The sequence below is a fragment of the Pseudonocardia hydrocarbonoxydans genome, assembly GCF_006539565.1.
In the GTDB taxonomy this organism is placed as follows: Bacteria; Actinomycetota; Actinomycetes; order Mycobacteriales; family Pseudonocardiaceae; genus Pseudonocardia; species Pseudonocardia hydrocarbonoxydans.
This window is the reverse complement of record NZ_BJNG01000014.1, coordinates 1-57,671: the sequence shown is the minus strand read 5'-3', so window position 1 is coordinate 57,671 and position 57,671 is coordinate 1. Positions and strand designations below refer to the sequence as shown.

At 73.5% G+C, this 57,671-nt stretch carries 47 protein-coding genes (1 of these 47 running past the window's edge); 17 read left to right on the top strand and 30 right to left on the bottom strand.

The genetic code is table 11. From position 1 onward, the window contains the following. The 7 genes from PHY01_RS07130 to PHY01_RS07100 form a co-directional block, all read right to left on the bottom strand. Positions 1 to 684, bottom strand: partial view of a right-handed parallel beta-helix repeat-containing protein gene (locus tag PHY01_RS07130; protein WP_141277736.1) — the 5' portion only. It extends 1,851 nt beyond the left edge of the window; only the first 684 of its 2,535 coding nucleotides appear in the window; the start codon lies at positions 682 to 684; its stop codon lies beyond the left edge, outside the window. Positions 685 to 923: 239 nt separating this feature from the next. Beyond that, positions 924 to 2,105: a hypothetical protein gene (locus PHY01_RS26275; protein WP_170183683.1), complete on the bottom strand. Its 1,182-nt coding sequence runs from the start codon at positions 2,103 to 2,105 to the stop codon at positions 924 to 926. A 189-nt stretch (positions 2,106 to 2,294) separates the two neighbouring features. Continuing rightward, entirely contained in the window at positions 2,295 to 3,335 is a 1,041-nt protein-coding gene (locus tag PHY01_RS07120; RefSeq protein ID WP_141277735.1) for a hypothetical protein, read from the bottom strand. Positions 3,336 to 3,428: 93 nt separating this feature from the next. Continuing rightward, positions 3,429 to 5,555, bottom strand: coding sequence for an O-antigen ligase family protein (locus PHY01_RS07115; RefSeq protein WP_141277734.1), 2,127 nt, complete (start codon positions 5,553 to 5,555; stop codon positions 3,429 to 3,431). Continuing rightward, on the bottom strand, positions 5,552 to 6,256 hold the full coding sequence (locus PHY01_RS07110; protein ID WP_141277733.1) for a YveK family protein: 705 nt from the start codon (positions 6,254 to 6,256) through the stop codon (positions 5,552 to 5,554). Before PHY01_RS07110 ends, PHY01_RS07115 begins: the two co-directional genes overlap by 4 nt. After that, entirely contained in the window at positions 6,253 to 7,419 is a 1,167-nt protein-coding gene (locus PHY01_RS07105; RefSeq protein ID WP_141277732.1) for a glycosyltransferase, read from the bottom strand. Before PHY01_RS07105 ends, PHY01_RS07110 begins: the two co-directional genes overlap by 4 nt. 25 nt (positions 7,420 to 7,444) lie before the next feature. Continuing rightward, on the bottom strand, positions 7,445 to 8,905 hold the full coding sequence (locus tag PHY01_RS07100; RefSeq protein WP_176600838.1) for a sugar transferase: 1,461 nt from the start codon (positions 8,903 to 8,905) through the stop codon (positions 7,445 to 7,447). A gap of 458 nt (positions 8,906 to 9,363) precedes the next feature. Between PHY01_RS07100 and PHY01_RS07095 the strand changes: the two genes are divergently transcribed. The 6 genes from PHY01_RS07095 (at position 9,364) to PHY01_RS07070 (ending at position 16,587) form a co-directional block, all read left to right on the top strand. Continuing rightward, positions 9,364 to 10,404, top strand: coding sequence for a glycosyltransferase (locus PHY01_RS07095; RefSeq protein ID WP_170183682.1), 1,041 nt, complete (start codon positions 9,364 to 9,366; stop codon positions 10,402 to 10,404). Next, positions 10,401 to 11,522: a glycosyltransferase family 4 protein gene (locus PHY01_RS07090; RefSeq protein ID WP_141277729.1), complete on the top strand. Its 1,122-nt coding sequence runs from the start codon at positions 10,401 to 10,403 to the stop codon at positions 11,520 to 11,522. The genes PHY01_RS07095 and PHY01_RS07090 overlap by 4 nt, the downstream gene beginning before the upstream one ends. Positions 11,523 to 11,695: 173 nt before the next feature. Further along, the gene (locus PHY01_RS07085; RefSeq protein WP_170183681.1) at positions 11,696 to 14,074 is read left to right on the top strand and encodes a lipopolysaccharide biosynthesis protein; all 2,379 of its coding nucleotides are present in this window, start codon (positions 11,696 to 11,698) and stop codon (positions 14,072 to 14,074) included. 135 nt (positions 14,075 to 14,209) lie between these two features. Then, complete coding sequence (aat, locus tag PHY01_RS07080; RefSeq protein WP_170183680.1) at positions 14,210 to 14,914, top strand: leucyl/phenylalanyl-tRNA--protein transferase; 705 nt, start codon at positions 14,210 to 14,212, stop codon at positions 14,912 to 14,914. 105 nt (positions 14,915 to 15,019) lie between these two features. Further along, positions 15,020 to 15,820 (top strand): leucyl/phenylalanyl-tRNA--protein transferase, encoded by an 801-nt coding sequence (gene aat, locus PHY01_RS07075; protein WP_141277726.1) that lies wholly within the window; start codon positions 15,020 to 15,022, stop codon positions 15,818 to 15,820. A 47-nt stretch (positions 15,821 to 15,867) separates the two neighbouring features. Next, positions 15,868 to 16,587: a GNAT family N-acetyltransferase gene (locus PHY01_RS07070; RefSeq protein ID WP_141277725.1), complete on the top strand. Its 720-nt coding sequence runs from the start codon at positions 15,868 to 15,870 to the stop codon at positions 16,585 to 16,587. Positions 16,588 to 16,612: 25 nt separating this feature from the next. Here PHY01_RS07070 and PHY01_RS07065 read toward each other — a convergent pair whose 3' ends face one another. The 11 genes from PHY01_RS07065 to PHY01_RS07010 form a co-directional block, all read right to left on the bottom strand. After that, positions 16,613 to 17,689 (bottom strand): glycosyltransferase family 2 protein, encoded by a 1,077-nt coding sequence (locus tag PHY01_RS07065; RefSeq protein WP_246085750.1) that lies wholly within the window; start codon positions 17,687 to 17,689, stop codon positions 16,613 to 16,615. Continuing rightward, positions 17,682 to 18,830 carry a DegT/DnrJ/EryC1/StrS family aminotransferase gene (locus PHY01_RS07060; protein WP_141277724.1) on the bottom strand — a complete coding sequence of 383 codons (1,149 nt, stop codon included), beginning with the start codon at positions 18,828 to 18,830 and terminating at the stop codon, positions 17,682 to 17,684. The genes PHY01_RS07065 and PHY01_RS07060 overlap by 8 nt, the downstream gene beginning before the upstream one ends. 60 nt (positions 18,831 to 18,890) lie before the next feature. Then, positions 18,891 to 19,466 carry an acyltransferase gene (locus PHY01_RS07055; protein ID WP_141277723.1) on the bottom strand — a complete coding sequence of 192 codons (576 nt, stop codon included), beginning with the start codon at positions 19,464 to 19,466 and terminating at the stop codon, positions 18,891 to 18,893. Then, positions 19,463 to 20,578, bottom strand: coding sequence for a DegT/DnrJ/EryC1/StrS family aminotransferase (locus tag PHY01_RS07050; RefSeq protein ID WP_141277722.1), 1,116 nt, complete (start codon positions 20,576 to 20,578; stop codon positions 19,463 to 19,465). Before PHY01_RS07050 ends, PHY01_RS07055 begins: the two co-directional genes overlap by 4 nt. Further along, positions 20,575 to 21,717 (bottom strand): DegT/DnrJ/EryC1/StrS family aminotransferase, encoded by a 1,143-nt coding sequence (locus PHY01_RS07045; RefSeq protein ID WP_246085749.1) that lies wholly within the window; start codon positions 21,715 to 21,717, stop codon positions 20,575 to 20,577. The genes PHY01_RS07050 and PHY01_RS07045 overlap by 4 nt, the downstream gene beginning before the upstream one ends. Beyond that, positions 21,714 to 22,721, bottom strand: coding sequence for an SDR family NAD(P)-dependent oxidoreductase (locus tag PHY01_RS07040; protein ID WP_141277721.1), 1,008 nt, complete (start codon positions 22,719 to 22,721; stop codon positions 21,714 to 21,716). The genes PHY01_RS07045 and PHY01_RS07040 overlap by 4 nt, the downstream gene beginning before the upstream one ends. Continuing rightward, positions 22,718 to 23,788 (bottom strand): Gfo/Idh/MocA family protein, encoded by a 1,071-nt coding sequence (locus PHY01_RS07035; protein ID WP_141277720.1) that lies wholly within the window; start codon positions 23,786 to 23,788, stop codon positions 22,718 to 22,720. Before PHY01_RS07035 ends, PHY01_RS07040 begins: the two co-directional genes overlap by 4 nt. A 148-nt stretch (positions 23,789 to 23,936) precedes the next feature. After that, positions 23,937 to 26,252, bottom strand: a complete 2,316-nt coding sequence (locus tag PHY01_RS27045) for a glycosyltransferase (protein ID WP_281283600.1) — start codon at positions 26,250 to 26,252, stop codon at positions 23,937 to 23,939. Continuing rightward, positions 26,239 to 27,504, bottom strand: coding sequence for a glycosyltransferase (locus tag PHY01_RS07020; protein ID WP_170183679.1), 1,266 nt, complete (start codon positions 27,502 to 27,504; stop codon positions 26,239 to 26,241). The genes PHY01_RS27045 and PHY01_RS07020 overlap by 14 nt, the downstream gene beginning before the upstream one ends. 53 nt (positions 27,505 to 27,557) lie before the next feature. Then, positions 27,558 to 28,925, bottom strand: a complete 1,368-nt coding sequence (locus tag PHY01_RS07015) for a lipopolysaccharide biosynthesis protein (RefSeq protein ID WP_141277718.1) — start codon at positions 28,923 to 28,925, stop codon at positions 27,558 to 27,560. After that, the gene (locus PHY01_RS07010; RefSeq protein WP_141277717.1) at positions 28,922 to 29,803 is read right to left on the bottom strand and encodes a glycosyltransferase family 2 protein; all 882 of its coding nucleotides are present in this window, start codon (positions 29,801 to 29,803) and stop codon (positions 28,922 to 28,924) included. The genes PHY01_RS07015 and PHY01_RS07010 overlap by 4 nt, the downstream gene beginning before the upstream one ends. A gap of 536 nt (positions 29,804 to 30,339) precedes the next feature. Here PHY01_RS07010 and PHY01_RS07005 point away from each other — a divergent pair. After that, a complete protein-coding gene (locus PHY01_RS07005; protein ID WP_170183678.1) occupies positions 30,340 to 31,395 on the top strand; it encodes a class I SAM-dependent methyltransferase in 1,056 nt (351 codons plus the stop codon). A gap of 5 nt (positions 31,396 to 31,400) precedes the next feature. Then, positions 31,401 to 32,234: a polysaccharide deacetylase family protein gene (locus PHY01_RS07000; RefSeq protein ID WP_170183677.1), complete on the top strand. Its 834-nt coding sequence runs from the start codon at positions 31,401 to 31,403 to the stop codon at positions 32,232 to 32,234. Here the strand turns inward: PHY01_RS07000 and PHY01_RS06995 are convergent. From PHY01_RS06995 to PHY01_RS06985, 3 genes are all read right to left on the bottom strand, one after another. Then, on the bottom strand, positions 32,222 to 33,145 hold the full coding sequence (locus tag PHY01_RS06995) for a glycoside hydrolase family 16 protein (protein ID WP_170183676.1): 924 nt from the start codon (positions 33,143 to 33,145) through the stop codon (positions 32,222 to 32,224). The genes PHY01_RS07000 and PHY01_RS06995 overlap by 13 nt on opposite strands. A gap of 89 nt (positions 33,146 to 33,234) precedes the next feature. Next, a complete protein-coding gene (locus PHY01_RS06990) occupies positions 33,235 to 35,136 on the bottom strand; it encodes a hypothetical protein (RefSeq protein ID WP_141277713.1) in 1,902 nt (633 codons plus the stop codon). Then, the gene (locus PHY01_RS06985; protein WP_141277712.1) at positions 35,129 to 35,602 is read right to left on the bottom strand and encodes a hypothetical protein; all 474 of its coding nucleotides are present in this window, start codon (positions 35,600 to 35,602) and stop codon (positions 35,129 to 35,131) included. The genes PHY01_RS06990 and PHY01_RS06985 overlap by 8 nt, the downstream gene beginning before the upstream one ends. A gap of 135 nt (positions 35,603 to 35,737) precedes the next feature. Here PHY01_RS06985 and PHY01_RS06980 point away from each other — a divergent pair, with 135 nt between their 5' ends. Beyond that, positions 35,738 to 37,153, top strand: a complete 1,416-nt coding sequence (locus PHY01_RS06980; protein ID WP_141277711.1) for an amidase — start codon at positions 35,738 to 35,740, stop codon at positions 37,151 to 37,153. A 3-nt stretch (positions 37,154 to 37,156) separates the two neighbouring features. Here the strand turns inward: PHY01_RS06980 and PHY01_RS06975 are convergent, their stop codons facing one another. Continuing rightward, positions 37,157 to 38,107 carry an NAD-dependent epimerase/dehydratase family protein gene (locus PHY01_RS06975; protein ID WP_141277710.1) on the bottom strand — a complete coding sequence of 317 codons (951 nt, stop codon included), beginning with the start codon at positions 38,105 to 38,107 and terminating at the stop codon, positions 37,157 to 37,159. 47 nt (positions 38,108 to 38,154) lie between these two features. Here PHY01_RS06975 and ctaJ point away from each other — a divergent pair, with 47 nt between their 5' ends. From ctaJ to PHY01_RS28075, 4 genes are read left to right on the top strand one after another with little or no spacing between them, the layout of a single operon-like run. Further along, entirely contained in the window at positions 38,155 to 38,391 is a 237-nt protein-coding gene (gene ctaJ, locus PHY01_RS06970) for an aa3-type cytochrome oxidase subunit CtaJ (RefSeq protein WP_141277709.1), read from the top strand. Further along, complete coding sequence (locus PHY01_RS06965) at positions 38,378 to 38,872, top strand: DUF5130 family protein (RefSeq protein ID WP_141277708.1); 495 nt, start codon at positions 38,378 to 38,380, stop codon at positions 38,870 to 38,872. The genes ctaJ and PHY01_RS06965 overlap by 14 nt, the downstream gene beginning before the upstream one ends. A 2-nt stretch (positions 38,873 to 38,874) precedes the next feature. Then, entirely contained in the window at positions 38,875 to 39,468 is a 594-nt protein-coding gene (locus PHY01_RS28080) for a RibD family protein (RefSeq protein WP_307723948.1), read from the top strand. After that, positions 39,461 to 39,904, top strand: a complete 444-nt coding sequence (locus PHY01_RS28075; RefSeq protein ID WP_141277706.1) for a deaminase — start codon at positions 39,461 to 39,463, stop codon at positions 39,902 to 39,904. The genes PHY01_RS28080 and PHY01_RS28075 overlap by 8 nt, the downstream gene beginning before the upstream one ends. A gap of 4 nt (positions 39,905 to 39,908) precedes the next feature. Here the strand turns inward: PHY01_RS28075 and pepN are convergent, their stop codons facing one another. After that, on the bottom strand, positions 39,909 to 42,449 hold the full coding sequence (pepN, locus tag PHY01_RS06950) for an aminopeptidase N (RefSeq protein WP_141277705.1): 2,541 nt from the start codon (positions 42,447 to 42,449) through the stop codon (positions 39,909 to 39,911). Between the two features lie 107 nt (positions 42,450 to 42,556). Here pepN and PHY01_RS06945 point away from each other — a divergent pair, with 107 nt between their 5' ends. After that, on the top strand, positions 42,557 to 43,165 hold the full coding sequence (locus PHY01_RS06945) for a mycothiol-dependent nitroreductase Rv2466c family protein (protein ID WP_141277704.1): 609 nt from the start codon (positions 42,557 to 42,559) through the stop codon (positions 43,163 to 43,165). 64 nt (positions 43,166 to 43,229) lie between these two features. On the opposite strand, the gene PHY01_RS06940 is transcribed toward PHY01_RS06945, so the two are convergent. After that, positions 43,230 to 43,664 (bottom strand): CBS domain-containing protein, encoded by a 435-nt coding sequence (locus PHY01_RS06940; RefSeq protein ID WP_141277703.1) that lies wholly within the window; start codon positions 43,662 to 43,664, stop codon positions 43,230 to 43,232. A 156-nt stretch (positions 43,665 to 43,820) separates the two neighbouring features. Here PHY01_RS06940 and PHY01_RS06935 point away from each other — a divergent pair, with 156 nt between their 5' ends. The 3 genes from PHY01_RS06935 to PHY01_RS06925 all read left to right on the top strand — a co-directional run bounded on the left by PHY01_RS06935 (position 43,821) and on the right by PHY01_RS06925 (position 49,377). Next, positions 43,821 to 45,236, top strand: coding sequence for an aldehyde dehydrogenase family protein (locus tag PHY01_RS06935; RefSeq protein WP_141277702.1), 1,416 nt, complete (start codon positions 43,821 to 43,823; stop codon positions 45,234 to 45,236). Between the two features lie 105 nt (positions 45,237 to 45,341). Beyond that, positions 45,342 to 47,690, top strand: coding sequence for an apiosidase-like domain-containing protein (locus PHY01_RS28180; protein WP_141277701.1), 2,349 nt, complete (start codon positions 45,342 to 45,344; stop codon positions 47,688 to 47,690). A 184-nt stretch (positions 47,691 to 47,874) separates the two neighbouring features. Beyond that, positions 47,875 to 49,377, top strand: coding sequence for a serine/threonine-protein kinase (locus PHY01_RS06925; protein ID WP_141277700.1), 1,503 nt, complete (start codon positions 47,875 to 47,877; stop codon positions 49,375 to 49,377). A gap of 4 nt (positions 49,378 to 49,381) precedes the next feature. On the opposite strand, the gene PHY01_RS06920 is transcribed toward PHY01_RS06925, so the two are convergent. The 6 genes from PHY01_RS06920 to PHY01_RS06895 all read right to left on the bottom strand — a co-directional run. Beyond that, on the bottom strand, positions 49,382 to 51,196 hold the full coding sequence (locus tag PHY01_RS06920; RefSeq protein ID WP_170183675.1) for a S9 family peptidase: 1,815 nt from the start codon (positions 51,194 to 51,196) through the stop codon (positions 49,382 to 49,384). Further along, positions 51,172 to 52,950, bottom strand: a complete 1,779-nt coding sequence (locus PHY01_RS06915) for an N-acetylglutaminylglutamine amidotransferase (RefSeq protein WP_141277698.1) — start codon at positions 52,948 to 52,950, stop codon at positions 51,172 to 51,174. Before PHY01_RS06915 ends, PHY01_RS06920 begins: the two co-directional genes overlap by 25 nt. 51 nt (positions 52,951 to 53,001) lie before the next feature. Then, complete coding sequence (locus tag PHY01_RS06910; protein ID WP_246085748.1) at positions 53,002 to 53,391, bottom strand: type II toxin-antitoxin system VapC family toxin; 390 nt, start codon at positions 53,389 to 53,391, stop codon at positions 53,002 to 53,004. After that, positions 53,388 to 53,612 (bottom strand): type II toxin-antitoxin system Phd/YefM family antitoxin, encoded by a 225-nt coding sequence (locus PHY01_RS06905; protein ID WP_141277696.1) that lies wholly within the window; start codon positions 53,610 to 53,612, stop codon positions 53,388 to 53,390. The genes PHY01_RS06910 and PHY01_RS06905 overlap by 4 nt, the downstream gene beginning before the upstream one ends. 40 nt (positions 53,613 to 53,652) lie before the next feature. Continuing rightward, positions 53,653 to 56,205, bottom strand: a complete 2,553-nt coding sequence (locus PHY01_RS06900; RefSeq protein ID WP_141277695.1) for a carboxylate--amine ligase/circularly permuted type 2 ATP-grasp protein — start codon at positions 56,203 to 56,205, stop codon at positions 53,653 to 53,655. 112 nt (positions 56,206 to 56,317) lie between these two features. Next, a partial coding sequence (locus PHY01_RS06895; protein WP_218030051.1) for a helix-turn-helix domain-containing protein occupies positions 56,318 to 57,671 on the bottom strand: 1,354 nt, incomplete at its 5' end.

Here is a 57,671-nt window from a genome sequence, read left to right as displayed (position 1 = left end):
GCTGCCGTTCTCCTCCCGGCCGTCGCCGTCGAGCGGGGTCATGGCGCCCCAGCCGGCGTTCCAGGTGTTGCCGCCGTCCTCCGCCATCCACAGGTTGTAGACCATGTTGGAGATCGGGTCGGCGACGGCGAGGTGGCCGTCGGAGCCCGGGGCGATCGGGGTGTTCTCGGGGATCGGGACCGTCTCGCCTGCGAACGGGTCGGGGCCCCAGCTGCCCTCCTGGGCGAACGACACCGGGAAGCGGGGGGTGTCCTCGGTGATGCCGTCGACCCCGCGCAGGGTGACCGCGAAGTCGCCGGTGTTGGCGATGTGGTCGCCCCGGGCGAGCTGCTCGACCATGGCGGCGGACTGCGGGTCGAGCTCGGGGTCCTGCGGTACCGGGTTCCAGAGCCAGTCGGCCGCGTCGAAGTAGGGGCGGGCGGGCGCCGTGGGGCCGTCGTCGGCCGGGACGCAGTCGAGCCCGGCGGGGGCGGCGGACGGCACGGTGCCCGACCGGGCCCGGACGGCCGAGCCCACGAGGGGTTCGGCCGCGGTGTCGAACGGTTCGCACGGCGCCGCCGCGGTGTCGAGCAGCCGCGGTACGTCCGCCCCCGCGGTCCCGTGGACGGCCATCACGGCGACGGCGACACTGGCGGCGGTGGCCACGGCGACCGCGAGCCGGCTGCTGGTTCGCGTGCGGGTCATCGAGCTGCCCTCCCCATTCGGTGCTGAGGTGGTACAGCTGATGCTTTTGGGCACAGGGAGTCCAGTGTTACGCACGGGGTGTACCCGGACCGGTGGCACACAGCCCCGATGGGGGACACGCTTTTCACGCAGCGTCGAGCCGTGACTACGTGACGTGACAGGCACTCGGACGTCGATGCGCACGGGCCGGGACTATCCCCGGTGCGCCCCGCCACCGTGGGCGAACGGGGAAACTCGCCTCAGAATCCGTTGCAGCGGTTACCGACGAGCTCCGCGTCGGCGTCGCTCTGGGCCGGCAGGTCGAGCACCTGGAGGTACTGGGTGGGGATGGCGCTCATGTCCAGCGACGTCTGCAGGGGCAACAGCCCGGAGAACGCTCCCTCGGCGAGGCTCTGAGGGTGCTGGGCGTAGATGGTGAACGCCCCGCTCGTGTCGCCGAGGATCATCCCGTAACGCTGCATGGCCCGGGCGATCGTCAGCTCCGCGCCGCTCAGGCCGAACGAGGTCAGGTCGATGGACGGGTCCAGGCGCACGCGGGCGCCCTGCGGGAGCGCCGAGGAACTGTCGGTCCGGCCGTCGCTCTTCGTGGCCGGTGCCACCGGGCCGCCGGAGCGCGTGTCGGGGTAGGCGAAGACGAGCGCGTGCTCGATCGCCCCGTTGCGCAGCTCCTCCGCGGTGACCAGCCCCGCGGCCGCGGAGAATCCGGAAGCCCGCGAGGCCATCCCGCCGTCGTAGACCCCGTCGCCGTCGGACGGGATCGCGTTGCCCCAGCGCGCCGTCATGCCGCCGCCGGAGCCGGTGGCGCCCCAGAAGTCGTAGACGCAGCCCGAGGAGCGGTCGACGATCGTGAGGTGGGCGTCGTCCATGGGGTCGGGGCGGGCGCCCTCGGGGATCGGGACGTCCCGCAGTGTCCCGACCGGCGCCCAGTCCACGGTGAGCGGCACGTCGTAGCGGGGCGTCGAGGAGTCGGCGTAGTAGACGGGGATCGACCACTCCTCCATCGCCATCTTGAACGTCTCGGCGTTGAGCCCGCGGACGTACTCGGCGGAGTTCGGGTCGATCGCGGCGTCGCTCGCGAGGCGCTGGACCCAGGGGCTGTCCGCGCCCCCGAACACCTCGGCGGAGCCCACCCCGCCGCCCTGGCCGCGCGGCGCGGCCTGCGCGGGGGCGGTGCGCGCCGCGTCCGGTTCCGGTGCCGCGGGCGCGACCACCGGCTGCGGCGGCGGTTCGGGCAGCTCCAACGGGATCTCGGGGACGACGACCGAGAGCTCCAGCGCCCGGATGTCGGGGTCCTCCGGGGCGTCCGGGCCCTGCAGGACGGGCACGGTGACCAGCAGCGCGGCGAGCGCGCCGACGCATCCGACGGTGAGCAGCACGCTCGCCAGGTCCTTGCGCCGCCCGGTGGCCGGCGTGGGGTCCACCGGCGCGGCGTGTCTCCGTCGGGTCGGCGTCGCCGCATGTCGAGTCACGCCGGGTAGTCTCCCTGTCCGAATCGTTCCCTCGATCGGATGACGCCGAGGTGTCGACGACCTGTGTCCGGTCGTCGGTGACCGGCCGGCCGTGGCGCACGGGCGGCGGGGTGGCCCGTTCGCCGACCGCTCGCCGGACCGTTACTCGCCGTCGTCCTGCCCGCCCGCAGCCGCCCCGCCGAACGCGCCGTCGCTGCACCGGTTGGTGACCGGCGGCCCCGAGTAGCGCTCGACCTGCGGCTCGACCTCGAGCACCTGCATGCTCTCGAACGGGATCGCGCTGAGGTCCTTCCAGATGTCCCCCGACCAGCTCGTGGGGTACGGGAAGTTCTCGAAGCTCTGCGGTGACGCCGCGTACAGGCTCATGCCGCCGCTGGTGTCCGCGAGGATCATGCCGTAGGTCTGCAGGGCCTCGGCGATGACGTTCTGGGTCGGTGACAGGCCCAGCGAGTCGACGTCGATCGACGGGTCCAGGCGCAGCCGCGCGCCCTCGGGGAGCGCCGTGTCGTCGTCGGTGGTGCCGTCGCTGGCCGTGGCGGGCGGGACGGGACCGCCGCTGCGGGTGTTCGGGTAGGCGAACACCAGCGCGTGGTCGATCCGGCCCTCCGCGAGCTCCTGCGGCCAGATGAGGCCCGCGATCGCGGACAGCCCGCTCGCGCGGGAGCTGAGCCCGTCGGGGTAGACGCCGTCGCCGTCGGTGGGGGTGGCGTTGGCCCACGAGGCCGTCCAGCCCGTGCCCTCCCGGCGCGCCTGCCAGAACTCGTAGACGCACCCCTCGTCGCGGTCGACGACCACCATGTGGCCGTCCTCCTGCGGGTCGGGTGCGGCAGCGTCGGGGATCGGCACGTCGCGCAGTGTCCAGCCGCCCGCGACGTAGTCCTCGGTGGGCTGGATCGTGTAGCGCGGGGTCGCGGCGTCGGCCTCGTAGACCGGCATCGTCCAGCCGTTCACCGAGACGACCGGGTTCTCGCCCTCCTCGACCAGCGCCGCGACGTACTCGTCGGACCGCGGGTCGATCGCCGCGTCGTCGTCGATCCGGTCGTACCACAGGCTGTCGGCGTCGAAGACCGTGGAGAAATCGGGGCCGACGACCGACTGCGGCATCTCGTCGGACTCCTCGCCGGGCCCCGGCTGGTCGGTGGTTCCTCCCGAGCAGGCGGACAGGACCAGTGACAGCGTCACCGTTCCGAGCAGCCACGATCGGGTACGGGGAGCACGCATATGGCGAACCTACCGGTGGGCGCGCGCCCGTCCGCGGGCGCATCCGTGAACGAACTACGCGAAACGGTCGCCGGGGCGGCGGCCGCGGGCCCGCCACCGCGAGCACCCCACGGCGAACAGGACGACCTGCAGGAGGGTGGCCAGCGCGATCACCCGCAGCGTCCCGCTGGTGAGCGGGCGCTCCTCGTCGACGGGCTCGGCGGCGACCGGGATGACGTCGTAGGCCGCCCCCATGCCCGCCCGCTCGATGATCCCGTCGGCGGCGGCCACCGCGGCGTCGCGCTCGGCGAGCGCGGCCACCGGGTCGGCCGCCACCGACCGGACGGTCATCGTGCCGCGGTTCGGGTCGCCGGTGACGGTCGTGCCCGGCTGGTCGAGCCCGCCCTCGATCACCGCGGAGAATGTGGGGAGCATGATCACGCGCCGGCGGACGTCGAGGGCGTAGCCCTGGTAGGTCGCCGGGGTGGCGGCGAGCGTCATCTCGGCCGTGGCGACGTAGGTCGGCCGCTCCATCACCGAGTACAGCGCGAACGCGACGACGGAGGCTGACACCGCAGTGAGCGCGGTGGCGACCATCCCGAACCGGAGGCCGACCGCGGCGTACGCGGTGGCGTCGGACGCCGCGGGTCGGCGCAGCGACGCCTCGCTGCGCGAGGTGCTGTAGATCCAGCCGACGAACGCGCAGACGACGAGCAGGGTCCGGGAGTAGGACTGGTGCAGGAAGATGCTCGAGGTGCCCCAGCCGACCAGCGCCGCGATCCCGGCCGCGGCGAGCGCACGGGAGGGGACGCCGTGGCGGCCGTCTTGCCGGCCACCGGCGAGCCGCAGCACCGCGGAGACGCCGAGTACGAGGGTTCCGCCCCAGAACACGGCCCAGCCCGCCAGCCCCACGACACCGGAACCGGCGGCGATCTCCAGGTACAGGTTGTGGGTGGCGGTGATACTGCCGGTGGGTCCGGTGCCGGCCCGGGCCGAGTACTCGGTGATGACCGAGGCGAAGGTGTCGGGCCCGGTGCCCGTCAGCGGGTTGCCCCGGAAGACGGCGATGGCGGCGTCGAGGACGTTGCCCCGTTCGACGATCGAGGCGTCGGCGGCGTAGTCGGGGACCGACACCGTCTCGGTGATGGTGAGCAGGCGGTCGCCGATGCCGGGCACGAGCAGCCCGAACGCCGCCACGGGCGTGAGGTACAGCGCGAACCGGCGCACCGAGGGACCGCTGGCGATGGTCCAGACCAGCACCGCGGCCCCGGCGGCGAGGAACGTGCCGCGGGACTGGGTGAGGTACACCCCGGCCCCGACCAGGGCCGCGGCCACGATCCACAGGCTCTGCGCCAGCCGGTGGCCGGCCTGGCCGGCCCGGTGCACCAGCGCGAGGGCGAATGGCAGGCCCAGTACCAGGAACCGGCCCCAGAAGTTGGAGTCGGGCAGCGGCCCGGCGTGCCGGGCGGCGGCGATCGAGCTGCCGGCCGACGACGCGATGTTCGAGAAGCCGCCGAAGGTGCTGCTGTTGTCGAGGACGTACTGGTTGATCGCGGTGAGACCGGCGATCGGGGCCATGGCGAGCACGATCGCGGCCCCGACCATCCACGGCCGGTTCGCGAGCTGCATCAGCAGCAGCAGTACGGCGAGGAACAGGCCGTCCTTGAGCGAGTTGTCCAGCGAGTTGGCGCTCGCCTCGGGGGCCACGCTGAGGACGGTGGCCGGCACCTGGGAGACCAAATAGACGACGTACAGCGCGACCGGCAGCCACCAGCGCGTCCGGATCCTGGCTCGGTACTGCGGCCGGGCCAGCGCGATGCCCGCGGACAGGATGCCCAGGGCCAGCGTGGCGGTGTAGATGCTGACCGGGGAGCGCTGCTCGAACACGCCGCTGACGTTGGCGAACTCGAGCATCACCATCAGCCCGAGCGCCACCCACGGCACGACGAGCGCGACGACGGCGACCGCGGAGCCGACCAGCGCGGCGAGGAACAGCAGGGCCACCGACGGGCCGAGCACGATCCCGACGAACAGCGTGAAGACGCCGATACCGGCGGCGAGTGCGCCCGCCTGGGTCGGGGTGAGCCGCAGCGGGCGGGCCGGCTTGAGGAGCCGCTCGACGAAGGTCGGCGGCGCGGCGTCCTCGGTGGGGTGCGGACCGGCGGGGCTCCCGACCGAGGGCCGGGCGGCGGTCGAGGTCACCGTGCGGACGGGTACCGGCTCGTGACCGGGTCGTCCACCGGGCCACGCACCGAGCCGTAGTCGACCCGCTCCGGGATGGCGGACCAGTCGTCGTCGGCCAGCGCGGGCGCGGAGTCCTCGGGACGGCGGCGGGCGCGGGTGACCAGCAGCGCGATGCCGGAGCCGATGAGCAGCCCGCCCGCGAACACGACGATCAGCAGCTGGGTGGCCGACACGCCGGCCGGCTGGGCGGAGCCGACGGCCGACTGCACGAAGTCCAGCGCGTAGGGGCCGGACACCCGCTGCACCGTGGGTGTGGCCGCGGTGATCAGCGCGTCGAGGGCCGACTCGGCGGCCTCGGGGCTGGTGGTCTCGGCGGTGACGTCGATGAGACTCGTGGCGTCGACGACGCCCGCGGTGACCGTGAGGTCGGCCGGCGCGACACCCGCGGTCTGCGCGGCCTGCTCGGCCCACTGCGGCTGCTGCAGGACCTGCGCGGCGATGCTGGCGGCCTGCCCGCCCCCGAGTGCCTCCCAGTAGGAGGGCACCTCCTCGGCCGGGACGGTGGGCGCCGGGACGAGCGCCACCTGGGCCTGCGCGCGGTAGAGCGGCTCGGCCGACCCGACGAGGTAGGAGGTGACGGCCAGCGCGACCAGGCCGGTCGCGAGACCGGTCAGGGCGATCCACAGGAGCTGTCGGCGGGTCAGCCGCTGCTCGTTCACGTCGACTCCTTCTGATCCGGGGCTCGTGGCACCCGGTCTCGGTCGGGGCGGGCGTCGATCGCGCCCTCGTACATCGCCGCCAGGCGCTGGGCCCACCGGCGGAGGTCGAACCGGTCGGCGGCCAGTCTACGTGCCGCCGATCCGTACCGGGCACGGCGCTCGGGATCGAGGAGCAGCTCGACCACGGCGTCACCGAGGGCGACGGGGTCGCCGGGCGCGACGAGCAGCCCGGTGCGGCCGTCGTCGACGATCTCCGGGGTGCCCCCCACGGTGGTCGCGACCGTCGCGATCCCGGCGGCCGCGGCCTCGATGACCGCCGTCGGCAAGGCCTCGGTCAGCGACGGCAGCAGCGCCAGCGCGGAGGCCCGCAGGATCGTGGGGACGTCCTCGCGGGACCCGGCGAACACGACCCCGTCACCGGCGGCGGCCTCCAGGGCTGCGCGGTGCTCGCCGTCGCCCACGATCAGCAGGACGGCGCCGGGGACGCGGCGGCGGACCTCGTCCCACGCGCGCAGCGCGACCTCGTGGCCCTTCGGCGCGCGCAGCGCCGCGACCACGGAGACGACCGGCACGCCGTCGGGCACCCCGAGGTCGGGCGGCAGCACGGCGGGCCCGCGGTCGTCGACGGGGGCGAACGCGGAGAGGTCGACGCCGTTGTGCAGGACCGTCCAGGAGCTCCGGGCGGGCCCGTGGACCCGCGCGGCGGCGTCGTGGGCGGCCTGCGAGACGAAGATCAGCCCGGCCCCCCGCTCGGCGGACCGGATGCACAGCCGGGACTTGACCAGCCTGCGCAGCTCCGGCTCGCGCCGCGGGAGGTGGTGCAGCGTGCTGAAGCACGGGACGCCGGCCAGCCGCGCGGCCAGCGGGACCAGCGTGGCGGAGGTGCCGAGGTGGGCGTGCACGACGTCGCAGCCCGACCCGCGGATGGCCGACACCAGCTTGGGCATCGCGGTGGGGTCCAGGAGCTTGCGGACGCCGATGAACGTCGGCGCCAGCCCCGCCGCCTGCAGCAGCGGCAGGCTGGCGGTCTTCTCGACGGTGTAGGGGGCGAGGCTGGCCACGGTCATGTCCAGCCCCGCCTGCGGGGCCACCCCGTTCAGCGTGGCGAGCAAGCGCTCCGCCCCGCCGAACGGGAACTGGTCGATGATCTGCAGTACTCGCATGGGTCGCCTGACCCCGCCGAGCGCCTCAGGCGCTGCGGCGGATGATGACGGTGCGCTCGCTACCGCCGGTGGTGTCGTCGACCCGGGTGCGCGGCGCGATGTAGGGCAGCTGCACGGTCTCGGAGTCGAGCTGCTCGATGTCGTCCATGGTGGGCGGCGCCGGCACGGGCAGGTTCGCCTCGGGGGAGCGGCGCGGGATGAGCTGGCGCACCGTCCAGGCGGCGATCTTGAGGTCCAGCCACAGCGACCACGACTCGGCGTAGAGGTTGTCGAAGTGCGCGCGCTGGTGGATCGAGGTGTCGCCGCGCAGGCCGTGCACCGCGGCGTAGCCGGTGAGGCCCACGGGGACGCGGTGGCGGTAGCGGTAGCCCGGGATCGTCTCGTTGAACCGCTCGACGAAGTAGGGGCGCTCGGGGCGCGGGCCGACCAGGCTCATGTCGCCCTTGAGCACGTTCACCAGCTGCGGGAGCTCGTCGAGGCTGCTCGCCCGGATGAACTTGCCGACCGGGCCGAGCCGGGTGTCGGTGTCGATGCTCCAGCGGACGTCGCCCTCGCCGGCGGCGAGCTGCAGCGAGCGGAACTTGAACAGGGTGAACGGCTCGCCGTTCAGCCCGATGCGCTCCTGCTTGAAGATGATGCCGGGGCCGGTCTCGCGGCGGACCGCGACGGCGATGACGGCGAGCGCGGGGGCCGCGACCAGCAGGGCCACCCCCGACACCACGACGTCGATGACGCGCTTGAGGCGCCACGACGCGGTGCGGTAGGCCGGGCGGCGCAGGCGGGCCAGCGGGATCCCGTCGATCAGCTCGCTGGCCTGGTTGTGGTGGTGCATCTGGTGCAGCTCGTACATCCGCGGCACGACGTAGACCTCGACGGGCGACGCGCCGAGGTCACGGATCGCGTCGACGACCTTGTCGTCGCTGTGGGCGCCGAAGCCGACCAGGACGAGGTCGACGTCGTGCTCGCGCACCAGCTGCGGCAGGGCCTCGACGGAGCCCAGCTTGGCGCCGAGGTCGGCGAGCAGCGGGCGGTCGTCGTCGACGTACCCCACGACGTGGACGCCGTAGTTGAGCTGGTGGGTGAACGTCTGGCCGAGCCGGACGCCGGTGTCGTCGCAGCCGACGACGAGCGCGCGCAGCTGGTCGCGGCCGTCGTTGCGGCGGCGCCGGACGGCGGCGAAGACGGTGGAGCGCGCGACGACGAGCAGCGCGAGCGTGACCAGCCCGGTGACGATGGCGGCGTGCGGCGCGACGTGCAGGAGCGGCGCGAGGACGGCCGCGGACAGCCCGGTCGGGATGGCGACGATCAGTGCGGTGCTCGGCAGGTCGGTGAGCACCGAGGGCGCGAACCGCCAGGCGTGCCGGCGGGAGACCAGGATCGACACGATGGTGGTGATCCCCACGGTCAGTGCGGCCACGGGCCCCACGGTCGCCGCCCCCACGGCGGTGCCGAGCACGACGGCGACGAGATCGGCGGTGGCGACCACCGCGCGGAACGTCGAACGTGCACGACCGTTCCGGCCCGGACGGACCGGTCGGGCCGGTCGGGCCCGACCGGTGGTCCGCCTCGATGAGTCGATCACTTCGGTCAAGACTTCCTCCTTCAACTGCCCGGACCCCCCTGGAGACATGCCCGGGCACTTGCGACGCCTATCGCCTCTCGGTCTAAAGACGTTTCAGGGCCGAGGATGTTGCGTCGCCTCTCACATCCCTCGAACGGGTGATCAGAACCACCCTCGGGTGAAATGCGGTCGCGCACCGTACAGATGATCTTCACTCACTGTAGGTGGCCGCGCCACGACGGGGCTGAACGGGTGGGGTCCGGCGCCGACGGACCGCACCCCGCCGCCCGCGCCCGGCGTCCGGGGTGGGAACGGAGGGTGACCGGGTGCACCGGTAAAGTCGGCCCCTGCACTCCGCACAGTGACATTTCGAGGTGGTGTTCGTGACGCACGCCGGTGAGAGCCCGAGCAGGACGGCCGACAGGGCGCTCGACGACCTGGTCACCGTCATCATCCCCGCCCGTGACGAGTCCGCGTTCATCGACGCGTGCCTGGCCTCGGTCCAGGCGCAGGAGTACGGGAACCTGCAGGTCGTCGTCGTCGTGGACGACGCGACGGTGGACGACACCGCCGACCGCGTCGTCGCGCGGGCGAAGCTCGACCCGCGGGTGGAACTGCTCGGCAACCCGGTCGGGGGCATCCCGCACTCCCTCAACATCGCGCTCGCCGAGGCCCGCGGGCGCTGGCTCGTGCGGGTCGACTCGCACTCGACGGTCGACCCCGGCTACGTCGGGGCCGTCGTCGGCCTGCTGCGCGAGGGCGGCTGGGGCGGCGTCGGCGGGCGCAAGGACGGGCACGGGGTCACCCCGGCCGGCCGGGCCATCGCGGCCGCGCTCGGCAGCCCGTTCGGCGTCGGCGGCTCGGTGTACCACCACGGCGAGGAGCGCCAGGAGGTCGACCACATCCCGTTCGGCGCCTACCCGACGGCGCTGATCCGCGAGCTCGGCGGCTGGGACGAGGGGCTCGTGGCCAACGAGGACTTCGAGTTCGACCACCGGCTGCGGCTGGCCGGGCACCGCCTGCTGTTCGACCCCGCGGTCGCGATCCGGTGGCACTCCCGCCAGACCGTGCCCGACCTCTTCCGTCAGTACCGGCGCTACGGCCGCGGCAAGGTCGCGGTCGCCGTCAAGCACCCCCGGTCGATGCGCCCGCGGCACGTGCTGGTGCCCGCCTTCGTCGCCTACCTGGCCGGGGCGGCGACGGTCGCCGTCCGCCGTCCCGGCGTCGCCGCGGCGATGGTGGCGCCCTACGCGGCGGCCGTCGCGGCCGCGACCGTCCGGACCGCCCGCCCGCTCGCCCCCGGGGAGCGGTCCTACGTCGCCCCGGCGTTCCTGGCGATGCACCTCGGGTGGGGGATCGGCTTCTGGGCCGGCGTCGGCGCCGCCGTCGCCGACCGCCTGCGTCCCGCGCGGAAGCGACGATGACCGCCCCCGTGGCCGCCCCCCGCGCCGTCCCGCGCCGGCTCCGCGTCCTGCTGGTGGGCAAGGCCGCCCCCGACCGCGGCGGCATCCCGACGTTCCTGGAGATGCTGCGGGGCGGTGCGCTGGCCGACATCCACGAGGTGACGCTGCTCAACGTCGCCCACGCCGGGGTCCCCGAGGGCGGCCGCCTGACGGCGGGCAACCTGCGCCGCACGTTCGCCGACGCGGCGGCCGTGTGGCGCCGCGCGGGCGACCACGACGTCGTCCACATCCATTCGGCCCTCGCGCCGACGGTCACCGTCCTGCGCGCCGCGCTGCTGGCCTGGGCGGCGCGGGCCCGGGGCTCCGCCGTGGTCGTGCACGCGCACGGTGGCAACATCGCGACCTGGCTCACCGGCCGCGTCAACCGGGTGCTCATGCGCGCGGCGATGCTCCCCGCCCACCGCGTCGTCGCGGTGTGGACGGCGGGCGAGCAGGCGCTGCGCACGGTGCTCCCCGCGGGCAAGGTGTGCCTCGTCGACAACGGGGTGCCGCTCGGCGAGGTACCGGAGCGCGACCCCGGCCGCAGGCCGCCCCGCATCCTCTACGTGGGCCTGCTCACCCCGCGCAAGGGCGTGCTCGACCTGGCCACCGCGTCGAGGATCCTGCGGGAGCGGGGCGTCGACCACGAGCTGCACCTGCTCGGCGGCACCCCCGACGAGGGTCCGGAGGCCGAGGCCGCGGTGCGCGACGGGCTCCCGGCGTGGACCCATCTCCTCGGCACGCGCGATCCGGCCGACATGGCGGCCGCCTACGCCGAGGCGGAGGTCTTCTGCCTCCCCTCCTGGTGGGAGGCCATGCCGCTGTCGGTGTTGGAGGCCATGGCGAGCGGCCTGCCGGTCGTCGCCACCGACGTCGGCGACATCGGCCGGGCCGTCCAGGACGGTGCCACCGGGTTCGTCGTGCCGCCGCAGGACCCCGAGCGCCTCGCCGACGCACTGGAGAAGCTGCTGCGCAATCCCTCGGACCGGGCCGGGACCGGTGCCGCCGGCCGCCGTCGGGTCGAGGAGCACTTCTCGTCCGATGTCACGGCACGCGGTATCGACCGCCTCTACCGCGGGGTCGTGGATCGCGAGAGGTGACCGGCCCCCGCGATCGCTCCGCGTCGACGCCCGTCCGGTGCGGCGCGGTTACGCTGTGAACGTTGCGATCTACCCCAAGGTGAGGACACGGCGTTGACCATCGGACGGAACGGGTGCGTCGTCGTGGACGTCCGCCGCCCGGCTCGCCCGGGCCGTGGCTCAGGTTCGAGCCGGTGAGCCGACGTCGTTCCCATGAGGTCGAGACCCGGAAGGCGACGAGCGCCCCGGACATCACGGCCCTGTCCACCACGGTCCGCCGCGGGGCCACGGTCTCGGCCGTCACCCTCGTCATCGTCCAGGTGGTGTCGTTCGCGCAGACCCTGGTGCTGGCCCGCCTGCTGAGCCCCGAGGAGATCGGGCTGTTCGCCGCGGGCACGGTGCTGTCGGGCTTTCTCGTCGGGATCTCCGAGGGTGGCCTGCGGGGAGCGCTCGTGCAGCGGGAGAACGACGTCGAGGACGCCGCCGACACGGTGTTCTGGGCCACCGCGGCCACGGGTGTCCTGCTCGCCATCGGTTCGCTGCTGATCTCCCCGCTGGTCGGCGACCTCTTCGAGGACGATGTCGCCGGAGTGATCGCGGCGGTCACGTCGGGCACCCTGGTGATGCACGCCCTGACCAACGTGCCCGACGGTCTGATGCAGCGGCGGTTCAACTTCAAGCGCCGGCTCATCATCGAGCCCAGTCGGGTCATCGCCTATGCGGTCGTCTCGGTCGCGCTCGCGGCGTCGGGTTACGGCGTCTGGGCACTCGTCATCGCCAACTACGTCGGCCTCGCCGTGTGGCTGGTCGGTACCTGGTGGCTGGCCCGATGGCGACCCGGGATCGGCCGACCCTCCTACCGGCTGTGGCGCGAGATGGCCCGCTTCGCCTACCCGCTGCTCGTGGAGGGACTGGTCGGCCGCATCCGCTCAGGCGCCGAGACCACGTTGGTGGGCCGGAGCCTGCAGGCCGACACCCTCGGCCAGTACCGCTACGGTCAGCGTCTGTCGATGCTCCCCGCGCTCGCCATCGTCCAGATCGGTTCCTACGTCCTGTTCCCGGCCTTCTCCCGGCTTGCCGGTGAGCCGGAGCGGTTCGAGCGGGCGTTCATGCGCGCGTCGCAGTGGATCTGGGTCGCCGCCGTCCCGATCACGGGTCTCACGCTGGCCGTCGGAGAGCCGGCGGTCGTCGTGCTGCTCGGGGAGGAGTGGCGGGGGGCGGGCCTGGCGGTGATGGCGATGTCGGGCTACGGGCTCGGCACCGCGCTGCAGGCCGCGGGCAGTGAGGTCATCAAGGCCAGCGGGCGGTCGACGCTGCTGAACTGGACCACCGGTACGAGCCTGGTGCTCGGGATCGGCCTACTGGTGGCGCTCCTGCCGTTGGGATTGCTCGGGGTGGGCCTGGCCGTGTCCGCCACCGAGATGGCCATCGGGATCGTGGTCCTGGCCCTGGTCCGCAAGGTCATCCCGTTCTCACTCGGCCGGATGGCCTGGCTCCTCGTGCCGCCGACGGTCGCGGCCGGGGTCGCGACGGTAGCCGTGTTCGCGCTGGACCGGATGGTGGTGCGGGCCGACGAGCACGGCACGTTGCTCGGCGTCCTGCTGATCGCGGCCGAGGTGCTCGCTTACCTGCTGGTGTACGTGGCCGTGCTGGCTGCGATCGCCCCGCGGTTGGCCGGATCCGCCGTCGTTGCGGTCCGTGGCCGCCTGTCGAGGCGTGGTGGCGCTGCAGTCGGGCAGAGCGGCGACGCCGATGACGACCGATCTGCCGACGCGCCGACGACGATGTTGCGAATGCTGATCGACATCGACGACACCATGCGGCTCGCCACCGTGGTGATGCCGCGCATACCCGCCCCGCCCCGCCCCGCCCGGCCCCGCCCGGCCCCGCCCGGCCCCGCCCGGCCCCGCCCGGCCCCGCCCCGCCCCGCCCCGCCCCGCCCCGCGCACGGCCCGCGCGTCCAGCCCCGGCCCCCTGCCGGTGCGCAGCCGCCCGGTTCCGCAGGGCCACGACCGAACGCTGCCGGATCCCGTCCGCCCGAGGGTGTTCCGCATCCGGGACACGGCCGCGGGCCGGTACGCGGACGGTCGATCCCACAACCGCCGCAGGCGGCGGTGCCACCCGGCAGGGGGCCGTGGACGGGGCATCCCGGGCCCGGCGGACAGGGCGCCCGGTCACCGCACACGGAACGCGGGTGGAGCACGGGCCCACTCGTGCCCCGGCCCGGTCCGGGTGCGGGCCCACCGCCTCGCCCGCCGGGTGCCGGCGAGACGCCGCCGGCCCCCGGCCCGGCCCCCCGGCCGGGCCGTCCACGTCCCGCTCCCCCCGGTCGGCAGCCCCAGCAGTACCCGCCGCCCCCTTCCGGCCCCGGATCCGTCGGGGGCAATGGATCGACAGCGCTACCGCAGCCGGGTCCGCGCCGGGCCCCCTCTCCGAGCCGCGACCGTTCGCCGGGGTCCCCGTCCGACCGGCCGCAGCCGGATCCCGCGGACGAGCAGCGGTCGGGTGCCGTCGAGCTGTCGCGTCCGGTGCACGAGCCCGTGCGATCGGAACGCGACGCGCGCCGACCCTGATGGGCGGCGTGTCGGTGGCCGAACGGCGGGAACGTTCCGCGCGAAATGTCGGGCCCCGCGATACGTCGTCGTTGTCCGATCCGTCTGCTCGGGGTCCGCTACGACCGGAAATGGCGGCGATGTAGCCTGACGGGTGTGTCCGGTTTGGTGACGTTGAAGGGCTTGTTGCGACCTGCCCGGGACCGGTCCGCCGCAGTGGTCCGACCCATGGCACGTCCGGCCTTGTCAATGGTTCGTCGACACACCCGGTACTCCACTCCCGAGTACTTTCTGCAGCAGTACCGGGCCGGTCGCTTTCTGTACGTGAATCGGTGGGGTGGGTCGCAGTGGATCGCTCCCCGGCAGCGGGCGCTCGTTCCGATCGATGAGCGCATGCATATTCCGCGCAGTGTCGCCCGACTCGTGCGACGCGGGGACTTCGACATCCGCTACGACACGGCCTTCGCTGCGGTGCTGCGCCAGTGCGCCAGCGTGCACGACCGCGAGAATGCCGACGACTCGTGGCTGACCCCCGACGCGCAGGAGGTCTACCTGCGCCTGCACGAGCTGGGTTTCGCGCACAGCACCGAAGCATGGCGGGACGGTCGGTTGGTGGGCGGGGAGTTCGGTCTCGGCATCAACGGTCTCTACGCTGCGGACAGCACGTTCTACCTCGAGCCCAACGCCGGCAAGGTCGCGTTCGCGCACCTGCTGGACCGGCTGCGGTCGCGTGGCTTCCTGTTGTACGACACCCGGGTCACCTCCGGCGCCACGCGTCCCTTCGGCGCCTACACGGTGTCCCGCGACGACTATCAGGTTCTACTACAGGAGGCTCTGTCCGCCGATGTCGCGTTCCACTGAATCGGAGGTCGAGATGACCGGCCCCTTCGTCGGGGCCGCGGAGTGAGTCCCCGACCGGTCGAGGATCGACGTCGGACCGGGCCCGCCGTCGCCGGTGAACCGCGTGTGACCAGCACGAAACAGTCTGCTGCGCCGCGAGGCACCCCGACGGATGCGGCGGTGTCGCGACCCGCGGCCCTGCGACGGCGGGACGGCGCGCTCTGGGATGTCGCGAGAGGCGCGAAACGCAGCGCGGTCCAGACGATGGGCCGTGCCGAGGTGTTGGCCGACCCGGTCATGCGACCGGCGATCACCGCGGTACGGCGCTACCGGGGTGGCCCCACCGCCGACGGGCTCATCGAGCACCTGCAGGCCGGCCGGCATCTCACGGCCCGCCGGTGGGGACGGCTCGTATGGTGGGAGCCGCGCAGGCGGGCCGTGATCCCGATCGACGAACGGCGGTACGTCCCCAAGACCCCTGCCCGACTCCTTCGGCAGGGCAGGTTCGACATCACGGTCGACCGGGCGTTCTCCGACGTCGTGCACCATTGTGCGACCGTGCAGGGTCGGGCCACCCGTGGCCATCCCTGGCTGGTCCCGGAGGTCCAGGACGTGTACCGGGAACTGCACGAGCGGGGATACGCACACAGCGTCGAGGTGTGGCGTGACGGACAGTTGGTCGGTGGCGAACTCGGGGTGTCGATAGGCGGCTTCTACTCCGGTGACAGTGTGTTCTTCCTGGAGAGCAACGCGGGCAAGGTGGCGCTCGCATGGTTGACCGGGCATTTGCAGGAACGTGGGTTCCTCCTTCTCGACACGCTGATGGTGACATCCCTGAGCAAACAGTTCGGCGCACATCACATCCCGCGGGCCGAATATCGCAGAAGGCTGCGGGTGGCGCTGGACGCCGACGCCACCTTCACGTGAGGAGAGGTTCACGGCGAACCGGACGAGCGAGCAAGTAGTGTGTCGGCGTGACCACGGTTCGAGAGAGGCTCAGCGGCGTCGTGGACCGGTTCGGAATGGGTCGCCTCACCACAGCGGTCGACAGGCACGGGATCCTCGGCACTGCGCGGGCCGCCGCGCACATGGTGCGGGACGCCGCCCACCAGGACGAGACCTCGACCTGGTTCGAGGTGCTGCTCGACCAGAACCGTCCCCGGGTCGCGGCCGCACAGGGGGATCTCGTACTCGCCGCCGACGACGACACGTTCGAGCTCTTCAACGCCATCGGGTCGCAGAGCGCCGGGGTCGCACGCGATCGTCGATCGGCAGGCGGTGAGCCGTGGGTTCTGCTCGTCGACGGGAAGCCGGCATTCTGCTGCTGGCTCTACGCGGGGCGATCCCCGATCAACTCCATGGCGGGCGAGTGGCTGCACCTGCCGCCCGCCGTCCGCACGCTCGAGGACTCCATCACCGCACCGGACTTCCGCGGCCGTGGCCTCGCGGGCGGCGTCTGGATGGCGTTGTTCGACGATCTCGAACGCCAAGGCGTCCGGTCGGTCGTCACCAACGTCCTCGACACCAACGTCCCGTCCACGAAGGCGGTGCTCAAGGTCGGGTTCGCGCCCGTCGCGTCGATGCGGTACGTGCGGGTGGGGCCGTGGTCCCGCCAGTACCTGACCCCGCTGGCTGCGGGTTCGGGCCCCGCCATCGTCGCCGACCTCCACCACCGCACCCACTGGCGCCGGTGATCCTGTCTCCGCGACGGAGCCCCCTTCACACCCCGCTGAGCTGCTGCTTGCGGTCGCGAAGACGCTGACGGACACGTCGCACGGCGGCGGTGACCACGAGCGGGCGCAGGGCGGGGACGATCCGCGGGCCGAGGTGCTGGCGCAGACGGAGGAACTGCCACGCCGGGAGCGCGGTGACATCGCCCGCGGCCTCGGTCGCGAAGTCGATCAGCTCCTTGCAGAGCCGGTCGTCGACGCGTCCCTTGTCGTAGGAGCGGCTGACCTTCACGATCGCGTCCGTCGCCAGGCGACGCCGCATCCGCCGCTCGAGATCGGCCACGTCGGGCAGCCGGTCGCCGGCCTGACCGAGGACCGACAGGATCGCCGCCATCCGCTCTCGCAGGGCCCGCACACCGCTGTCGGCCGTCTCGTACGGCGTGGACATGTTCGACCCGTGAACCCGGCTGTAGCCCTGGCGCTGGTCGGCCACGAAGCCGACGTCGGCCTGGAGGGCGAAGCGCATCCAGATCTCGAAGTCGGCGGTGTGCGGGATGTCGGCGTTGTGCCCACCCACCCGGTGCTGCACGGAGGTGCGCACGACCGCCGTCGGGGTGGGAACGCAGTTCTCCCCGAGGAGGACCCGTCGCCTCAGCCACCGAGCGCCGGGGTGGACGACGAACCGCGGCTCGACCACAGGGGCCGGATGCGTCGGCAGCGTGTCGCCCTGCCAGACATGGGTCAGGCCGTAGACGAACCCGACGGAGGGGTGCTGCTGCATGAGCGCGGTCGCCCGGGCCAGCGCCCCCGGGGTGATCGCATCGTCGGCGGACAGCAGCAGTGTGTACTCGGCCGACGCCCAACCGAGAATGCCCTCGTTGTAGGTCAGGACATGGCCCATGTTCCTCTCGTGGACGCGGACGGTGACCCGATCGTCGGCCGCGGCCAGACCCAGCGCGACCTGCGCGCTGTCGTCGTCGGAGGCGTCGTCGATGATCAGGATCCGGACGTCGACGCCGTCCTGGGCGAGAACGCTGTGCACCGCGTCGGGCAGCATCGCGCCGTACCGGTAGCACGGGATGACGACGTCGACCGCGGGCCGACCGGGACTCCTGGTGTCAGCCAACTGCGGCCTTCTTCAGCGTGGTGACCACCCGTTCCTGCTGTTCACCGGTCATGCCGGGGAAGATCGGGAGGAACATCGTGTTCTGCTCGACCTCCTCGCTGACGGGGAACGAGAGCCCCGCATCGCGGTCGCGGAAATAGGGTTCCTTGTACAGCGGCGGGATCCCCCGGCGGGTGGAGACGTTCTCCGCAGCCATGTACTCGACGATCTCGTCGCGGCTGCGACGTCCTCCGGGCCGCACCCGGATGCAGTACGAGGACCAGCAGGGAACCGTACGGTCCGGCACGTGGGGCGGCTCGAACTCGGCGGTCGTGGCGAGCTCGGCGGTGTAGAAGGCGGCCTGGTCCGCGCGCTTGGCGAGCATCTCGTCGAGCCTGCCGAGCTGAACGAGTCCGATCGCGGCCTGCATGTCGGTGAGCCGGTAGTTGTACCCGGCGTCGTGGTATTCCTGCTGCAGGGTCCCCTTGGCGCTGTGCCGGGTGAGGTCGGAGATGGACGCCCCGGTGGCCCGCAGGGAGCGGGCCCGTTCGGCCTGATCGGCGGAGGCGGTCATCAGCATCCCGCCTTCCCCTGTGGTGATCATCTTGCGGGGGTGGAAGCTGAAGCAGGTCGGGTTGCCCCGAGCGCCGAGATACCGGCCGTCGAACCTCGCCCCGACCGCCGTGGCGGCGTCCTCCACGACCAACAGGTCGTGCCGGGCGGCGAGCGCCTCGAACCGGTCGATCGCGGCGGGGAGCCCGATCTGGTGCACCACCATGATGGCCCGCGTCCGCGGGGTGATGCGCGCCGCCGCGTGCTCGACGTCGAGGTTGAACGTGGCCGGGTCGATCTCGGCGAAAACGGGGACGGCCCCGGCGTGACAGATCGCGTTGGCCGTGGCCATACACGTCGTGGCCGGGCAGATGACCTCGTCACCGGGCTCGATGCCGCCGACGAGCAGCGCGAGGTGCAGTGCCGAGGTGGCCGAGTTGGTCGCCACCCCGTGCTCCGCGCCGAACCGCGACGTCAGTGCCTGCTCGAACTCGCCGACGACCGGGCCCTGGGACAGCCAGCCGGACAGGATCACCTCCCGCGCGGCGGCCGCCTCCTCCTCACCCACCCAGGGGCGCAGCAGCGGGATCTGGTTGTCGAACAGGCTCATGCAGAGTTCTCCGGAAGGCGTCTCGGCGTACGGGGGGCGGGCCTGCGGCAGGCGTCGAGTCTAGCCATCGCGACGCAGAGCCTCGCCCGAGGTCTCGAGCACGTAACGCTCCGCGCAGTTCCGGCACGTCAGCCCATCGTCCAGCCGCGCGCCGCAGCGGCAGACCCAGCCCTTGTGCACCGCCGGGTTGCCGGCCACGAACGAGTACGCGGCGACATCGCGCGTGACCACCGCTCCGGCGCCCGTGAAGGCGTACTCGCCGATCTCGGTGCCGCACACCACGACGGTGCCCGCGCCCAGCGACGCCCCGCGGCGGACCGTGGTGGTCACCAGGTCGTCGGCGGACACCCGCGTGGCGGCCCGGGGCCGCAGGTCGTTGGTGAACAGCACGTTGGGGCCGAGGAACACCTCGTCCTCGCAGGTCACACCGCGGAAGACCAGCGTGCCGTTCTTCACGGTGACGCGGTCGCCCAGCACCGCGCCGTCCTCGACGAAGGCGCAGTCGCAGATGTTGCAGTCGCGGCCGACGCGGGCCCCGGGCAGCACGTGCGCGAACGCCCACACCCGCGTGCCCTCGCCGACGTCGTCGCTCTCGCACAGGCCCTGGGGGTGCACCCGCACCCCGGCGGGCGTCACGCCCCGACCGCGTCGGCCAGCACCCCGACCACCCGCTCCTGCTGCTCCGGGGTGATCTCCGGGAACAGCGGCAACGACAGGATCTCCCCGGCCATCGCCTCGGCGACCGGGAACGACCCCGGGCCCAGTCCGAGCCCGGCGAACGCCCCCGTGAGGTGCACCGGGGTGGGGTAGTGGATGCCGGCACCGATGCCCGCCGCGTTGAGCTCGGCCAGCACGCGGTCACGGTCGGTGACGCGGACCACGTAGAGGTGCCAGACCGGCTCGTTGCCCTCGGCCACCACCGGCGTGCGCACGCCGTCGACGCCGGACAGCAGCGCGGAGTAGCGGTCGGCGGCGGCGCGGCGGTCGGCGTTCCAGCCCGCCAGGCGGCTCAGCTTCGCCGAGAGCACCACGGCCTGCAGCGCGTCGAGGCGGCTGTTGAAGCCCAGCGTGGAGTGCTCGTACTTGCGGGGCGAGCCGTGCGCCGACAGCAGCCGCACGGCCGTGGCCAGCTCGTCGTCGGAGGTGAGGACGGCGCCCGCGTCGCCGTAGGCGCCCAGGTTCTTGCCCGGGTAGAAGCTGGTCGCCGCGATTCGGCCGAGCGACCCCGCGGGCCGCCCGTGGCGCAGCGCGCCCTGGCTCTGCGCGGCGTCCTCGACGACCGCGACCGAGTCCGGCAGGTGCCCGGCGAGCAGCTCCACCTCGGCGGCCTGGCCGTAGAGGTGCACCGGCAGCACCGCCTTCGTCCGGTCGGTGACGGCCTTGCCCGCGGCGGCCGGGTCGATCAGCGCCGTGTCGTCGACGCAGTCGACCAGCACCGGGGTGGCCCCGGTGCGGGCGACGGCCTCGGCCGTGGCGATGAACGTGTTGGCCGGCAGGATCGCCTCGTCGCCGGGCCCCACGCCGAGTGCGCGCAGGGCCAGCTCGATCGCGTCGGTGCCGTTGCCGACGCCGACGCAGTGCGCGGTGCCGACGAACCCGGCGTACGCGGCCTCGAACGCGGCGACGGCGGGGCCGCCGACGAACGCCGTGCGGGCCAGGATGTCGGCCCAGCCGGCGGCGACGTCGTCGGCCACCGCCGCGTGCTGCGCGGCCAGGTCGACGAGGGGTATGGGGGCGGGAGTGGTCACGGTGCTCCGGTGGCGGGGGTGAGGAGCAGCGCGTCGGCGAGGGCGTCGACGACGCGCCGCTGGTCGGCCTCGGTCAGTTCGTGGTGCACGGGAAGGATCAGCGTGCGGGCGGTGAGGTGCTCGGTGACCGGCAGCGGCGCGTGCGGGTGACCGGCGTAGGCCGGTTCGCGGTGCGCGGCCATGATCCCGCGCCGCCCCGACACCCCGGCGGCCGCCAGCGCGGCCAGCACGTCGGCGACGGCGGGGGCGCCGTCGGGCAGCTCCACCCAGAACGACTGGTGGTTGCTGGTGCCGAACGGCGGGTCGGCCACCGGGCGGACGTCGAGCGGGGCGAGCAGCTCGCGGTAGCGCGCCACCAGCTCGCGGCGCCGGGCCACCATCCCGGGCAGCCTGCCCAGCTGCACCAGCCCCATGGCGGCCTGCAGGTCGGTCATCCGGTAGTTGAACGCGGTCTCCGCGTAGGACTCCAGCACGACCTTCCCGCTCGCGTGCCGGTCGGCCGCCGAGACCGACATCCCGTGCTCGCGCAGCCTGCGCAGCCGCGCGGCCCACTCGGCGTCGTCGGTGGTGACCATCCCGCCCTCGCCCGTGGTGAGCAGCTTGCGGGGGTGGAACGACCACGCGGCGAGCAGCGCGCCGGTGCCGACCGGGCGCCCGCGCAGCTGCGAGCCCGCGGCGCAGGCCGCGTCCTCGATCACCGGGACGTCGCCGCAGACGGCGCGCACGCCATCGACGTCGCAGGGCTGGCCGCCCTGGTGCACGGCCATGACGGCCTTCGTGCGGGGGGTGAGCACCGCAGCCACCGAGGCCGGGTCGAGGTTGCCGGACCCGCGGAGCACGTCGGCGAACACCGGGGTGGCGTCGCAGTAGCGCACCGCGTTGGCGGTGGCGATGAAGGAGAACGAGGGCACCACGACCTCGTCGCCCGGCCCGACGCCCAGCAGGTGCAGGCACAGGTGCAGGCCGGTGGTGCACGAGGACACCGCGACGCCGTGCGCGGCGCCGACGGACGCGGCGAACGCCTTCTCGAACTCGGCGACGCGCGGGCCCTGGGCCACCCAGCCGGAGCGGACGACCTCGGCGACCGCCGCCGCCTCCTCCTCGCCCAGCAGCGGGCGCATGACGGGGATCGTGTTCACGCCGGGGTGCCTGTGCTCCCGACCGACACCGCGTTCTCGGCGGCCCACCAGGCCACGAGCTCGCGCAGCCCGGGGACCAGCTCGATCTCCGGGCGCCAGCCCAGCTCGCGCTCGGCGGCGGAGATGTCGGCGAGGCGGCGGGTGACGCCGTTGACGGCACGCTCCGGCCCGAACTCGGGCTCCAGGTCGGAGTCCATGGCGGCGAGCAGGTCGCGGGCCAGGCCCACCAGGCTGGTCTCCTGCGCGCTGGCGATGTTGAACGCCGTGTCGGTGACGTCGGCCTGCGCGGCGAGCAGGTTGGCGCGGGCGATGTCGTGGACGTGCACGAAGTCCATGGTCTGCAGGCCGTCACCGAAGATCAGCGGGCGCTCGCCGCGGGCGACGCGCTCCATCCAGCGGATCAGCACCTCGGTGTAGACGCCGTGGGTGTCCATGCGCGGGCCGTAGACGTTGAAGTAGCGCAGCGCCACGTAGTCGAGCCCGTGCATGGCGTGGAAGCTGCGCAGCATGCCCTCGTTGAAGGCCTTGGCCGCGCCGTAGAACGTGTCGTTGTTGTACGGGTGGTGGCGCTCGGTGGTGGGGAACGACTCCGCGAGCCCGTACACCGACGCCGACGACGACGCGACGATCTTCTTCACACCCGCGGCCACGGCGGCCTCGATCACCGTGAACGTGCCGTCCACCAGCGACTCCAGCGCCAGGCGCGGCTGCTCGGCGCACTGGGTGATGCGCAGCGCGGCGAGGTGGAACACCACGTCGACCCCGGCCGTCAGCGACGCCATCAGGGCCGGGTCGTTGATGTCGCCCTCGACGACGCGCAGCCGGTCACCGGCCGCCGCGGCGGCGTCGGCCAGGTTCTCCCGGCGCCCGCGCGCGAAGTTGTCGATCACGACGATCTCGGCGGCACCGGCCGCGACCAGCTGGTCGACGACGGCGGACCCGATCGTCCCGGCACCGCCGGTGACGAGCATCCGCCCGCCGCTGAGCTCCTGTGCGGCACTCATCGCACGTCCTCCCGGTCGACTCCACGAATGGGGACGAGTGTGCCCTGCTTGCCGAGGCTCTCCGACGCCGCCTCCAGCGTGGCGAGCACGCGCAGACCGGACCAGCCGTCGGTCAGCGGGGCGCGTCCCTGCGTGATCGACGCGGCGAACTCGGCCATCACACCGCGCAGCGCCTCACGGTCCTGCAGGGCGGGCGCGACCATGTCGCCGGTGCGGTAGGACACGATCGTCGCCGCGCGTCCCTCGGCGTCGAGCTGGTCGGACGCGAGCCGCTCCACACCGCGGTCGTACACCGACAGGCGCTGGGTGGGGCTCAGGTCGTCCCACACCACGGTGCGCGCCGAGCCGCCGACCATGATCGTGCGGACCTTGGTGGGGGAGAGCCAGTTGACGTGCACGTGCGCGAGGCTGCCGTTGGACAGGTGCACCGTGAGGTGGGCGACGCAGGCGTGTCCGGCGCCGACCGGGTCGGACCCGTGCGCGGAGACCGACACCATCGTCACGTCGTCGGGCAGGATCGCGTCCATGATCGACAGGTCGTGCGGGGCGAGGTCCCACAGCACGTCGACGTCGGGCTGGACGAGCCCCAGGTTGATGCGGACCGAGTCGAGGTACTGCAGGTCGCCGATCTCGCCGCCACGCACCATGCTCCGCAGGTGCTGGACTGTCGGGGTGTAGCAGAAGGTGTGGTCGAGCATGAGCACGCGGCCCAGGCGCTCGGCGGCCAGCACCAGCTCCCGGCCCTCCTCGAACGTGGGGGCCAGCGGCTTCTCGACGAGCACGTGCTTGCCCGCCTCCAGCGCGGCCATGGCCACCGCGTAGTGGGTGGAGGCCGGGGTGGCGATCGCGACGGCGTCGACGGCCGGGTCTTCCAGCACCTGCTGCAGGGAGCCGGTGGTGGCGACCGTCGAGTAGTCGCCGATCACCCGCTTCGCCCGGGACTCGTCGAGGTCGCAGAGGTAGCGCAGACGCAGGCCCGGGGTGGCCTGGGCGTTGCGCACCAGGTTCGGCCCCCAGTAGCCGGCGCCGATCACGGCGATGCCCAGGGGTTGCGGTGGGGTGGTCACGATGCTCCTTCCTACGCCAAGCCGCGGGGTGACCGTGCACGGGGTCCGCGGCGTGGTGGTGTACGGGACGACGACGTCGGCGAGGGCGTGGTTGCGCCTCCGTGGGTCGGCAGGGTCGAAGGGCGCGGCTGAGGGACCGTCGTCCGGTTCACCTACGCCCGGCTCGCTGTCGGTGATTCCCGCGCCGGGCCGCGGCGTACAGGTACGGACCCGCGAGCATCCCGATCGTCTCGACCAGAGCCGCACCCCGCGGTACGGGCACGGAGGCGAGCGACCTGCTGGTGGCCGCGCGGTTGCCGAGTGCCCGCCTGACCCCGAGCGGTATGCGGGTGACGACCTGGACCGCGGTGGCCCTGCGGGTCAGGAGCTTGACAACGAATGCCGTGAGACCGCTGCCGTAGCCGAACATCTGACGGAGCAGCCCGGCGCGGTCACTGCGATGATGGTGCCACACGATCGCCGAGGGCTCGTAGACGATCGCACGTCCGCGGAGCAGCGTGTCCACGAACTTGTCGACGTCCTCGCCGCCCCGCGTCCGGCTGCCCGCGCCCAGGGCCTCGTCGAAGCCTCCGCTCCCTACCAGGAAGGTCCTGTCGAACGCGCAGTTGGCCCCGGTACCGAACGCGGCGGGGGTGAAGGGGAACAACGGACTGTCGAGAGGTGGTTTCCGCAGTTCGAACAGCTCTGTCCGACACCTGTTCCACCACGACGCTGCACGCGCGTCGAAGTACGCCTCGACCTGGCCGTCGATTCCAGCCGAGCAGACCATCCCGGTGACACAGGCGACCTCGGACCCCGTTCTGAAGCCGCGGACGATCCCCTCGACCCACCGGGGGTCGACGACGACGTCGTCGTCGGTGTAGGCCACGATCGACCCGGTGGCGTGCGCCAGACCCGCGTTGCGCGCGCATGACAGCCCCGGTCGCCGTTCCACCACGTAGTGGAACCGGGCGTCGAGCTCCTGGACCCGCCGCACGAGGTCGCGGGTAGCGTCGTCGACGGGCGCGTTGTCGACGACGATCACCTCCAGCCGCGGGTAGGTGAGATCCCGCAGGCTGGCCAGGCAGCCGGCAAGGATGTCGCTGCGCTGCCGAGTGCACACCACGACGGACACCGTCTCCACCGGTTCGAGCCGGTCGGTGCAGGTGTGTGTGGGTCCCGGTAGGGGAGGCGGCGCACCCCGGTCCGCCGGTCCGACGTCGTGGCCGTCGCCCCCGAGGTGCTCCGTGATTCGGTCGCGGTAGGTCTCCCAGGCCCGTCGTCGCAGATCGTCCGCGTCGAGACGGCCGTCCGGCGCAGGCACCGACAGGTACCCGAGCGGACGACCGTGGAGCCGGACGAGTACACGTGCGGTGCTCTGCCCGGGCCGATGTGGCGCGGCCGCGCTGAACCCGTCGCCGCCGGACAGCTCCATCTGCCCGCACCAGATGCCGGGTCCGGGTGCCGCAGGGGGCTGCGGCGGAACTGTGGAGACCGGGGCGGCGGGCCACCGGCGACCGGCTCGCCCCCCCACGTAGCCGGTGACGGTGAGCACCAACCCGGCCACGATCGCCGCTGCGCGTCCGAACCCGCCGGGATCCCCGGCCACCCCGGCCCGCAGCGCCCGGAGTACGCCGACCGGTAGCACTCGGGTGACGTAGCTGCGCTCGGTGGACAAGGCCTGGTCGCTGCCCGCCAGCCGGGCGACGACGGCTTTCGACCGTCCCTCGGCGAGACACCGGGACCGGAAGTAGGACCATCTCCCGCGGTCCGGCGACACCCGGTGCGACACCACGGCCCGGGGCTGGTAGACGACCTGGCCGCCGGTCCGGGCGGTGGCCCGGATGCACAGCTCGGTTTCCTCGCATCCGGCGGGCAGGGTGCCGATCCGCCCCAGCTCTTGGCGGAACCCGCCGACCTCCCTGACCACCTGCCTCCGGAAGGACATGTTCGCACCGATCACGTTCCGGACCACGGCACGGTCGCGCGGTTGGCCGGTGTAGCTGCAGCCGACGACCCAGCCGAACTCGGCCGGGAACCACGGCGGCTTCGTGCCGGCCCAGTCGGGATCGATGCGCCCGCCGACGGCGACGACGTCGGGATCGGCGTACTCACTCAGCAGGTCGGCCAGCCAGGTGGGTTCCGCGGCAGCGTCGTCGTCGAGGAACACGACGATGTCGGACCCGCTCCGTTCGACACCCGTGTTGCGTGCTCCGGTCAATCCACGGCTGCCCGTGTTGGGTACGAGGACTACTCCGGCGAGCTCGTCGCGCAACCACGCGAGCAGGCCCGGATTGTGGTCCACCACGACGACGACCTCGTCCGGCGGGACGGTCTGCGCCCGGACGGAGGCGATGGCGACGAGGATCTCGGCCCGGCGTCGGTCGGTGAAACAGCACACGATCACCGTGGCGCTCGGTCTCGGGTGTCGCAGGTTCGGTCCCCGGCTGATCGCCGTCCGCGCGCCCGGCTCAGCCGTTGGCATGGGTCGCCGCGATCGGCTCCGGAGTGAACGAGTCGGGGACGGCTGCGCGGATGCCCGGCGCGATGAGATCCCGGGAGTTGAACTCGTCCTCCCGGGAGGTGCCACGTATCCGGCGCACGACCCGCTTGCCGAACCATCCGGCCACCGTCACGGTCGTCCGTGCGAGCTCGCTCACCGGTGGAGGCCGGTACTCGGCGAGCGTCCGCCGGTACCAGTCGAGCTGCGCGTCGACGGCCCGGTCCAGGCTGTAGACCTGACGCACCAGGTCCAGCGCGAACCCCGCGTTCTCCTTCCGGAGGCTCCGATCGGCCAGCAGGCGGTCGAGGATGTCGACGAGATCGTCGATACCGGTCCCGCCGTCGCCGATGCCGTAGAACCCGTGCCACCGGAACTCGCGCGCCGAGCCGGCGTCGAGCGACCGCCAGAATCCGTTCTCCCCCTGCACCACACAGGGCTTGCCGAAGGCCATCGCGCGCAGGAGCGAGCCGCCCATCCCGATGACCACGTCGGCCGCGGCATACGCCGACCGAGGGTCGGGTCGCTCCCCGGTCAACACCGCGACGTCGTGTCCGGCCTCGGCGTTGGTCGCGTCGGCGAGGACCCGGAGATCGGGCATGGCCGGACCGTCGCCCACCAGGACCAACCGCATCCGGTGACGTGGCGCGAGCCGGGCCGCCGCCCGTATCGCGGTCTCCAGACCCTGCTGCTTGAGCACACGGGCGAACCGGCTCACGATGACGACGAGCAACTCGTCGTCATCGACGCCGATCTCGGTCCGGAAGTCCGACCCGGGGACGCCGGGATGCTGGCCCACGCAATCGGTCGGGATCTCCAGGATCCCCACCGAGCCGGTGCGGGGCCGCACTTCGGACGCGATCAGTGGCCCGCAGACCTGCAGGGGGATCGACCCCGGCATGAAGTCCGGCACGGCCATGCTGTTGATCGTCATCGTCATCGGTACGTGATCGCGCCGGTGGGCACCGAAGTAGCCGACGAGCGTCGAGGTCAGCTCGTAGGTGTGCAGGACGTCCGGCCGGAAGGTGCGTGCGATCTCGCGCAACCGTCCGAACGACCGGGCCGCCAGGGCCGCCCGATCGAGCTCGACCCGCTCGTACGGCAGGCCGCGCGACCGGATGACGTCGACGAGCGGACCGTCCGGACCGGCCACCAGCACGTCGTGGCCGCGGTCGCGCACCCCGGTGGCGAGGTCGATCGCGTTGGTCTGGCTCCCCCCGAGTATCAGGTGATGCACCGCGACCAGAACGCGCAACCGTTCCGGCTGCGGTGCGCCCGCACCGAACGCGCTCACGGCGTCGCCTCCTGCTGGACCAGGGGCTTCTCCTCGGGCCGGTCCTCCTTCAGCATGCGGCGCAGCGGGATCAGGACGATCAGGGTGGTGACGACCCGGGCGCCCAGGTAGGCCAGGCCCACTCCGTTGATCCCGAACGGGCCGACGAGCACCGCGGCGCTGCCGATCGTGAGCACGGCGGACAGGACCTGCAGGAACACGACGCGACCCATCAGCTGGCGGACGCGGGACATGCTGATGAAGGTGCTGTAGGTGATCGTGAACGGCAGTCCGATCGCCAGTATCCGGAGCAGGGTGGTGCCTTCCTCCGAGTACTCCCCGCCGAGCAGGGACAACAGGAACGGTGCCGCGACGAGCAGGAACGGCGTGCCGAGCCCCCCGACGAGCCAGACCATCCGGATCGTCCGGCGGGTGAGCGTGTACGAGCTGCGGCGGTCGTTCGACGCCTCGGCCATGTAGGAGGTGTAGATGTTCCACAGCAAGAGGTTGAACGCGTCGCTGATCAACCAGGCCAGTGCGTAGTAGGCGTTGGCCTGCGTACCGAGCTGCGCCACGATGATCAAGGGAAGCACCAGCGGCACCGTGACGGTGGTGACTCCCGACGCGTACTCGCCGAGCAGGATGACGCTCAGGCCTTTCCGCCCCGGGATCTGCGTGGCCGACTCCGAGGGCGGGGGCCGGTTGGGGAGGACCTTCAGGAACAGCACACCGCTGACGACCAGCACGGCGACGGCGGCGGGAACAGCCCAGGCCACCACGATCCCGCTGCTCACCAGCGTCAACGAGAGCAGCATGAGCAGGCCGAGCTTGCCGGCCGAGAACAGCAGCTGCTCCAACGGCACCCACTTGGCCGCCCGCAGCCCGACCAGCACCCAGTCCTGGAGGGTGAACAGCGCCAGCGTGATCGCCAACAGCGGGAAGGTGGCGCGGTCCACCCAGCTGGTGAACAGGTCGTCGTTGGGGATGAACAGGACGAAACCGATGCTGAGCACGGCCGCGCCCGCCGCGCCCAGCGCGTAGCCGAGCAGGACCATCGGTCGCGACCGTGCGCCGGTGGAACCGAGGAAACGCGCGAACAGCAGCCCGACGCTCATGCTGGACAGGATGCTGAGCATCATCGCGGTGGAGATCACCGCGGAGGCCCGGCCCACCTCGGCGGCCGGGTAGCGCGCCGCGACGGCCCAGAAGACGAGGCCGAACAGCGCGGTGATCACCGTAGTGCCCATCAGGGCGATCGCGTTGAGCTCGAGCTTGTCGCCGAGTCTCAGACCGAGCAAGGTCCGGCCGCCGGCTTTTCCGGAGCCGGCGACCGGCGCGTCGGGAGTGGAGGCCGCTCCCCGCGACTCCGATCCGACGGCGGTCACGAGCTCGACCGTTCCACGGCGGCCGGCGCCTCGTGGTCGGGCGTCAGCGAGACCTCGGCGTGCTCGACCGGGGGCGGGACAACCTCGATCAGCTCCGGTGGCGCCGTACCCGTCGCCACCGCAGGCCTGGGGCGGCGGAACTCGGTCATGACGGTGCGCAGCACGCGCAGCCCGTCGCTGACGGCGTTGAGGTTGCTCACCCCGAACACCCGGGCACTCTCGAAGCTGGGTACCTCGGAGATCCTCAACCCGGCTCGCGCGACCCTGATGTTGATGAGCGTCTCGATCTCGAAGCCGTCGCCCCACTGCATCGTGGTGGGGTCTGCTCGCGGTCCCGGGTCGAGGTCGAGGACCGGGAGGTACCGGGACCAGAAGGCGTTGTAGCCGTAGCACAGGTCGGTGTACCGGGTCCGGAACATGACGTTGACCAGGCCGTTCAGCGCCCGGTTGCCGTGCCGCCGCAGGCTGGTGATGTCGTCGCTCCCGCCACCCACCACGAACCTGGACCCCTTGGCGAAGTCGGCTCCGCCGAGCAGTGCGTCCACGAAAGCGGGGATCTCCTGCGGATCGGTGGAGCAGTCGGCGTCGATCATCACGATGATGTCGCCGCGGCAGGCGTGGAACCCGCAGGCGAGCGCATTGCCCTTGCCCCTGCCGGTCTGGTGGACCACGCGGACGCCGGGCATCAGGCGGCGAGCCTCCTCGACCGTCCCGTCGGTCGAACGACCGTCGACGAGTACGACTTCGAAGAGTCCGGCGGGAAGCGCGGCGAAGACGAACTCGAGGTTGGCGCGCTCGTTCAGCGTCGGGATGACGACACTGACTGTTGGCGCGGCCTCGACGGAACGTTCTCCGTTCGCAGGCGGTCCGTGGCGCATCGATGATCCTCCGGGGTTCGTGACGGCTCTGCGTCAACTCACGGCTTCTAGTCGACGGCGCGTCGATCCGCGTTACCCGTTCGGAGGAACATCTGGCGAAAAGGGGTGTCGAGCGTGAACACAACGTAGCCAAAGTGCCCGCGTCGTGGCCCCCACCACATGTGGTGGGATGTGCCCGCCTGTGGAGACGTGCCGTTGAGGAAGGGGTGTCGGATGGGTGCGACCGACGACGGTGGTGGGTCTGGTCGGCTCACCTGTCGATGCGGTCATTCCGCCTCGGTGCACGAGCACTACCGGCGCGGCACGGACTGCAGCATCTGCGGGGCCCAGGTGTGTGGCCGGTTTCGCCCGCCGCCGTCAGCCCGGTTGGCCCGATGGGCTTCGCTGTGGCGGCGCTCACGCTAACGAAGCGGGACCTGGCGACGAGGTGGGAACCGACAGGACCATGTGCCGGTCGGTCTTGCGGTTCTCTCGTCCCTTCCAGCCTGGAGGCTGCGATGCCCGAGCTCACAGGAGCCCGCCCTGTACTACGACGGTTGGCCCCCGTCCTGCGCGTCTTCCACCGGATCGCGATCGTCGTCCTCCGTGAGGACGTCGCCGGGCAGGGCGCCCACTTCGATCCCGAGGACCCCTCGACCGAAGCGCCTGCCCGCGCCAGGTGGACCACAGCACACCGGCGTGCCGTCGACAGCCCCAACATGACGCTGTTCCGCGACGCCCTTCGACCGATGGGCGGAGGTTCGTCGCGCGACGGCGTGCTCGGCGACCTTGCGGAGTACCACGGTCTGGCGCCCGAGGAGGCGCTGCAGCGTTGCCTGCACTGGGAGGACACCAGCGTCGAGGAGTGGGAGGCGGCCCCGAGGGACTCGGCGGACGGTCTCGCCGACTTCTACGCCACCGTGGAGTCGTGGTCCTTCGACCTGCTCTGGTACGCCTATCTGCAGAGCCTCGGCTACGGATATCCGGAGAGTGTCATCGTCGCCGACCGCGTCGGTCGGCATCCGCGGGGTCGCGGCAGCATGCTCGATCTGGGGTCCGGCGCCGGAGTGACCGCTCAGCTGTTCGCCGCCCTGGACTACGACGTGACTCTCGCCGACGTCTCCAAACCCCTGCTCGACCTGGCCCGCTGGCGGCTGGAGCGTCGCGGGGTGCAGGCCGACTATCTGCACCTGCCGGCCGAGCTGGGGGAAGACGCCTTCGACCTGGTCACCGCCCTTGATGTGATGGTGCACGTACCCGACCCGGCCGAGACCGCCGAGCGGCTGTACCGGGCGCTGCGGCCCGGCGGCCTGCTCATCGCGAACTACGACGTGCGCAGGCGCTCGCGCAGCAGCGCCTGGCACCTCTATGAGGACGACCTTCCGCTGCGGTGGGCCGTGGAAAGGGCGGGGTTCCGACCGGAGACGCTCATCGACGGTGTGCTCTGGGTGTATCGCGCGGTTCCCACGGACACCCGGGCGTGGCGCCTGCGCACCGCCTGGGCCTGGGTGCGTCTGGCGAGCCCGCCTGCGACGGCCGTCCGTGCGGTCCGGCGCGCCGCGGCCCGGGCGGCGCTCGTGATCGCCTATGCCGTGCTGGGCACCCGACGGTGAACGTCGTGGCGTTCCGGTCGGCCCTCACGGGCTCCCGTCCGGGCCAGGCGGTGTACCGCTCGGCGGTGGCCGGGCGGTTGGGGTGGGACCGGTGGGTCCTCGCTCTGCGGGAGAACCGGCGACCGCCGGAGTCCGCCGCGCGCATCCTGGCCTACCACTCGATCGGTACGCCCTCGTGGGGAGTGAACGACGTCCGCCCCCGCGACTTCGAACGGCATCTCCAGATCGCCGTGGACGACGGCTGGACCTTCGCCACCCCGGCCCAGGTCCTGGCCGAGCCGTCCAGGCGACTGCTGGCCCTCACCTTCGACGACGGCGTGCGCAGCGTGCTCCACAACGCGGCACCGGTGCTCCGCCACCACGGAATCCCCGCGACCATGTTCGTCGTCACCGGCTGGGCCGACGGACGGCACCCGGCCGGCGAGGCGCACGTGCTCGACTGGGCCGAGCTCACGGCCTTGCGCGAGTCCGGGGTCAGCCTGGCCAGCCACTCGGTCAGCCACCCGGACTTCGGCCGGCTCGACGCCGCCACGGCGCGGGCGGAGCTGGAAACCTCTCGCACTCGGATGCGGCACGTTCTGGGCGAGGACGTCGACGAGTTCGCCATCCCGTTCGGCCAGTCCGCCAACTGGACCCCGGTGGCCCAGCAGGCGGCCGCGGACGCCGGCTACTCCAGGGTCTACGCACAGTCGGTGAGGACGAGACCCGCCGGAACCGTGCCCCGGACGTTCATCACCGGGATCGACCGGCCGCTGCTGTTCCGGGCCGCCCTCGCCGGGCACTACGACGGATGGGAGGAGTGGTACCTCCCGGTGCCCGACAGGGTTCAGGTGAGCTGACGGGTGACGTCGGTGTCCGCGTTCGCGTAGACGCGCACCCAGTCGATCCTCAGCTCCGCCGGGAACGGTGTGGTGGCGTCGGGAGCTCCCGGGTACCCGCCCACGGCCAGGTTCAGCACGATGATCTGCGGCGATTCGTCGATGACCCATGCTCCCCCGGCTGGGGTATCGGACCGGGTCGTCCGCGCGTACACCGTGCCGTCGACGCTCCATTCCAGGGAGTCGGCTCTCCAGTCGACCGCGAACACGTGGTAGTCGTTCGCCCAGCTGCCGGAGGGATGCACCGGTGACGCGCTCGACTTCTCCCAGTCGGTGCCGTCGGGCAGTGGCTGGTGGGTGTTGAACTCGACCACCGACATGTCGTTGATCGACTCCATGATGTCGATCTCCCCGTACTGCGGCCACGGTTGCCGGGCGCCCAGCAACCAGAACGCGGGCCACAGTCCCTGCCCCTCGGGCAACCGCATTCGGGCCTCCACCCGCCCGCTCGTGAACTCGAACGTGCCGCACGTGCTCACCCGGGCGCTGGTGTACCGGGCGCCACCCTCACCGGGTTCCCGCCGCGCGGTGATGACGAGGTCGCCGGTGCCGCTGTAGCCCACGTTGGCCCGGCTGTCGGTGTAGGCCTGCAACTCCTCCTCGCCCCAGCCGAGACCCCCGGTCTCGATCCACCACCGGGCCGGGTCGATGGGAGTGCCCATCGGTGAGTCGAACTCGTCGGACCAGATCGGGACGGCCGGATCCGAACGGTCGACCTCCACCGGTTCGTCGGTGTTCGGCACGCTCTGCTCCCGAGTCGGGCACACCGACACGCCGGGGCTCGAACGGGGAGCGGGATCGAACGTGGCACTGGCCAGGCCGATACCGAGCACCGCGACCAGTGCGGTCACCCCGGCGGTCGCGCTCAGCACGTGCCGCCGCCGTCGACGTGGGGACGATGACGGGGAGCGACGGTGTGCACCGGCGATTTCTACCCTGGGCGGGTCGTGCCGACGATCACTCATTCCGGTGAACTCGTCACGACCCGCAGGATGTAGGCATCTCCGTCCTGGTAGACGATCTGGAGTGCCGGGTCGTTCAGCAGCGCGGACACGAACTTCCTGATCGAACCGGGAGGCGAGTACTGGTAGGTCTCGACGGCGGCGATCTGCGTGGGACCGATCATGACGAACACCTCACCCGATCTCGACATGGAGCGCCAGGTCTCGATGATGTCGGGGAGGTCGGCAGCGGTGAGGGCTCGTCCCGCGTAGCCCGCGAACCGGGTGTCGGAGAAGATCCCACCTCCCCAGTTGCCGTCGACGTTGAGGTGCTCGGCGTAGGCGGCGGTGGCCGGGGTCGGGGCGTAGCCGTTGAGGTAGGCGAGCATCGCGCCCGGGGGTGCGTTGGTCTCGAACCACTCGCTGGCGCGGACCTCCTGCGGCTGGACGTTGTTCACCTGGTCCAGTCCGAAGTAGTTGAGCAGGAAGAGGGAGGAGACGAGAAAGCTGGTGACGCCCATGACGAGTATCCGCAGCCGTGGGCGCCGGCGCGGTCGCGTGGCGATCGCACGCGAGGCGAGGTAGCACACGAGTGGGAGCATGAACATGACGACGCGGTAGATCGCCTCGCCCCCGTAGGACTGGACCAGCAGCACGACGGCCGGGGCGACCGCCACGATCCAGACGAACGTCTCGCGTCTGGACCGATGGGCCGGCCACCACGACAGCGCGGCGGCGCCGACGATGAGGACGATCAGCACCCGTGCGGACAGGCCGACGATCCGGAACTCGGGCGAGCCGGGCGCGGGAATCGATGCCTGTGTGCCCTTGACGTTCTCGAACGGGTCGAAGGCGAACAGCGTGAAGTGCAGGGAGATGTAGTCGTAGGAGAGGTAGATCCAGAAGGCCATCAGACCCACGACCGCGACCGGCATCCACCATGCACGGAGCCGGCCCGACACGACGAGCGCCCCGAGCCACATCGCGAGGAAGAACGGGGACAACTGGTGCGTGATGACGACGGCGGTGGCCATCAGGAGGAGTGCTCCCCCCGCGGCACGACCACCGACCGCCCCGCGGGCGAGCGGGACGGAGCCGGGCAGGTGCGCGGCGCCGACAGGCAGCAACCGCAGGTGCGAGACCCAGGGTGCCCTCGTCAGCAGTCGGCCGGCCCTCGCGACGATGCGACCCTCGACGGCTCGGAAGAGCGGGCGGGTCCGGTCCGACGCCGTCGGGCCCAGCCACCGGATCCCGACCCCCAGCGCCACGAGGGCGAGGAAGAAGCCCAGCGACTGCGGAGCGAAATAGACCTGCGAGCCGCTCGACGTCATCACGTACAGCCACACCGTGACGCAGACGCGGCGGGGGTCGGTGGTCAGGCTGCGGGCCAGGAAGTACACGGCCAACGCCCCGCATGTCGCGAAGAACGGGTCGGCCCAGTTCGCGAACACGGCGGGGTCGAGTCCGGCCACGTCGCTGAACACCGCTGCCGCGGCGAAGATCCCCGGCCAGTTGTGGTAGATGTCGACCGTCCGGTCGATCCCGCCGAACTCGGAGATGTAGCGGGCCACAGCGATGTGCTTGTAGACGTAGGAGTATCGCGGTTCGGCGAACACGATCGGCACGACGAGGTGGAACAGCGTGAGCAGGGCGAGAGGGTAGGCCAACAACGTGCGTGGACCGGCGGAGCCCACCAGGGCCGCCGCGAACCCGGCGCACAGCATCCCGATCGCCACGAAGTACGTCGGAGGCAGGACGGAGATCAGTCCGTAGCCGTTGATCCGGCTCAGATCCACCGCGGGGAGGGACAGTGCCCACAGCGAGAGCGCGGCGACGATCAGCACCGGGTGCCACGTGCGTCCGCCCGGCGTCGCCGTCCTGAGCCGGACGCGGGACACGCTGGGGATCTTCAGGTCAGTCACGGGCCGGTGGCACCCTCGTCGCGGCGGCGGGGAGCAGGAACAGGTAGGTGGCGTGCCACGCCAGCGCCGGGGCGGTGACGACCGTGGACAGCGAAACGAGCACGCCGGGCTGCCACAGGCCGAAGCCGGCCATGAGAGTGCCTGTGACGACCAGCAGGGCGAGGCTCAGCGCGACGGCCAGCACGAGCTCGTCGACGGCGTCGTCGAGGCGGCGGAACACGACGAGGGCGTAACCGGGGGCGAACAGCACGGTGACGATCACGACAGGAAGTCGCATCGCCTCGGGGCCATGGACGATCACGAAGCTGCTGCTCGCGGTGGTGATCGCCATCCCCATCAGCAGCGCGACGCGGATGGGTGCGCGCATGGGTGGGGCGATGTCCGCCGGGGGCGAGATCCGCGTGGCGCGCACGACGGTGACGACGAGCACGCAGGACAGCACGCCGATCACATCGGTCCAGATCAACGGTGCTTCCTCCCCCGACCGCCGTGTACGACGGCTCGACCGTTCTGCCGTCCCCACGTGTGTCGTCCAATCGGGTGCAACCGTTAGCGGGTTCGGCACGCCCGCCGGCCTCTGTGGCTGTGGTAGACCGCAGCGGTGACCACCCCGCACGACCTGACCGCACTCGACCAGGCCGCGGCACTGCGCTGCGGCGAGCTGTCCGCCGTCGAGCTGGTGGAGCACACGCTGCGCCGGATCACCGAGCGCGACCTGGGCGCGTTCGCCACCGTCACCGCCGACCGGGCGCTGGCGGAGGCGAAGGTGGCCGACGAGCGGCTGGCCGAGGGCGACCCGGCGCCGTTCCTCGGCGTGCCGACGGCGATCAAGGACCTGGCGCTGACGGCCGGGGTCCCGACCGGCTTCGGGTCGCGGGTGTACGCGGGCCACGTCCCGACCGTCGACGACGACGCGGCCCGGCTGCTGCGCGAGGCGGGCGCGATCAGCGTGGGCAAGACGGCCACCCCGGAGTTCGGGCTGCCGCCCTACACCGAGCCCGCCGGGCGCCCGCCTGCCGTGACCCCGTGGGACACGACCCGGCTCGCGGGCGGGTCCAGCGGGGGAGCGGCGGCGGCGGTCGCCGGGGGGCTGGTGGCGTTCGCCCACGGCACCGACGGCGGCGGGTCGATCCGGATCCCCGCCGCCTGCTGCGGGCTCGTCGGGCTCAAGACCACCCGCGGGCTGGTCTCGCGCGGCCCGGCGGGTGGCGACCCGCTGGGGATGTCGGTGTCCGGGCCGCTCGCCCGCACCGTCGACGACGCCGCCGCGATGCTCGACGTGCTGGCCGCGGTCGTGCCGGGGGAGCCGTACCCGCTGCTCGCGCGGCCCGCGGAGAGCTACCTGGCGGCGGCGCTGCGGGCGGCGCCGCGACGCCTGCGGATCGGGCGCTACGCGACGCCCCCGGTGCCGGACGCCGTCGTCGATCCGGCCTGCCTCGCCGCCTACGACCACGTCACCGAGCTGCTGGCCGGGCTGGGCCACGAGGTCGTCGAGTTCGCGCCGGGGCTCGACGAGGACTTCCTGCCCGTCTTCGAGGTGCTGTGGGCGGTGCTCGCGCACGGGCACCCGGTGCCGCCGGAGGCCGAGCCGCTCCTGCAGCCGCTGACGCGCTGGTGGCGCGACCGCGGCTCCGCGATCTCCGGGCCGCGGTACCTCGACGCCACGCAGCAGGCGATCGCGCTCACCCGCCGCGTCGTCGGCACCCAGGCCGCGGCCGGCGTCAACGTCGTGCTGACGCCGATGCTCGCGCAGCTCCCGCGGCCGGTGGGGTGGTTCACCGCGGGCGGCGACCCGGCGGAGGACTTCGAGCGGCAGAAGCGGTTCACCCCGTTCACCGCCACCTACAACCTCACCGGTCAGCCCGCGCTGAGCCTGCCGGTGGAGTTCGCGGGTGACCTGCCGGTGTCGGTGCAGCTGGTGGGCCGGGCGGGCGAAGACGCCCTGCTGCTGGAGCTGGGCGCCCAGCTGCGTGCGGTGTCCGGCTGGGACGGGTCCCGGCGGCCGCCCGCCTGGTGAGCGTCAGGAGACGGTGCGGACCCAGTCCAGGGTGGCCCGCAGGCCGTCGGTGAGCGGGGTGGGCTCGGGCAGGCCGAGCTCCGCCCGGGCCAGGGTGACGTCGAGGCAGCTGCGCAGCACCTCACCCGCCCGGCTGGGCTCGTGCGCGGGCGCGAACGCCGCCGGGTCGACGTCGGCGGCGCGCGCCACGGCCTCGATCAGCGCCAGGATGTCGACCTCGGTGCCGGTGCCCACGTTGTAGACGGCGTGGGCCGGGTCGACGGCGTCCGCGGCGAGCAGGTTGGCGCCCACGATGTCGCCGACGAACACGTAGTCGCGGGTCTGGCGGCCGTCGCCGAACACGGTGGGGGTGCGGCCGGTGAGCACGCGGTCGCAGAAGATCGCGATGACGCCGGCGTCGCCCTTGGGGTCCTGGCGCGGGCCGTAGACGTTGCCGTAGCGCAGCGTCAGCACGTCGAGGCCGTGGGCCTGGCCGAACCACGCCCCGTACTCCTCGACGGTGCGCTTGCCCAGGCCGTAGGCCGACAGCGGGCGGGTGGCGGCGGTCTCCGGGGTGGGCACCTGGGTGGTCTCGCCGTAGATCGCGCCCCCGGTCGAGGTGTTGACGACCCGGCGCGCGCCCGCGGCGAGCGCGGCGGTGAACACGTTGAGCGAGCCGAGCACGTTGGTCGCCGCGTCGCGGGCGGGCTCGACCATCGACGTGCGGACGTCGATCTGCGCGGCCATGTGGAACACGACCTCGGGGGCGAACGCGGTGATCTCACCGTGCACCGCCTCGGCGTCGCGGATGTCGACCTTCGCGAGCCGCGCCCCGCGCTCCCGGGCGGCGTAGAGGTTGGCCTCGCTGCCGTGGCTGAGGTCGTCGAGGACGAGCACCTCGTCGCCCCGGGCCGCCAGTCCGTCGACGAGGTTCGATCCGATGAAGCCGGCTCCGCCGGTGACCACTGCACGCACGGGACGCCACCGTAGACCACGGGCGTCGATCGGCTAGGTTCTCACTCGTGGACGTGCTGGTGTCGATCCTCTGGTACGCGATCCCGTCGATCGCGCTGTACCTGCTCGTGGCCGCGCTCGTGATCGGTCCGCGCTCCGCGCGCCGGCCCCGGTACCGGGTCGGCCAGCCGTGGGCGCACGAGCCGATGTGGTGGACGGCCAACCCGCAGGGTGCGCAGCTCGCCCCTGCCCAGGACGGTCACGCGGTGGCCGGTGAGCGAGGAGGTGCCCGTGGCAGCTGGTAGCGGACACGGTCACGGAGCCGTCGCGGTCCCCGAGGACCTGCCGACCGGATCCGTCGTGACGTCCTCCGGGCGCGTCTCGGCCGCGGAGGTGTTCGTCGAGCCCTCGGTGGCCGACCACCCCTTCACCCCGGTGCAGCTCAGCCGCATCGACGAGGCGCTCACGCTCGCCAGCCGGGAGACCGGCCTGCGCTTCTCGGTCTACCTGGGCGAGCTCGGCGACGAGCCGACCGCGCGGGCGGGGGAGCTGCACGCCCGGCTGGAGGGCTCCGGCGAGGCGGTGCTGGTGGCGGTCAGCCCCGGGCAGCGCATCGTCGAGGTGATCACCGGCGCCGAGGCGCGCGTGCGGCTGCCCGACCGCGGCGCCAAGCTCGCCGTCATGAGCATGGTCGCGTCCTTCCGGGAGGGCGACCTCGTCGGTGGGCTGCTCAGCGGCCTGCGCATGCTGGCCGACCAGGCCGGGGGCCGGCGGCGCACGCACTGACCGTGCGCCCGTACGTCGTCGCCTCGGTGGCCGTCTCGCTCGACGGCCGCATCGACGACGCCGGTCCCGACCGGCTGGTCCTGTCCGGCCCCGACGACCTCGACCGCGTCGACGAGGTGCGGGCCGGGGTCGACGCGATCCTGGTCGGCGCGGGCACCGTCCGCGCCGACGACCCCCGCCTGCTGGTGCGCAGCGCCGAGCGCCGGGCCGCCCGGGTCGCGCGCGGCCTCGCGGAGACGCCGCTGCGGGTGGTGCTGTCGGGCGGTGGTCCGCTCGACCCGGCCGCCCGGGTGTTCTCCGGGGCGCCGACGCTTGTACTGACGCCCGGGGCCGGGGGGCTCGCCGCGGCGCTGGACGAGCTCGCCGGGCGCGGCGTGGAGCGGCTGCTGGTGGAGGGCGGCACGACCGTGCACACCGCGTTCCTCACCGCCGACCTGGTCGACGAGCTGCACGTCGCCGTCGCCCCGGTGCTGGTCGGTGGCGGCCCGCCGTTCGTGCACGCCGGCGCCTTCCCGCAGGGACGGTGGCGGACCGCGGCCGTCGACCGGGTGGGCGACGTCGCCGTGCTGCGGCTGCTGCGGGCCCTCCGTGGATGACCGCGCCCTGCTCCGCCGGGCCGTCGCGCTGGCCGGGCGGTGCCCGCCCTCGGCCACGTTCCGGGTGGGCGCGCTGGTCGTCGCCGCCGACGGGGCGACGATCGCCGAGGGCTGGTCGGGCCGGCGCGACCCCCACGACCACGCCGAGGAGAGCGCGCTGGCCGACGTCGCGGGCGACCCGCGGCTGGCCGGTGCCACGATCTACAGCTCGCTGGAGCCGTGCAGCTCCCGGGCGTCGCGCCCGGCGTCGTGCACCCGCCTGATCCTCGACGCCGGGGTCCCGCGCATCGTCTACGCCTGGCGCGAGCCCGCGCTGTTCGTCGACTGCGAGGGCGACGAACTGCTGCGCGCGGCCGGGCGCGAGGTCGTCGAGATCCCGGAGCTGGCCCGGCTGGTGCGTGCGGCCAACACGCACCTGCCGGGCGTGGCGCCCTGAGGGCTCAGGACCGGTCGAACTCCCGCGCCCCCAGCGCCCGGACGATCCCCGCCCGGCCCTCGGTGACCAGGCGCCGCAGCGCGGGCGGGTGCGAGGGGTCGGACAGCCAGGCGTCGGCGGCGTCGACGGTGGACTTCTCCACCGCCCACGACGGGAACAGCCCGATGACGACGGCCTGCGCGTGCTCGCTGGTGCGCCGCTGCCACACCCCGGCGACCTCGGCGAAGTAGCGCTCGACGTACGGCGCGAGCAGCTCGCGCTGCGCCGGGTGTGCGAACCCGCCGACGATCGACTCGGTGACGGCGTTGGGCAGCGTGTCGTCGTGCACGGCGCGCTGCCAGGCCGTCTCCTTGGCCTCCGCGGTGGGGACCAGCGAGCGGGCCCGCTCGGCCTGGCGCCGTCCGGTCGACGTCGGGTCCTCGGCGAGCTCCTCGTCGATCCGCGCCGGGTCGGCCACCCCGTGCGCGACGAGGGCCTGCAGCAGCCGCCAGCGCAGGTCGGTGTCGACGACCAGCTTCTCCGGCACCTCGACGTCGGAGAGCCAGCCGTTCATCCGGTCCAGGGTGGCCCGGGGCAGCACCGCGCCGGTGAGCGCGTTGACGACGGCGAGCTGCACGTCGGAGCCGGGGGTGGCGGTGTCGAGCCGGAAGCGCAGCGCGTCGGTGAGCAGCGGCCAGCCGCGCTCGGCCGCCCACTGCTCGTCGGCGTAGGAGGCGACGGCGGTCTGGGCCTGCAGCAGCAGCCGCTGCAGCACCCCGACCTCGGACTCGCCGCCGAACCCGCCCGCGGCCAGCGCCACGAAGTCGCGGGCCTTCAGCTCGGCCTCGCGGGTCATCTCCCAGGCCGCCGACCAGCACAGCGTGCGCGGCAGCGGCTCGGCGATGTCACCGATCCGGTCGATCAGGGTGACCAGCGAGTCGGGGTCCAGGCGCAGCGCGCAGTAGGTGAGGTCGTCGTCGTTGACCAGCACCAGCTTGCCGCGCGGCACGCCGACGAGCGCGGGCACCGCGGTGCGCTCGCCGTCGACGTCGACCTCGACGCGGTGGGTGCGGACCAGCTTGCCGGACCCGTCGTCGTCGTAGACGCCGACCGCGATCCGGTGCGTGCGCAGCTCCCCGGCGCCGGGACGGGCGCCGCCCTGCACGACCTCGAAGCGGGTGATCGCGCCGTCGGTGTCGACGTCGAACGAGGGGCGCAGCATGTTGAGCCCGGTCGTGCGCAGCCACTGCGCACCCCAGTCGGACAGGTCACGGCCGCTGGACTCCTCCAGTGCGCCCAGCAGGTCGTCGAACGTGGCGTTGCCCCAGGCGTGGGCGGCGAAGTAGGCGCGCAGCCCGGCCAGGAACTCCTCCAGCCCCACGTAGGCGACGAGCTGCTTGAGCACGCTCGCGCCCTTGGCGTAGGTGATGCCGTCGAAGTTGACCTCGACGGCCTGCAGGTCGGGGATGTCGGCCGCGATGGGGTGGGTCGAGGGGAGCTGGTCCTGGCGGTAGGCCCAGCTCTTCTCGACGTTGGCGAAGGTCGTCCACGCCTCGGTGTACTCGGTGGCCTCGGCCTGGCACAGCACCGACGCCCAGGTGGCGAAGGACTCGTTGAGCCACAGGTCGTCCCACCACGTCATGGTGACGAGGTCGCCGAACCACATGTGCGCCATCTCGTGCAGCACGGTCTCCGCGCGCCGCTCGTAGACCGGGCGGGTGACGCGGGACCGGAAGACGTAGTCCTCCAGGAACGTGACCGCCCCGGCGTTCTCCATCGCGCCCGCGTTGAACTCCGGCACGAACAGCTGGTCGTACTTGCCGAACGGGTACCGCACGCCGAAGTGGCGGTGGTAGAAGTCGAAGCCCTGCTTGGTCTCGGTGAACAGCCGCTCGTGGTCCATGTGCGGCGCGAGGCTGGAGCGGCAGAAGATGCCGAGCGGGATCCCGTCGTGCTCGTCGCGCCAGACGGCGTACGGGCCCGCGATCAGCGCCACCAGGTACGTCGACATGATCTCGCTCATCGGGAACCGGTGGACGCCGCCCTCGACGCTGTCGGCCGCCGCGTTCGTGACCACCTCCCAGCCCTCGGGCGCGGTGACCGTCAGCTGGTAGCGGGCCTTGAGGTCGGGCTGGTCGAAGCAGGCGAACATGCGCTTGGCGTCGGCCGTCTCGAACTGGGTGTAGAGGTAGACGGCCCCGTCGACCGGGTCGACGAAGCGGTGCAGGCCCTCGCCGGTGTGCATGTAGCGGCCGAGCGCCTCGACCCGCAGCTCGTTGTCGGCGGCCAGGCCGGGCAGCGCGATGCCGTCCTCCTCGCGGTAGCCGGACAGGTCGAGCGGCTCGCCGTTGAGCGTGGCCGAGCTGACCTCGGCGGCGATCAGGTCGATCCAGCTGTCGGCACCGGGCTCGGCACAGGTGAACCGGACCGTCGTGACGGTCGGGAAGGTGTCCTCGCCCGGCTTGCCGCCCCCGTCGGTGAGGTCGATCTCGACGGTGTAGTCGGCCACGTCCAGCAGCGCGGCGCGGCGCTCGGCGTCGGATCGGGTCAGGTTCGGCGGGGCCATGCGGGGGATCGACCTTCTCTCGTCGGTGTCGGGTGGCGCCATCCCACCACACGGGCCCCGCACCCGCCGTGGGAATCGGGGCCGCCCGACCGTTGTTGAGCACTCACATGACGACTCCCAGCACGGTCGACTTCTGGTTCGACCCGCTCTGCCCCTTCGCCTGGATCACCTCCCGCTGGATGCTGGAGGTCGAGAAGGTCCGTGACGTGCAGGTCAACTGGCAGGTCATGAGCCTGGCGGTGCTCAACGAGGGCCGCGACCTGCCCGAGGAGTACCAGGAGATGATGAAGGAGGCGTGGGGGCCGGTGCGCGTCGCCATCGCCGCCGCGCAGGAGAAGGGCCCCGACGTCCTGCTGCCGCTCTACACCGCGATGGGCACGCGGATCCACAACCAGGGCATGAAGGACTTCGACGCCGTCATCGCGGAGTCCCTCGCCGAGGTCGGCCTGCCCGAGTCGTTCGCCGACGCCGCCGGCTCCACCGAGTACGACGAGGAGCTCCGGGCGAGCCACCACCGCGGCATGGACCCGGTGGGCATGGACGTCGGCACGCCGACCATCCACGTCAACGGCGTGGCGTTCTTCGGGCCGGTGCTGACGAGGATCCCGAAGGGCGAGGACGCCGGGAAGGTCTTCGACGGCGCGGTGCTGCTTGCCGGCTACCCCCACTTCTTCGAGCTCAAGCGCACCCGCACCGGCGATCTCGACTTCACCTGATCATTCGTCGCGGAAAGGGGCGTCCCGGATCGGGACGCCCCTTTCGCGTGTTCTGTGACGATCGTCAGGAACGGGCGATCGCGACGTCGCGCAGGACCCCCGTCTCCAGTTCCATCTCCCGGACGCGGTGTTTCACGAGATCGCCGATGCTGACCATTCCGACGAGTGCGGCGCCGTCGACGACCGGCAGGTGGCGGTAGCGCCCGGCGGTCATCTGGGACATCGCCCTGGCCACCGACTCGTCCGGTGCGCAGGTGTGGACGGTCGTCGTCATCACCTCGGAGACGGGCATCGTGAGCAGGGCGGCACCGTGCCGGGCCAGGGCCCGGACGACGTCGCGCTCGGAGACGATGCCGCGGATGGAGCGGTTCTCGTCGCACACCAGCAGGGCCCCCACCCGGAGCTCGGCGAGCCGCTCCACGATCTCCGCGACGGTGCGCCACGGCAGGACGGAGTGCACGTTCGGTCCCTTGGCGGCGATGATGTCCGCGATCTTCATCGAAATCCCCTTTCGTCGAGAACCGTCCTCGCGATTGATCGTCCTCCCTTTACCGGCGAACCGGGACCGTCGTCTCGGAGATCACCGTCGCCGTGCGCCGAATGGTCGATCCCGGGGTCGTGGCCCCCGCGGCCGAGACCGTGTGAGGATGGCGGCATGGCTGCGCAGACACCGAACGTGTCCGGACACTGGATCGGCGGCGAGCGGGTCGCCGGCGGGGAGGGGCGGATCGACGTCGTCGACCCCGCCACCGGGGAGGTCGTCGCAGCGGTCCCGGCGGGGACGCCCGCCGACGTCGACCGGGCGGTGACCGCGGCGCAGGCCGCGTTCCGCGACTGGTCACGGGTCGACGTCGCCGAGCGCGCCGCCGTCGTCACCCGGATCTCCGAGGGGCTCAAGGCCCGCGGCGCGGAGATCGCGGCCGCGGTGACGTCGGAGATGGGCTCGCCGATCGGGTTCTCCACGGCCGTGCAGGCCGGGCTGCCCGTGCACACCTCGGCCGGGGTGGCGTCGCTCGCCGGGTCGTTCCCGTGGACCGAGGAGATCGGCAACTCGCTGGTCGTCCGTGAGCCGGTGGGCGTCGTCGGCGCGATCACCCCGTGGAACTACCCGCTGCACCAGATCGTCGCGAAGGTCGCGCCCGCGCTGCTGGCCGGGTGCACCGTGGTGCTCAAGCCCAGCGAGGTCGCGCCGCTCTCGGCGCAGATCCTCGCCGAGGTCGCCGCCGACGCCGGGCTGCCCGCGGGGGCGTTCAACATCGTCCACGGCGAGGGGCCGGTCGTCGGCGAGGCCATCGCCGCGCACCCGGGCGTCGACATGGTGTCCTTCACCGGTTCGACGCGGGCCGGGAAGCGCGTGTCGGTGGTGGCGTCGGACACCGTGAAGCGGGTGGCGCTGGAGCTGGGCGGCAAGTCGGCGAACGTCGTCCTCGACGACGCCGACCTCGCCAAGGCGGTCAAGGTCGGGCTCGGCAACGCGTGGATCAACGGCGGCCAGACCTGCACGGCGTGGACCCGGATGCTGGTGCCGGCCGCGCGGCACGACGAGATCGTCGAGATGGTCGTCGCGGCGGCCGGGCGCTACACCGTCGGCGACCCGCGCGAGGACACGACCCGGATCGGGCCGATGTCGTCGGCGGCGCAGCAGGAGCGGGTGAACGGCTACATCGAGCGCGGTGCGGCCGACGGGGCCTCGGTCGCCTTCAGCGGTGAGGTCGTCGACGGGCCGGGGGCCTACGTCCGCCCGACGGTCTTCGCCGGGGTCGCGCCCGACGCCGTCATCGCGCAGGAGGAGATCTTCGGGCCGGTGCTGTCGGTGATCCCCTACGCCGACGAGGAGCAGGCCGTCGCGATCGCGAACAGCACCGTCTACGGCCTCGCGGGCGCGGTGTTCGGCGAGCCCGACCACGCCCTCGCGGTGGCGCGGCGGCTGCGCACCGGGCAGGTCGACGTCAACGGGGGAGCGTTCAACCCGATGGCGCCCTTCGGCGGCTACAAGCAGAGCGGTAACGGGCGTGAACTCGGCCGGTACGGGCTGGAGGAGTTCCTGGAGGTCAAGTCGATCCAGCGCTGACCTGCGCGGACGGGTCCCGGTGCCGGCGCAGGGGCCCGTCCGCGCCGGCACGGCTTTGCCCGTTCCGCCCCGCGGGGGCGCCCCGCGTGCCTAGCGTCCGCCGCCATGCCCCGGATGCGCACCCCGCTGCCGCTGGTCGCCGCCCTGTCGTCGGCCGTCGTGCTCGCCGCCGGCCTGCTGTGGATCGACCTGCGGCCCCCGCCCGTCGAGGACTGTCTGTACGGCACGTCCGGGTGCGCGGGGTCGGGCACGCTGGCCGTCGCCGGGCGCTCGCTGACCCGGGAGGGCGAGCCGTTCTTCTGGCTCGCCGACTCCGCGACCGAGCTGCTCGAGGACCTCAACCGCTCCGAGGTCACCCGCTACCTCGACGTCCGTGCCGGTCAGGGCTTCACGGTCGTGCGGGCCTCGCTCGACGTCGCCTCCTCCCAGTACGGCGATGCTCCGCTGGCCGACGGGGAGCCGGTCGTCACCGAGGGCGCCGACCCGCGTGACGACGCGGCGTACGACTTCTGGGACCACGTCGAGTTCGTCGTCGCCGAGGCCTCGGCGCGGGGCATGGTGCTCGCGCTGACCGGCGGGCCGGACGCCGACTTCCTCAGCGACCGCCTCGCCGGGGCCGGTGACGTCGTCCTCGTGCCCGGCGACCCCCGCTTCTCGGTGCTCGACGGCGACCGGTGCGCCGATCGGGACGGGGCGCGCGAGCAGGCGTACGCGGCCGGGAGCCCGTTCGTCGACGGGGTGGGGCTGGACGAGGACCGGCCCCGGTGCGACGACGGGACGGGCGACGCGGCCGGGGTGGTGACCGATGGCGACGACGGGTCCGGGACCGATGGCGGGGAGGACCCGGCGGCCGGGAACGACGCGGGCGGTGACGAGGCGGCCGGGGCCGACGCGGGGGGTGACGAAGCGGCCGGGGCCGACGCCGGTGGTGACGACGCGACCGGGGCCGATGCCGGGGGTGACGAGGAGGCCGGGACCGACGCGGGGGCGGCGGGGGCCGACGGGGGGACCGGCGACACGGCGGGGCCCGGCGCGGCCGACCCCGCCGAAGGCGGGGACGACGGCGCGGACGCCGGGGCCGCGACGCCGTCCGGCGGGCAGCGGGCCACGGCCCGGGACGTGCGCCGGGACGCCTGGTCCGCGGTGCTGGCGGGGGCCGCGGGCGCCACGTACGGGCACAACTCGGTGTGGCAGTTCCTCGACGACGGGCGGGAGTCCGTCGACGGGGCCCGCGACGGGTGGGAGGACTCGCTCGACGCGCCGGGGGCGGAGCAGGTGGGCCACGTCCGGGCGCTGGTCGAGTCGCGGCCCCGGCTGGAGCCCGCCCCCGACGCCGTCGAGGGCGGCGGCCCGGCCGCGGTGGCCGAGGACGGTACGTCGGTGGTGGTCTACGTCGAGGGCGGGTCGGTGGTGGTCGACCTCGGGGCGCTGGACGACGCCACCGCACAGCCCTGGTGGTTCGACCCCCGCACCGGTGAGGCGACCGAGCTCGACCCCGTCACCACCGACGAGCCCGCCACCTTCACCCCGCCGGACCCCGAGCAGGACTGGGTGCTGGTGGCGGACGCCGCCCACGCCGGACGTGGTGCGCCGGGTGCCGCCGACGTCGATGGCGGGAGCACCGACAGCACCGCGGAGGGCCTCGACGAGGACGACCTGCTGCAGGGCATGACCGGTGCGGGTGGGAGCGACCCCGGCTCCGCGGACGGTGCGGGGGTGGACGGCGGGGAGGAGGACACCGGCCCGGGTGCCGAGGGCGATGCCGATGTCGGTCCCGACGGCGACGGCGGTGACGGGGGATCCGGCGACGACCGCGACGGGGGCGACTCCGGCGACGACGACGGCGGGAGCGACGAGGACGGCGCCGGGACCGACTCAGGGGAGGACGGCGACGGCTCCGGTGGGGACGGCGGCCGCGACGACGGTGGCGGGGCCGACGGCTCCGCCGGGGACGACGGGGGCGAGGCCGACGGCTCCGCCGGGGACGACGGGGGCGACGACTCCGGGGACGACGGCGGCAGCGACGGGGGCGACGGCTCCGGGGACGACGGCGGCGGGGAGGGCGACGGCGACACCGGGACGAGCGGCCGCGACGCGGACACCGCCCGCGCCGACGACGCCGAGGAGACCGACGCCGTGGACACGCCCCCGGCCGCCGATCCCGAGCCCGAGCCCGAACCGGCGGCGGAGCCCGCCCCCGACGGCGACGTCTGGGACCGCCTCGCGCAGTGCGAGTCGAGCGGGGACTGGGCCATCGACACCGGCAACGGGTACTACGGCGGGCTGCAGTTCGACGAGGCCACCTGGGGCGACTACGGCGGCCCCGAGTTCGCCCCGCGCGCCGACCAGGCCACCCGCGACGAGCAGATCGCCGTGGCCACCCGGGTCCGCGACGACCGCGGGGGGTACGGCTCGTGGCCCGCGTGTGCCCGGAAGCTGGGCCTGCCGCGGTGATGATCGGCGGGATCGGGACGTGCGCGCCACCCGTGGCGGAGATGTCCCGGACCTGGCGATCATGGTCGGGGGACCGCCGGCCGGGATGGCCCGCACGGATCCGGCGGCCGGACCGCCCTCCCGGACGGCCCCATCGGGGCCGCCCGGTCGGCGGGTTCCGGCCCGCTCGCTACCCTTGCGGGTGATGACTGCGCCCGAGGACCCGCCGACCCGTATCGGTAACCGCTACCGGCTCGAGGAGCGTATCGGGGCCGGGGCCATGGGCGCCGTCTGGCTGGGCACCGACGAGCTGCTCAACCGCCCCGTGGCGCTGAAGGAACTGCTCGCCGCCGCCGCCCGCGGCAACGGCGCCGAGGGGGCCGAGGAGGCCCGCCAGCGCCTCATGCGCGAGGGCCGGATCGGGGCGCGGCTGCAGCACCCGCACGTCATCAGCATGTTCGACGTCGTCATCCACGAGGAACGCCCGTGGCTGGTGATGGAGTACCTGCCGTCGCAGTCGCTGGCGGCGGTGCTGTCGACCAAGGGCCCGATGGAGCCGCGGGCGGCCGCCGACATGGGCCGCCAGGTCGCCGACGGGCTCGCCGCCGCGCACGTGGCCGGGGTCGTGCACCGCGACGTCAAGCCGGGCAACGTCCTGATCGGCGAGGACGGGCGGGTGAAGCTCACCGACTTCGGGGTCTCCCGCGCCGTCGACGACGTGCAGCTCACCCGCACCGGGCTGATCGCCGGCACACCGGCGTTCCTCGCGCCGGAGATCGCGCGCGGTCACGAGCCCGCGGCGCCCTCGGACGTGTTCGCGCTGGGCGCCACGCTCTTCGCCGCCGTCGAGGGGGTCCCGCCCTTCGGCCTTGACGACAACGCCTACGCGCTCCTGCACAAGGTCGCCACCGGGGAGGTCGACCCGCCGCAGCAGGCCGGGCCGCTGGCCCCGGTGCTCATGCGGCTGCTGGCCAAGGAGCCGGAGGACCGGCCCACCGCGGCGCAGGCGCGCGACCAGCTGGCGCTCGTCGCGGCGGGCCGGGACGAGCCGGTCGCGGCGGCCGCCGCGGTCGCCCCGCGCCCGACCGTGCGGGCCGCCGCCGCACCGCCGCGTCGCCCCGAGCCCGGGCCGGGCACGGTCGTCGCCGGCGCCCCGGCCGGCGCGCCGCCGCGGCGGTCGCGCCGGAGGGTGCTCGTCGCGGTGCTGGCCGCACTGGTGGTCGCGGGTGGCGTCGTCACCGCCCTCGTGCTGGGCAACACCGGGGGCACGCAGGGTCAGGCGGCCGCGCCGGTCGTGCCCACCTCGGAACCGGCCCCGACCACCGAGGCCGCGCCCACCACGACGGCCGCCCCGACCACGGCGCCCACCACCACCGCCGCGCCGACCACCGCACCGGCCGCCCAGGCCGTCGACGCCGTGTCGTTCGTGCAGAACTACTACGCGCTGCTGCCCGGCAACACCGACGCCGCGTGGGTGCAGCTCAGCCCGCAGGCACAGGCCGCGTCGGGCGGGCGCTCGGGCTTCGACAACTTCTACGGCGGCCTGCAGTCGGTGACGCTGAGCAACGCCCGGCAGGTGGGCGAGGGCACCGTCGAGGCCGACGTCCTGTTCGTCGGCGACGACGGGTCGCGCGACCCGGCCCGCTACCGGTTCGTCGTCTCCGACGAGGGCGGCTCGCCGGTCATCCAGTCCTTCACCCGCTTCTGACCCCTCACCCGGCGCGGGAGCCCAGGTCCGCGCCGAGCAGCGGGCCCGACACCCACCGCACCACCTCGTCGACGAACCGCGCCCGGTTCTCGACCCCGCGCACCTCGTGGCCCTCGCCGTCGAACAGCAGGAACCCCGGGGTCCGGCCCCGCTCGCGCAGGGCCTGCACGATCTGCCGCGCCTCCCCGAGCGGGACGTTGGTGTCGTGCTCGCCGTGCACCACCAGCAGCGGCGCGGTGATCGCGTCGACGCGGTGCAGCGGGGAGAGCTCCCGCAGCAGCGCCGCGTCGTCGACCGGGTCGCCGTACTCGGTGGTGGCCGCGGTCGCGATCCAGGGCTCGGTGTCGCGGTAGAAGGTGTGCAGGTCGGACATGCCGCACACGTCGACCCCGACGGCGAACAGCTCGGGGAACCAGGCCAGCGCGACGAGCGTCAGGTAGCCGCCGTAGGACCGCCCGCCGACGCCGACGCGGTCGGGGTCGGCGTGCCCGGAGTCGACGAGGAACCGCACGGCCGCGCGGACGTCGGTGATCGCCACGTGGCGCCGCGGCCCGTCGTCGGCGGCGACGAACGCCCGACCGTACCCGGCCGAGCCGCGGACGTTCGGCGCGAACACCGCGATCCCGGCCGCGACCAGCGCCTGGAACAGCGGCTGGAACACCGGGCGCTCCTGCGCCTCCGGCCCGCCGTGCAGCCAGACCAGCACGGGCACCGGGCGGTGCAGTCGCCTCGGGCCGGCGGGGCCGGGCGTCGCGCGCGGGCGGAACAGCCACCCCGACAGCGCCAGCCCGTCCTCGCCGGTGAAGTGCTGCAGGTCGGGCTCGACCGGGTCGGCCGGGCCCGGGTCGGCCAGCAGCGCGCCCGCCGTGCCGCCGGGCCACAGCGGCACGTGCGAGATCCGCGGCGGCACCGCGGGCCCCTCGCCGCCGACGAGCAGCCCGCGGCCGTCGCGGGTGAACGCGACGGAGGTGACGACGTCGCCCGGCGGTGCGGTGACCGGCTCCGCCCGCCCGGAGCGCAGGTCGAGCAGCTCCAGCTCGCTGCGACCGTCGACGTTCCAGACCAGCGTGACGCGGGCGGCGTCGGGGTCGAGCGCGACGATGTCGAGATCGGCGTCCTCACGCCCGGCGACCACCCGGGTGGCCGAGCGACCCCGCAGGTCGACGGCGAGCAGCACCGGGCGGTCGTGGCCGGCGTCGGTGTGGACGTAGAGGCGGTAGCGGTCGAACCGGGCGTCGGCCACGACCGCGCCGCCGCCGGGCAGCAGCGGGGTGCGCAGCCCCGAGCGCAGGTCGACCAGCTCCAGCTCGCGCGCCCCGCGGCGGCCCAGGCGCACCACCGCGCGCCGCCCGTCGCCGCTCACGGCGCAGACCCGCGCGGCGGGGCCGGCGGCGAGGACGGTCGAGGTGCCGTCGCGGACGTCGACCAGGCAGGCCTGGCCGTCACCGTCGTCGCCGAGGATCGTGACGCCGAGGCGCCATCCGCCCGGTGACCACGCACCGAGGGTGACCGCGCGCGCGGCGGGGGCGATGTCGACGGGGCCGTCCGGGCCGATCAGGCGCACCCGGGTGCGTTCGCCGCCACCGGGGGCGAGCTGCGCGGCGAGCCAGCGGCCGTCGGGCGACCAGCTCAGGGCCTGCACGTCGTCGTCGAGACCGGGCACCGGGCGGTGTCCGTCGACGGCGAGGCCGTCGACGGTCCCCGTCCAGGCGCGGGGGCGGCCCGAGACGTCGGACACCCAGGCCAGGGACGTGCCGTCGGGCGCCGGGACGGCGTCGGTGTAGCTGTACGGGATCAGATCCCCCTCTCCTGCAACCACATCTCCAGCAGCGCTACCTGCCACAACGCGTTGGAGCCCAGGTTGGTGCGGGTCGTGTTCGGGTCGGCCAGCATGGCGTCGAGCCAGTCGCGACGGACCAGCCCGCGGCGCACGGCCACCGGATCGGTGACGGCGTCGCGCACCCGGTCGAGGAACGGGCCCGCCAGGTGCCGGATGGCCGGCACGGGGAAGTATCCCTTCGGCCGGTCGATGATGCCGTCCGGCACCACCCCGCGGGCCGCGGCCTTCAACACACCCTTGCCCCCGGACGCGAGCTTGTGCCCGGGCGGGCAGGCCGCGGCCAGCTCGACGAGCTCGTGGTCGAGGAACGGCACGCGCGCCTCCAGGCCCCACGCCATCGTCATGTTGTCGACGCGCTTCACCGGGTCGTCGACGAGCATGACCGTGGAGTCGATGCGCAGCGCGGCGTCGAGCGTGTCGTCGGCGCCGGGCTCGGCGAAGTGGGCGGCGACGAACGCGCGGCTCGGGTCGTGGTCGAGCAGCCACTCGCGCTGCAGCACCGAGCCCATGTCGGCGTGCGGGCGGTCGGCGAACACGCCCAGGTAGGCGTCCACGGCCCGGTCGCGCGGCACCCCGGCCAGCGGCGGGTACCAGCTGTAGCCGGCCAGCACCTCGTCGGCGCCCTGCCCGGACTGCACCACCGTGACGTCGCGCGCGACCTCCTCGGAGAGCAGGTGGAACGCCACGCAGTCGTGGCTGACCATCGGCTCGGCCATCGCCGCCACCGCCGCGTCGACGGCCGGCAGCATCCGCGCGGGGTCGACCAGGATCCGCCGGTGGTCGGTGCCGAAGTGCCCGGCCACCAGGTCGGAGTAGACGAACTCGTCGCCGGACTCCCCGCCCGCGGCGTGGAACCCGACGCTGAACGTCTTGAGCCCGGTCTGCCCCTGCTCGGCGAGCAGGGCGACCACCAGCGAGGAGTCGAGCCCGCCGGAGAGCAGAACCCCGACCGGCACGTCGGCCACCATCCGGCGGCGCACGGCCAGGCGCAGCGCCTCCAGCACGGCGTCGGCCCAGTCGCGGGCGTCCATCCCGGCGTCGCCGGGGCGGCGGACGTGCTGCGGGCGCCAGTAGACGTGCTCGGTCGACGCCCCGTCGGGCCCGATCGTGCGGACGGTGGCCGGGGGCAGCTTGCGCACACCGGCGAGGATCGTGCGCGGGGCGGGCACGATCGCGTGGAAGCTCATGTAGTGGTGCAGCGCGACGGGGTCGATCGAGGTGTCGACGCCGCCGCCGGCGAGCAGCGCCGGGAGCGTGGAGGCGAACCGCAGCCTCCCGGCGGACTCCGCGAGGTAGAGCGGCTTGATGCCCAGGCGGTCGCGGCCCAGCGTCAGGACGCCGGTGTCGCGCTGCGCCACGGCGAAGGCGAACATCCCCAGGAAGCGCTCGACGCACCCCGCGCCCCACCGGTGGAACGCCTTGAGCAGCACCTCGGTGTCGGAGGAGGAGAAGAAGCGGTAGCCGTGGCCCTCCAGCTCGGCCCGCAGCTCGCGGTAGTTGTAGATGCAGCCGTTGAACACCGCGGTGAGCCCCAGCTCCGGGTCGACCATCGGCTGCGCGCCGCGCTCGGACAGGTCGATGATCTTCAGCCGGCGGTGGCCCAGCGCGATCGCCCCGGCCGCGTGCACCCCGGACCCGTCGGGCCCGCGCGGGGCGAGCGCCGCGGTGATCCGGGCGACCGCCTCGACGTCCGCGACGCCCGTCCAGCTGATCTCACCCGCGATGCCGCACATACCGACCAGCCTCTCCGCCGATTGTTATGGGCGTGTGACGCGGGCACGTCGTCACCAGACGACGTGGATCCCCGGGAACCCGGCGAGCGCGCGGTCGCCGGTGGCCACCGGGATCGACTCGATCATCGCCTGCGCCACGATCATCCGGTCGAAGGGATCGCGGTGCTCCCAGGTCAGGGTGCCCGCGACGAGGGCGTGGTGGCCGGTGACGGGGAGCTCCGTCGCGCGCAGGCGGGAGAGGTGGTCGGGGTAGCCGAGGACGACGGCCCGCGCGCCGTCGAGCTTGCCGAGGCGGTGCTTCGTGGCGATCTCCCACGCGCTCGCGGCCGACACGACGAGCTCAGTCGACGGTGCGCGCACGGCGTCGAGGGTGGCGGGCGGGATCCGCGACGGGTCGAGCAGCGCCCACAGCAGGGCGTGCGTGTCGAGGAGCAGCCTCACTCCCACAGCTCCAGCTCGGCGTCGGGCAGGGGTTCGGAGAACGCGTCGGTGACGGTGCCGTGGACGAACCCGACCGGGCGCGGGGGCGCCGGGTCGACCGGTACGAGCCGCACGATCGGCGTGCCGTCGCGGGCGACGACGACCTCCTCGCCCGCCTCGGCCTGTGCGAGGAGCTGGGAGAGCCGGGTCTTCGCCTCCTGCACGTTCACCTGGACGGTCACGCCGACCAGTCTAGGTCGACCAGACCTGCCTGGCCAGGGCTCACCGCAGGACCCAGGTGTCCTTCGCCCCACCGCCCCGCGAGGAGTTGACGATCATGCTTCCGGCCGGGGCGACCCGGCTCAGCGCGGCGGGCAGGACCTCGATCCGCGGCTCGCCGCCGGTGTGCGACTGCGCCACGAACGCCCGCAGGTCGACCGCCCGGGGTTCGAGCCCGTCGCCGGTGAAGGTGGGGTGCGTGGAGAGCTCGACGAGGTCCTGGGCCACCCAGCCCGCCGGGTTGGCCCGGATCGCGGCGGAGACCTCGGCCAGCTCCCCGGCCCCGGCGTGCGGGCCGATCACGATGCCCTGCCCGCCGTAGCCGTCGACGGGCTTGAGCACGAGCTCGTCGAGCCGGTCGAGGACCTCGGCGCGGCGGTCGGGGTCGACGCAGGGGTAGGTGGGGACGTTGTCGAGCAGCACCTTCTCGCCCAGGTAGTAGCCGACCATGTCGGGCACGTAGGCGTAGACGAGCTTGTCGTCGGCCACCCCGTTGCCCAGCGCGTTGAGCAGCGCGACCCTCCCGCGGGCCACCAGCGCGCCCACCGCCCGGCCGATCAGGCGTCCCTCGGCGCCCCGGGCCGTCATCAGCGTGCGCTCGTCGAGGCGGCGGTAGAGGGTGGAGAGCCGGCGCGCGGCCCCGGCACCGGGCAGGAACACGCCGTCGTCGGTGACCGACAGCTCGCGCGGGGTCACCAGGGGGACGCCCATCTGCTCGGCCAGCAGCCGGTGCTCGTAGTAGGCCGAGTCGGCCGGGCCCGAGGTCAGCAGGGCCGCGCCGTCCGGGTCGGGCGGGTCGGCGGCCGAGAGCAGCGCGGACCGCAGGGTCTGCGGCACCGGTTCGAGCCCGACGACGCCCGCCGGGGGCTCCAGATCGGGCATCACGCTGCGGATCAGCCGCCGGCTGGTGATCGCGTACCCGATCCCGGACGGGACGCGCAGGTTGTCCTCCAGCACCACCCAGTGGTCGGCGCGGTCGCGCACGAGGTCGATGCCGGCCACCGCGATCCGCACGGCGTCGGCCGGGGCCAGGGTGCCCAGCCAGGTCCAGCCGGGGGCGTGGTCGACCACCGAGGCGGGCACGACGCCGTCGGCGACGATCCGCCGCTCGCCGTAGACGTCGCGGACGAAGGCCTCCAGCGCCCTGACCCGCTGCTCCAGCCCGGCGGCGAGCCCGGCCCAGTCCTCCGCGGTGACGATGCGCGGCACCAGGTCGAGCGGGAACAGCCGGTCCTGCTCGCCGTCGCCGAGCCGGAAGGTGACGCCGCGGGCCCGCTGCTCGGCGCGCAGCGCACCCTCGGCGGCCACCATCCCGCGCGGGCCCATCCGCTCCAGGGCGCGGAACAGGAACCCGTAGTGCGGCAGGACGGTGCCGCCCTCGCTGACGGCCTCGTCGAACGCCGCCGGGCGGTAGGCACCGAGCAGGGCCGGGCTGACGGGGACGGTGGTGGGCGGCTCGACGACCGGCGTCCGGCCCTGGGTGTGGGCCAGCAGGGCGTCGACGACGTCGGTGAACTCGCCCCGGCGGCCGAACGCGCGGCGCTGGCGGGCCGCGGCGCTGCCCCGGGCCAGGGTGGCCTGCGAGAGCTCGAGCACCTGCTCCCAGTCGCCCAGCTCCTCCAGCTGGGGCCGCAGGTGGTCGACGAGCTGCCCGATCAGGAGCGGCGGTGACACCAGCGACGGGCCCACCAGGTCGACCAGGTCGCCCTCCAGGCCCGACCGCGCCGCCCGCCAGCTCGCGGCGCGCAGCAGCTCGTGGCGCGAGGCGGGCAGCGGGAGCCCGGCGTCGAGGTCGGCGCGCGCCCTGCCGACCAGCGCGCGGAACAGCCCGGCGATCAGCACCACGTCGTCGACCTGGGGGCAGGCGTCGCACACCCGCAGCTCGACCGTGGGCAGGTGGGCGCTGGGCCGGATGTCGAAGTAGACCATCCCGGGGTCGCTGATCGTGCCCGAGGCGATCAGCTCGGCGACCATGGCGTCGTAGTCGGCGGCGGTCTCGACGTGCCCGGGCGGTCCCGCGGTGGGCCAGCGCGACCACACCATCGACCGGAAACTCGCGTAGCCGGAGTCCCGCCCGCGCCAGTACGGCGAGCTGGCCGAGATCGCGAGCAGCGTCGGCAGGTAGGGCGCGACGCGGCGGACCACCTGCACGGCGACGTCGCGGTCGGGGACGTCGACGTGCACCTGCGCCCCGCAGATGTGCTGCTCGCTGACCAGCAGCTGGTACTCGTGCTGCATCCGCTCGTAGCGGGCGCCCGCGGAGATCGCGTCGCCCTCGTCGGCGAGCGGGACCGTGCCCGCGGCGACCACCCCGAGCCCGAGCGGCTCGGCCACCTCCTCCAGCCGGGCGCGCAGCCGTCGCAGGTGGTGGCGCAGGTCGTCGAGGGTGGCGCAGACCGGGGTGTTGGTCTCCACCAGCGAGCGCTGCAGCTCGGGGGCGAACTCCGCGCCGTCGAGGCGGGCGAGCAGGGCGTCGACCTCGGGGGCGGAGCGGCGCGTCGTCAGGTCGACGACGTGGAACTCCTCCTCCGCGCCGAGCAGGGGAGGCCCGGTCATTCCGGCGACGCTAGATGCCGGTTGTTACGGGCGTGGTTCGTCCAGGTCACCCGGGCGATGTGCCCTCTCCCACGCGCCCCCACACCGGGTTGCACCGTCCGGACCAGCGGGTTCAGCCGAGTCGCGCACGCAGGGCTGCGACGAGGTCCGCGCGGGTGGCGGCGGAGAGCTTCTGCCGCAGCCGGGCGACGTGCTGCTCGACGGTCTTGGGGGAGATGTAGAGGCGCTTGCCGATCTCCTTGTGGGTCAGCCCGTCGACCACCAGCGCGCCGACCTCGCGTTCGCGGTCGGACAGCTCGTCGGAGCCCGCGGCGCGCCGGGGGCCCCGGGCGGGCCGCAGGCGGCGCCCGGTCTCCAGCAGGGCGCGGGCGACGGCCGGGTCCTGCGCCCGGGCGGTCGCGGTGCGGCACAGCTGCGCGGCCTCCCACGGCCGGCCCGCGGCGTCGAGGGCGACCGCGACCCCGCCGACGATGTCGGCCACCACGCGCCCGCCGAGCACCTGGGCCCACGCGGCGGCGGCCTCGGCGCGGACCCGCAGCACCGGGTGGTCGACGGCGAGCGCGGTGAGCGGACCGGCGGCGGCCAGCGCCGCGGCGGCGTCCTCGGCGACCACCGCGCGTTCCAGCGACCACCACAGCTGCGAGGCCACCGCCCACCACGGCGAGCCCGCGCCGGTGACGGCGGCGGCGATGGCCCCGGGCAGGTCGGCTGAGTCGTCGGCGACCAGCGCCGCGCCCACGGACAGCTCGCCCCAGGCGTCGACGAGGAACAGCTCGAGGTCGGCACCGGCCATCACCGGGACGACGCGGTGCCAGGTGGCGGCCAGTGCCGCCGGGTCGCCGCTGCGCCGCGCCAGCCCGACGCCGACGGTCGCGGCCAGCACGGCGTTGCGGCGCAGCACGGCGGTGCCGCCGACGGCGGCGAGCGCCTCGCGGGCCTCGGCGTGCCGCCCGGCCCGCAGGTCGAGCCAGGCGGCGAGGAGCCGCTGGCGGGTGGTCGGGCGGCTGCCGGGCGCCGGGTCGAGCATCGCGCGCGCGGCGCGCTCGTGCCCGCCCGCGGCGGCGACGGTGGCGGCCAGCTCGCCCCACTGCTCGGGGGCCAGCGGGTCGGCGGGCACGGTGGTGGCGGCGTGCCCGGCGAGGCGGCGCGCGGCGGGCTCGACGTCGCCCTGCAGCGCGTCGAGGGTGGCCTCGGCGCCGTCGACGAGCACGGTGAGGCCGCGCGGGGCGGGCTCGGGAAGGTGGTCGCGGGCCCCGGACAGGTCGGACGCGCCGCCGTCGACGTCGCCGGCGAGCGCGCAGAGCAGCGCCGCCCGGGCGGTGGCCCACACCGCGGCGGCGGGGTGCTCCTCGGCGTCCAGGACCCCGGCGATGCCCCGCCAGCGGCCCGCGGCGTCGAGCAGGGCGCCGTCGGCGGCGGCGGCCGCGGCGGCGACGCCCGCGGCCCGGGCCCCCGGGTCGCTCCCC

Coding starts and splice junctions, on each gene's coding strand:
- PHY01_RS07105 (WP_141277732.1), bottom strand. CDS start 7,419: ATGCGAGTACTGCAGATCATCGACCAGTTCCCGTTCGGCGGGGCGGAG.
- PHY01_RS07090 (WP_141277729.1), top strand. CDS start 10,401: ATGACCGCCCCCGTGGCCGCCCCCCGCGCCGTCCCGCGCCGGCTCCGC.
- PHY01_RS07060 (WP_141277724.1), bottom strand. CDS start 18,830: ATGAGCCTGTTCGACAACCAGATCCCGCTGCTGCGCCCCTGGGTGGGT.
- PHY01_RS07040 (WP_141277721.1), bottom strand. CDS start 22,721: ATGAGTGCCGCACAGGAGCTCAGCGGCGGGCGGATGCTCGTCACCGGC.
- PHY01_RS27045 (WP_281283600.1), bottom strand. CDS start 26,252: ATGCCAACGGCTGAGCCGGGCGCGCGGACGGCGATCAGCCGGGGACCG.
- PHY01_RS07010 (WP_141277717.1), bottom strand. CDS start 29,803: ATGCGCCACGGACCGCCTGCGAACGGAGAACGTTCCGTCGAGGCCGCG.
- pepN (WP_141277705.1), bottom strand. CDS start 42,449: ATGGCCCCGCCGAACCTGACCCGATCCGACGCCGAGCGCCGCGCCGCG.
- PHY01_RS06945 (WP_141277704.1), top strand. CDS start 42,557: ATGACGACTCCCAGCACGGTCGACTTCTGGTTCGACCCGCTCTGCCCC.
- PHY01_RS06940 (WP_141277703.1), bottom strand. CDS start 43,664: ATGAAGATCGCGGACATCATCGCCGCCAAGGGACCGAACGTGCACTCC.
- PHY01_RS06935 (WP_141277702.1), top strand. CDS start 43,821: ATGGCTGCGCAGACACCGAACGTGTCCGGACACTGGATCGGCGGCGAG.
- PHY01_RS28180 (WP_141277701.1), top strand. CDS start 45,342: ATGCCCCGGATGCGCACCCCGCTGCCGCTGGTCGCCGCCCTGTCGTCG.
- PHY01_RS06925 (WP_141277700.1), top strand. CDS start 47,875: ATGACTGCGCCCGAGGACCCGCCGACCCGTATCGGTAACCGCTACCGG.
- PHY01_RS06915 (WP_141277698.1), bottom strand. CDS start 52,950: ATGTGCGGCATCGCGGGTGAGATCAGCTGGACGGGCGTCGCGGACGTC.
- PHY01_RS06900 (WP_141277695.1), bottom strand. CDS start 56,205: ATGACCGGGCCTCCCCTGCTCGGCGCGGAGGAGGAGTTCCACGTCGTC.